This window comes from uncultured Meiothermus sp. (assembly GCF_937863175.1).
In the GTDB taxonomy this organism is placed as follows: domain Bacteria; phylum Deinococcota; class Deinococci; order Deinococcales; family Thermaceae; genus Meiothermus.
This window is the reverse complement of sequence record NZ_CALMCQ010000380.1, coordinates 1-51,058: the sequence shown is the minus strand read 5'-3', so window position 1 is coordinate 51,058 and position 51,058 is coordinate 1. Positions and strand designations below refer to the sequence as shown.

General features: G+C 61.0%; 45 protein-coding genes and 1 other RNA gene. 28 read left to right on the top strand and 18 right to left on the bottom strand.

All coding sequences use genetic code 11. The features are described from left to right. Positions 1–300: 300 nt before the first annotated feature. Positions 301–693 carry a helix-turn-helix domain-containing protein gene (locus Q0288_RS14360; protein ID WP_299431754.1) on the bottom strand — a complete coding sequence of 131 codons (393 nt, stop codon included), beginning with the start codon at positions 691–693 and terminating at the stop codon, positions 301–303. Between the two features lie 108 nt (positions 694–801). Between Q0288_RS14360 and Q0288_RS14355 the strand changes: the two genes are divergently transcribed. The 4 genes from Q0288_RS14355 (at position 802) to Q0288_RS14340 (ending at position 3,022) form a co-directional block, all read left to right on the top strand. Continuing rightward, the gene (locus Q0288_RS14355) at positions 802–1,110 is read left to right on the top strand and encodes a hypothetical protein (RefSeq protein ID WP_299431751.1); all 309 of its coding nucleotides are present in this window, start codon (positions 802–804) and stop codon (positions 1,108–1,110) included. 52 nt (positions 1,111–1,162) lie between these two features. Then, a complete protein-coding gene (locus Q0288_RS14350) occupies positions 1,163–1,543 on the top strand; it encodes an Lrp/AsnC ligand binding domain-containing protein (protein WP_299431748.1) in 381 nt (126 codons plus the stop codon). A 74-nt stretch (positions 1,544–1,617) separates the two neighbouring features. After that, on the top strand, positions 1,618–2,583 hold the full coding sequence (locus Q0288_RS14345; RefSeq protein WP_299431745.1) for a VOC family protein: 966 nt from the start codon (positions 1,618–1,620) through the stop codon (positions 2,581–2,583). 67 nt (positions 2,584–2,650) lie between these two features. After that, positions 2,651–3,022 (top strand): VOC family protein, encoded by a 372-nt coding sequence (locus Q0288_RS14340; protein WP_299431742.1) that lies wholly within the window; start codon positions 2,651–2,653, stop codon positions 3,020–3,022. A 111-nt stretch (positions 3,023–3,133) separates the two neighbouring features. Here Q0288_RS14340 and Q0288_RS14335 read toward each other — a convergent pair whose 3' ends face one another. From Q0288_RS14335 to Q0288_RS14320, 4 genes are all read right to left on the bottom strand, one after another. Continuing rightward, positions 3,134–3,361 carry a GNAT family N-acetyltransferase gene (locus Q0288_RS14335; RefSeq protein ID WP_299431739.1) on the bottom strand — a complete coding sequence of 76 codons (228 nt, stop codon included), beginning with the start codon at positions 3,359–3,361 and terminating at the stop codon, positions 3,134–3,136. A 236-nt stretch (positions 3,362–3,597) separates the two neighbouring features. After that, positions 3,598–4,785 (bottom strand): phosphoglycerate kinase, encoded by a 1,188-nt coding sequence (locus Q0288_RS14330; RefSeq protein ID WP_299431736.1) that lies wholly within the window; start codon positions 4,783–4,785, stop codon positions 3,598–3,600. Positions 4,786–4,944: 159 nt separating this feature from the next. Continuing rightward, positions 4,945–5,937, bottom strand: a complete 993-nt coding sequence (gap, locus tag Q0288_RS14325) for a type I glyceraldehyde-3-phosphate dehydrogenase (protein WP_299431733.1) — start codon at positions 5,935–5,937, stop codon at positions 4,945–4,947. 136 nt (positions 5,938–6,073) lie between these two features. After that, the gene (locus Q0288_RS14320; protein WP_299431730.1) at positions 6,074–7,333 is read right to left on the bottom strand and encodes an ABC transporter substrate-binding protein; all 1,260 of its coding nucleotides are present in this window, start codon (positions 7,331–7,333) and stop codon (positions 6,074–6,076) included. A gap of 127 nt (positions 7,334–7,460) precedes the next feature. On the opposite strand from Q0288_RS14320, the gene Q0288_RS14315 reads away from it, so the two are divergent. Continuing rightward, positions 7,461–8,039: a glycerol-3-phosphate acyltransferase gene (locus Q0288_RS14315; RefSeq protein WP_299431727.1), complete on the top strand. Its 579-nt coding sequence runs from the start codon at positions 7,461–7,463 to the stop codon at positions 8,037–8,039. Positions 8,040–8,084: 45 nt separating this feature from the next. Here the strand turns inward: Q0288_RS14315 and Q0288_RS14310 are convergent, their stop codons facing one another. After that, on the bottom strand, positions 8,085–9,248 hold the full coding sequence (locus Q0288_RS14310; protein WP_299431724.1) for an A24 family peptidase: 1,164 nt from the start codon (positions 9,246–9,248) through the stop codon (positions 8,085–8,087). Between the two features lie 168 nt (positions 9,249–9,416). On the opposite strand from Q0288_RS14310, the gene pgeF reads away from it, so the two are divergent. The 17 genes from pgeF (at position 9,417) to Q0288_RS14230 (ending at position 30,898) form a co-directional block, all read left to right on the top strand. Next, complete coding sequence (gene pgeF, locus Q0288_RS14305) at positions 9,417–10,190, top strand: peptidoglycan editing factor PgeF (protein ID WP_299431721.1); 774 nt, start codon at positions 9,417–9,419, stop codon at positions 10,188–10,190. Between the two features lie 171 nt (positions 10,191–10,361). Next, positions 10,362–10,934 carry a YqeG family HAD IIIA-type phosphatase gene (locus Q0288_RS14300; protein ID WP_299431719.1) on the top strand — a complete coding sequence of 191 codons (573 nt, stop codon included), beginning with the start codon at positions 10,362–10,364 and terminating at the stop codon, positions 10,932–10,934. A 111-nt stretch (positions 10,935–11,045) separates the two neighbouring features. Beyond that, complete coding sequence (locus Q0288_RS14295) at positions 11,046–13,703, top strand: ATPase, T2SS/T4P/T4SS family (protein ID WP_299431716.1); 2,658 nt, start codon at positions 11,046–11,048, stop codon at positions 13,701–13,703. 99 nt (positions 13,704–13,802) lie between these two features. After that, positions 13,803–14,453: a hypothetical protein gene (locus tag Q0288_RS14290; RefSeq protein WP_299431713.1), complete on the top strand. Its 651-nt coding sequence runs from the start codon at positions 13,803–13,805 to the stop codon at positions 14,451–14,453. A 42-nt stretch (positions 14,454–14,495) separates the two neighbouring features. After that, a complete protein-coding gene (locus tag Q0288_RS14285; RefSeq protein WP_299431710.1) occupies positions 14,496–15,857 on the top strand; it encodes a dipeptidase in 1,362 nt (453 codons plus the stop codon). Between the two features lie 21 nt (positions 15,858–15,878). Beyond that, the gene (locus tag Q0288_RS14280) at positions 15,879–16,085 is read left to right on the top strand and encodes a hypothetical protein (protein ID WP_299431707.1); all 207 of its coding nucleotides are present in this window, start codon (positions 15,879–15,881) and stop codon (positions 16,083–16,085) included. A 581-nt stretch (positions 16,086–16,666) separates the two neighbouring features. After that, positions 16,667–17,572 carry a CAP domain-containing protein gene (locus Q0288_RS14275; RefSeq protein ID WP_299431705.1) on the top strand — a complete coding sequence of 302 codons (906 nt, stop codon included), beginning with the start codon at positions 16,667–16,669 and terminating at the stop codon, positions 17,570–17,572. Between the two features lie 150 nt (positions 17,573–17,722). Further along, positions 17,723–18,634 carry a DMT family transporter gene (locus Q0288_RS14270; protein WP_299431702.1) on the top strand — a complete coding sequence of 304 codons (912 nt, stop codon included), beginning with the start codon at positions 17,723–17,725 and terminating at the stop codon, positions 18,632–18,634. A 6-nt stretch (positions 18,635–18,640) separates the two neighbouring features. Then, positions 18,641–19,252, top strand: coding sequence for a peptide deformylase (def, locus tag Q0288_RS14265; protein ID WP_299431699.1), 612 nt, complete (start codon positions 18,641–18,643; stop codon positions 19,250–19,252). Positions 19,253–19,292: 40 nt separating this feature from the next. Continuing rightward, on the top strand, positions 19,293–20,315 hold the full coding sequence (gene fmt / locus Q0288_RS14260; RefSeq protein WP_299431758.1) for a methionyl-tRNA formyltransferase: 1,023 nt from the start codon (positions 19,293–19,295) through the stop codon (positions 20,313–20,315). 245 nt (positions 20,316–20,560) lie between these two features. Continuing rightward, positions 20,561–22,396, top strand: a complete 1,836-nt coding sequence (locus tag Q0288_RS14255) for a serine/threonine-protein kinase (RefSeq protein WP_299431696.1) — start codon at positions 20,561–20,563, stop codon at positions 22,394–22,396. A 224-nt stretch (positions 22,397–22,620) separates the two neighbouring features. Next, positions 22,621–22,929 (top strand): type II toxin-antitoxin system HicB family antitoxin, encoded by a 309-nt coding sequence (locus Q0288_RS18090; RefSeq protein ID WP_366914775.1) that lies wholly within the window; start codon positions 22,621–22,623, stop codon positions 22,927–22,929. A 48-nt stretch (positions 22,930–22,977) separates the two neighbouring features. Then, positions 22,978–25,416, top strand: a complete 2,439-nt coding sequence (locus tag Q0288_RS14250; RefSeq protein WP_299431693.1) for an ATP-dependent helicase — start codon at positions 22,978–22,980, stop codon at positions 25,414–25,416. Positions 25,417–25,710: 294 nt separating this feature from the next. Beyond that, the gene (locus Q0288_RS14245) at positions 25,711–26,121 is read left to right on the top strand and encodes an SCO family protein (protein ID WP_299431690.1); all 411 of its coding nucleotides are present in this window, start codon (positions 25,711–25,713) and stop codon (positions 26,119–26,121) included. Between the two features lie 2 nt (positions 26,122–26,123). Continuing rightward, positions 26,124–27,503 carry a c-type cytochrome gene (locus Q0288_RS14240; protein ID WP_299431687.1) on the top strand — a complete coding sequence of 460 codons (1,380 nt, stop codon included), beginning with the start codon at positions 26,124–26,126 and terminating at the stop codon, positions 27,501–27,503. A 28-nt stretch (positions 27,504–27,531) separates the two neighbouring features. Continuing rightward, the gene (locus Q0288_RS14235) at positions 27,532–28,050 is read left to right on the top strand and encodes a hypothetical protein (protein WP_299431684.1); all 519 of its coding nucleotides are present in this window, start codon (positions 27,532–27,534) and stop codon (positions 28,048–28,050) included. A gap of 499 nt (positions 28,051–28,549) precedes the next feature. After that, positions 28,550–30,898, top strand: a complete 2,349-nt coding sequence (locus tag Q0288_RS14230) for an ATP-dependent nuclease subunit B (protein ID WP_299431681.1) — start codon at positions 28,550–28,552, stop codon at positions 30,896–30,898. 7 nt (positions 30,899–30,905) lie between these two features. On the opposite strand, the gene Q0288_RS14225 is transcribed toward Q0288_RS14230, so the two are convergent. Beyond that, the gene (locus Q0288_RS14225) at positions 30,906–31,580 is read right to left on the bottom strand and encodes a hypothetical protein (RefSeq protein ID WP_299431678.1); all 675 of its coding nucleotides are present in this window, start codon (positions 31,578–31,580) and stop codon (positions 30,906–30,908) included. A gap of 360 nt (positions 31,581–31,940) precedes the next feature. Further along, a complete protein-coding gene (locus Q0288_RS14220) occupies positions 31,941–32,786 on the bottom strand; it encodes an aminotransferase class IV (protein ID WP_299431675.1) in 846 nt (281 codons plus the stop codon). Positions 32,787–33,238: 452 nt separating this feature from the next. On the opposite strand from Q0288_RS14220, the gene Q0288_RS14215 reads away from it, so the two are divergent. After that, complete coding sequence (locus Q0288_RS14215) at positions 33,239–33,799, top strand: hypothetical protein (protein ID WP_299431672.1); 561 nt, start codon at positions 33,239–33,241, stop codon at positions 33,797–33,799. A 330-nt stretch (positions 33,800–34,129) separates the two neighbouring features. Here the strand turns inward: Q0288_RS14215 and Q0288_RS14210 are convergent, their stop codons facing one another. Continuing rightward, the gene (locus Q0288_RS14210) at positions 34,130–34,504 is read right to left on the bottom strand and encodes a type II toxin-antitoxin system death-on-curing family toxin (RefSeq protein WP_299431670.1); all 375 of its coding nucleotides are present in this window, start codon (positions 34,502–34,504) and stop codon (positions 34,130–34,132) included. Continuing rightward, positions 34,501–34,746, bottom strand: a complete 246-nt coding sequence (locus Q0288_RS14205; protein ID WP_299431668.1) for an AbrB/MazE/SpoVT family DNA-binding domain-containing protein — start codon at positions 34,744–34,746, stop codon at positions 34,501–34,503. Before Q0288_RS14205 ends, Q0288_RS14210 begins: the two co-directional genes overlap by 4 nt. Before the next feature lie 32 nt (positions 34,747–34,778). On the opposite strand from Q0288_RS14205, the gene Q0288_RS14200 reads away from it, so the two are divergent. Then, positions 34,779–37,538 carry an exodeoxyribonuclease V subunit beta gene (locus Q0288_RS14200; RefSeq protein ID WP_299431665.1) on the top strand — a complete coding sequence of 920 codons (2,760 nt, stop codon included), beginning with the start codon at positions 34,779–34,781 and terminating at the stop codon, positions 37,536–37,538. A 123-nt stretch (positions 37,539–37,661) separates the two neighbouring features. Here the strand turns inward: Q0288_RS14200 and Q0288_RS14195 are convergent, their stop codons facing one another. Further along, on the bottom strand, positions 37,662–38,438 hold the full coding sequence (locus Q0288_RS14195) for a hypothetical protein (RefSeq protein WP_299431662.1): 777 nt from the start codon (positions 38,436–38,438) through the stop codon (positions 37,662–37,664). A 57-nt stretch (positions 38,439–38,495) separates the two neighbouring features. Next, complete coding sequence (locus Q0288_RS14190) at positions 38,496–38,933, bottom strand: OsmC family protein (protein ID WP_299431659.1); 438 nt, start codon at positions 38,931–38,933, stop codon at positions 38,496–38,498. 295 nt (positions 38,934–39,228) lie between these two features. On the opposite strand from Q0288_RS14190, the gene Q0288_RS14185 reads away from it, so the two are divergent. Continuing rightward, on the top strand, positions 39,229–39,930 hold the full coding sequence (locus tag Q0288_RS14185) for an SDR family oxidoreductase (RefSeq protein WP_299431656.1): 702 nt from the start codon (positions 39,229–39,231) through the stop codon (positions 39,928–39,930). 147 nt (positions 39,931–40,077) lie between these two features. Next, positions 40,078–40,680 (top strand): DedA family protein, encoded by a 603-nt coding sequence (locus Q0288_RS14180; protein ID WP_299431653.1) that lies wholly within the window; start codon positions 40,078–40,080, stop codon positions 40,678–40,680. Between the two features lie 75 nt (positions 40,681–40,755). Here Q0288_RS14180 and mce read toward each other — a convergent pair whose 3' ends face one another. The 5 genes from mce to Q0288_RS14155 all read right to left on the bottom strand — a co-directional run bounded on the left by mce (position 40,756) and on the right by Q0288_RS14155 (position 47,656). Continuing rightward, the gene (gene mce, locus Q0288_RS14175; RefSeq protein WP_299431650.1) at positions 40,756–41,157 is read right to left on the bottom strand and encodes a methylmalonyl-CoA epimerase; all 402 of its coding nucleotides are present in this window, start codon (positions 41,155–41,157) and stop codon (positions 40,756–40,758) included. Positions 41,158–41,287: 130 nt separating this feature from the next. Beyond that, the gene (locus Q0288_RS14170; RefSeq protein ID WP_299431647.1) at positions 41,288–42,427 is read right to left on the bottom strand and encodes a hypothetical protein; all 1,140 of its coding nucleotides are present in this window, start codon (positions 42,425–42,427) and stop codon (positions 41,288–41,290) included. Continuing rightward, positions 42,428–45,385 (bottom strand): LPS-assembly protein LptD, encoded by a 2,958-nt coding sequence (locus Q0288_RS14165; protein ID WP_299431644.1) that lies wholly within the window; start codon positions 45,383–45,385, stop codon positions 42,428–42,430. Next, on the bottom strand, positions 45,382–46,422 hold the full coding sequence (locus Q0288_RS14160) for an LptF/LptG family permease (protein WP_299431642.1): 1,041 nt from the start codon (positions 46,420–46,422) through the stop codon (positions 45,382–45,384). The genes Q0288_RS14165 and Q0288_RS14160 overlap by 4 nt, the downstream gene beginning before the upstream one ends. Positions 46,423–46,639: 217 nt before the next feature. Further along, entirely contained in the window at positions 46,640–47,656 is a 1,017-nt protein-coding gene (locus tag Q0288_RS14155) for an LptF/LptG family permease (RefSeq protein WP_299431639.1), read from the bottom strand. A gap of 578 nt (positions 47,657–48,234) precedes the next feature. Between Q0288_RS14155 and Q0288_RS14150 the strand changes: the two genes are divergently transcribed. Continuing rightward, a complete protein-coding gene (locus tag Q0288_RS14150; protein ID WP_299431638.1) occupies positions 48,235–50,340 on the top strand; it encodes a hypothetical protein in 2,106 nt (701 codons plus the stop codon). A gap of 109 nt (positions 50,341–50,449) precedes the next feature. On the opposite strand, the gene ffs is transcribed toward Q0288_RS14150, so the two are convergent. Next, positions 50,450–50,549: signal recognition particle sRNA small type (ffs, locus tag Q0288_RS14145), an RNA gene on the bottom strand. Positions 50,550–50,744: 195 nt separating this feature from the next. On the opposite strand from ffs, the gene Q0288_RS14140 reads away from it, so the two are divergent. After that, a partial coding sequence (locus Q0288_RS14140) for an ATP-binding cassette domain-containing protein (protein ID WP_299431635.1) occupies positions 50,745–51,058 on the top strand: 314 nt, incomplete at its 3' end.

The following is a 51,058-nucleotide window of genomic DNA, read 5'->3' as shown; positions in this document are numbered from 1 at the left end:
AAAGCCTCCAATTCCCCCCGTTCCATCTTTTCCCACAAGGCCGGAATTCTGGCAGTCTGGGGATTGATTTCAGCAGCATTGCTGGTGCGTATTTCGTACCCCGCCACAAAAAAACCGGATTCGGAAGAGCGAACGGGCTTGTCCATAGCCATCATCTTATGGGGGTTTGGCCCTGAGTGCCCAGCGCTGGCCAGTTGCTTACCTGGGCCATGGCATCCCAGGTAAACTCGCCCGAAGACCGTTCCACAAAAAAGCCGACAGCGCGTTTTTTGCTATCGGCTTTCGGTTTTCAGCTTTCGGCTAGCCTTCCAACACCCGCTTGAGGTGCAGGAAGATTTCGTACCAGTCGCGCTTGGATTCGGGGCGTCTGCCGCGAAGCTCGATGCGGGCCAGAGTTTGCTGCCATTCGGGCGTGATTTCAGCGCCCAGGATAGGGTCGGCGATTAGCTCGGCCAGTCCCCGGGGCAGCGAGGCCTCGGTGCGCTGGCCGTAGAAGTCCACGGGGGCCAGCAAATCGTTGACCGAGACGTTGTAGGAGCCGGCCAGGGTTTGCAGGGTGTCGAGGGAGGGATTGGTGCGGCCTCGCTCGAGGTCGGACAGGTAGGGCACGGAAAGCCCGCTCTTGTCGGCCAGATCCTTCAGGCGCCAGCTTTGTTGGCTGCGCAGTTCGCGGAGACGTTCGGCTAATGTCATGGTTCTGACGGTAGCATAAAAACATTCTACGGTCAAGACGTAATGTCCCGCAATAGGTATTGCGTTATGCAGATAGATTATGCTATTATCATAATGGGAGGCAAGCACATGAACAACAACGAAAATGTTTGGAAAACCATTGGACGCGGAACCGTACACCCGAGTGAAGTGCTGAACACCCTCATCGAGCTTGACAACCGCAAAGGCCAGATTGGTCTCTGGGCCCTGGAAAACGAACTGCGTGGGAAAATCCCCCTGCTTCGCCCGATGGCCCAGCCCCTCGCCAGAGCCTGGCTCGAGGCCACCATCCAGTACCGCACCACCTACTACCCTGAAGCCCGCCTGACCAGGTTGTGGAACCGCCTGGTGGGAGCCGATGCCCAAACCGAAGCCAAAACCCTTCCCATTGCCAGTTAGGCCCTGACGTTAACCTTGAGGTGGAACCGCATAGTGAGGGTTGGAGGCAATTATGTTCTCAACGCTATTTTGGGAAGTAGAGGCCAGGGATAGGCAGCAACGTTTGATCGCGGAAACCGTGGGAATTGGCCCCACTATTCCAAAAGTTGTACAGGAGGCCCGCATAATGCAACTCGCCCAGCAAGCCCAGGTTTCTGTTGTGGAAAATATCCGCCTGGTATCTGCTTATGTCTTCGTTTCATGTACCCAACCCAAACGCATCGTGCATGCGCTGAGCCGTCTGCCAGGGGTGGTTAAAGCCGATGCCTTGCTGGGGGCTTCCGAGGCGGTGCTGGTAGTAGAACGTCACAACTTTGAAGCACTGCAGTCCCTCCTGACCGAGGTGCAGTCCACGCCAGGGGTCAAGCGAATTTCAGTTCGACTGGCTGCGTAGTGGTATGGAGAAGCACTCTTCATAAAGGCGCCACCACCCATTCTTTTGAAGGTGTCGGTATAGGAGAGATAGCGATGAGCAAAATTATTCCGCACTTGTGGTTCGATAAAGAAGCCAGGGAAGCCGCAGATTTTTATTGCGCTGCTTTCCCCGACTCCAAAATCACCCAGTCTGTCATCTTGCGAGATACGCCTTCGGGAGACAGCGAACTGATCTCTTTCCAGCTGGCAGGTCAGCCCTTCATGGCCCTCAGCGCAGGGCCTTTGTTCAAGTTCAACCCCTCAACCTCGTTTATCCTCAACTTTGATCCTTCCAAAGGTCGTTCCAAGGAAGACCTCGAGGCCGAAGGCGCGAGCGGCAGGTTGAAGTTACCGCGAGGAGATGCCCGATACGACGCCTCGTCTTCGCTCGAGGCCTTGTGGGAGAAGCTGCTGCCGGGCGGCAAGGTTCTGATGGCACTGCAGCAGTACCCCCATGCCCCTCTTTACGGCTGGCTGCAGGACAGGTATGGCGTTTCCTGGCAGCTCATGCTTTCTGACTCGGGCGATAAGCGCCCTTTCATCACCCCTGCGTTGCTGTTTGTGGGTGAGGTATGCGGCAAGGCCGAGGAAGCCGGGGCCTTCTATGCCAGCGTGTTCGAGCACTCCGGGGCCGGCAGTATCCATCGCTACCCAGCAGGCATGGAGTTCGATAAAGAGGGAACCGTGATGTACAGCGAGTTTATGCTGGGGGGCCAGTGGTTTGCGGCGATGGACAGCGGCTATAAACACGAGTTTGCCTTCAACGAGGCGATCTCGTTCATGGTCTACTGCGACTCGCAGGAGGAGATTGACCATTACTGGACCAGGCTTTCTGCCGTACCCGAGGCTGAGCAGTGCGGCTGGTTGAAAGACCGGTATGGCCTGAGCTGGCAGATCGTTCCCAGGGCGCTGGATGGGATGATGCAAGACCCCGACCAGGGGCGGGTGGCCAGGGTTATGCAGGCTATCCTCCAGATGAAGAAGCTCGAGCTGGCCAAGCTGCAGAGGGCTTACGCTTGAGTTTTCACGACCGGCGCTTTACCAGGTAAGGGCGATCGTTGAGGTCGCCTCCTTTTTGAGGTGGATAATGAAGGTGATGGTGTCTGCGATTATTCCGGTGGTGCCCAGTCGCGATGTAGCAGAGTCGTTGCGTTTCTATCAGGCTTACCTGGGCTTCGGAGAACCTTTTAGCGACGGGGAAAACCCGGTGGAGTACGGCGGACTGAGCCGGGATGGGCTGCGGTTGCATTTTTACCACGAACCCAGTTCACAGATCGGCCAGAACTATGCTTTCCGGCTGCAAGTAGACGAGGCCGATTTGTGGTATGTCGGCTGCGAGGCTGCCGGTATCGTGCATCCAAACGGAAAACTCGAGGACAAGCCCTGGGGTACTCGCGAGTTCACGGTACTTGATCCCTCGGGGGTAGCGATCCGGATCTACCAGGAACTCAGGGGATAAAACGTTCCTTCGAAGCCTCGCTGGGTGGGCAGCAGATAAGCAGGTTCGCGCGGTTCCAGGCTGCCTCCTTGAATACCCTGGACAACGGGATGGGGATTCGTGGGAGCCGCTCTAGGCAAGCTGCTTTTCCATGCAGATGCTGAGGGGGTCTTCGGAGTAGGGGCCGAAGGGCGGGATGCGCTGGAAGCCTTCGCGCTCGTACAAACCGATGGCCTCGGTCTGGGCCACCCCGGTCTCGAGCCGGAGCAGCCGGATGCCCTGTTCGGCGGCGTACTCTGAAAGGTGAACCAGCAGCCGCTTTCCCAACCCCCGCCCGCGAAACGGAGTTCGCACGTACATGCGCTTCAACTAGGGCATACTCAGCACCGAAAACTTGCACCCCACCACAGCCCGTAGGAAGCTTGTCGAGGTAAGCCACAAAGAAGGCAACCCCTTGCTGAATTAGTTTTTCCACACTGTAGCCGTGGCGGCTCTCGGGCGGATAATGGAGGTTTAGTACCGCGTCGAGTTCTGCGATCAGTTGGCGGGCGACCTCGCTGTCGGGCCGCTCAGGCTGGATGCGTACCTGCATACCTCTAGCTTAGGGCTTCGATGCCCGGCAGGCTGCCCAGCTCTAAGAGCTCGAGGCTGGCTCCACCTCCCGTAGAAACATGGCTAAACTCGTCGGCCAGGCCCAGCTTGTTGGCCGCCGCCACTGAGTCTCCGCCGCCAATCACCGTGAAGGCCCCCTGGAGCCTGGCAATGGCCTCACCCACCGCCAGGGTCCCCCTGGCAAAGTCGTCCACCTCAAAAACCCCCATAGGGCCGTTCCACAGCACGGTTTTGGCCCCTTGCAAGGCATCGGCAAAAGCCCTGGCGCTGTCTGGCCCGATATCCAGACCCATCCACTCGGCCTCAATTGCGTTCGCAGGCATGATGCGGGACGGCGTTCCAGCCTCAATTTTTTGCGCGGCCAAAACATCGGTCGGCAGTAGAAGCCTCACCCCCAGATCGGCGGCTTTTTGCAGCAGGTCACGGGCCAGATCCAGCTTGTCATCCTCGACCAGACTCCTGCCTACCCTGCCGCCCTGGGCCTTGATGAAGGTAAAGGCCATCGCACCGCCAATTACCATGCCCGTGACCCTGGGCAGCAGGTTCTCGATCACCCCAATCTTGTCCGAAACCTTGGCCCCGCCCAGCACCACCCAGTAGGGCTTCTCGGGCTGATGCAAAACCTTGCCGATGCTGCTGACTTCCTTTTCCATCAAGAAGCCTGCATAGCTGGGCCGATACCTGGTTACCCCCGTCACCGAAGCGTGCGCCCGGTGTGCCGACCCGAAAGCATCCAGTACAAAGGCCTCGCCCAGCCGGGCGAACTGCTGCGAGAGCGTGTCGTCGTTCTTTTCCTCGCCCGCTTCAAAGCGCACGTTGTCCAGCAGAATCACCGAGCCCGCAGATGCCGCTTTTACCTTCTGCAGCGTAGCATCACTGGCCGGGGTCAGCTCCGCCGAACCCCCGATAAAGGCGACAGGCTTGCCCAGGTGCTTCTCCAGAATCGGAGCCACAGGCTCGAGGCTGCTATCGCGCTCGTAACCACCCCTGGGCCGCCCCAGATGGGAGAACAAAACCAGCGTCGCACCCTGCTCCAATAGATGCTTCAGCGTCGGAATGGCCGCCTTGACCCTGGTCTCGTCTCTGACCCTGCCCTCCTTGATGGGGACGTTGAAATCCACCCGTACCAGTACGCGTTTCCCGGCGGCGTTGAAGTCTTTGAGCGTTCGCATAATCACCCCACTAACCCGAACCCCTTTTCCAGCTAAGCAAGAAGGGCAGGGGTGAGAGCATTAGCACAGCGAATAAAGATGGGACTAAAGCGCATTTGCGAAAACTAACGCTTCCGACCCCTCACCCTAGCCCTCTCCCGCAAGGGGAGAGGGAATAGATCATAGCTTCCTGCCGATGAACTCTGCCAGGTCGGCCACGCGGCAGCTATAGCCCCACTCGTTGTCGTACCAGGCCACCACCTTGACCATATTGCCGATGGTCAGGGTCTCGAGGGCACTAAAGATCGAAGAGTGCGGGTCGCCTTTAAGGTCGCTGGAGACCAGCGGCTCTTCGGTGTAGGCCAGAATGCCCTTCATGGGGCCTTCGGCTGCCACTTTCATGGCGGCGTTGATCTGCTCTTTGCTGGCTTCCTTGTTCAGTACAGCCGTAAAATCCACCACCGAGACAGTGCTGGTGGGTACCCGGAAGGCCATACCCCCAAACCTGCCCTTCAGTTCAGGAATTACCAGACCCACCGCTTTAGCCGCGCCGGTCTCGCTGGGCACAATATTGAGGGCTGCCGCGCGGGCATCGCGGGGGTCGTCTTTCACAGCATCCACCAGGCTTTGCGAGGCGGTGTAAGCGTGGACGGTGGTCAGGATGCCCTTGTCAATTCCGAAACTATCGTTGAGCACCTTGGCTACCGGGGCCAGACCGTTGGTGGTGCAGCTTGCGTTGGAGATCACGTGGTGTCTGGCGGGGTCGTACATGCCTTCGTTTACGCCCAACACCACCGTGAGCATCTCGCCTTTGCCTGGAGCGCTGATGATGACCTTTTTGGCCCCGGCCTTGAGGTGAGCCTCGGCGGCCTCGAGCTTGGTGAAGCGCCCAGTGGACTCGATCACGATATCCGCCCCGATCTCGCCCCAAGGCAGGGCAGCCGGGTCTTTTTCCTCGTAGACCCGGATGGCCCTACCACTTACGGTAATGCTTTTTTCGTCGTAGCTGACGCTTCCTGGGAAAGTTCCGTAATTGGAGTCGTATTTGAACAGGTGGGCCAGAATCGAGTTGTCCGAAAGGTCGTTGATGCCCACGACCTCGAGACCGCGTTCGTGCAGAATCCGAAGCACCTGGCGACCAATACGCCCAAAACCGTTGATGCCTATTTTCATATCTTCCTCCTATTTGGGCTAAACGCTGGACTGCATCCGCGTTCCACTGGACACTATAACGCCACCCTGCCGAGACGCCCTCCACAAGAATACTCCGCCCGTAGCTTTTCGGACGGAGAAGGATGTCCTGCTGTTGCTATCGGGTGCGGCCTGCCAGTAAGTCCTCTGCGGCTTTCTGGGCTTTGTCCAGCGCGGCTCTGGGGGTGGCCTGACCCAACACGGCTTCTCGGATGGCCTGTCCTAGAATATCGAAGCGGATCTGCTCCCACTGCGAAAGGGCTGGCTCGAAGCGGGCAAAGCGGGCCTGGGTAATGGCGACGCCAAACGCAGGATTTTCCTTCACAAAGCGGGTCACCACCGGGTCTACCGCCGAGCCCTGATTGACCGGCACATAGTTGGCGGCCACCCCAAACACGGCCTGAACCCTGGGGGTGATGACAAAGCGCAAGAAGTCGGCGGCTACCCTTCTTTGCCTTTCGTCGGCGCCCTTGAACACCACCAGATTGGTGCCCTGCACCAGCCCAAAGCCGGGCTGGTTGTTGGTGCGTCCAGGCAGCGTAGCAGTTCCTAAATCAAACCGGGCTGCTCTGGCGTAGAAGCTAAAGCCTGCCGAGGTGTCGGTGGAGAAACCAAAAACCCCCGAGCCGAAGTTCTGGTTTATGAAGCCGTTGGTGATGGCCCTGGCCCATCCTTCGCGTACGCCCCGTACCAGGAACTCGAGGGTCTCTACCGCTTTGGGCGAATTAAGCACTAGCCGGTTGTTGTTCAGGTAGCTTCCGCCCAGGGTGAAGAACCAGTAAGAGAAGGTCGAGGTATCGGGCACGAACCAGTAGACAGGATGTCCTTCGGCGGTAGAGAGCCGCCTCGAGGTCTCGACAAACCCGGTGACGGTGGTAGGAATTTGAGCGTTGTGCTTCCTGAGGAGGTCGCGGTTGACGTAGAGAATCTGGATGCTCTTGTTGAAGGGTACGCCGTAAATCTGGCCATTAAGCCGGACGTCGTTGAGAAAGAGCGGGTTGATCCCCTTAAGTTCGACCCCCAGGGCAGGCATGGTCAACAGAGCATCGCTCTCGAGGTACATGGCCATGTTGTTTGCAAAAGCCTGTGCCATGGCCGGAATTTGACCCGAAGCAAATGAAGCTCGAATTTTAGTGGATAGGTCGCGGTAGTTGCCCTGACCAACCGGGCGAACACAGACCCGGCCTCCCTGGGTGCGGTTAAACTCAACTGCAAGATTGTCCAGGGCTTCTTTGGGCGCCCCTCCAGTAAAGCCGTGCCAGAGCTCTGCAACGACCTCGGCCCTGTCGCACTGCGTCTTGATGACTTCTTCAGCCCGCTGTTGGGCTAGCCCCAGACCAGCCACCAACACAAACATTCCGGCAATCCACTGCTTCATCTCGTCCTCCGTAGACACTGTCAGGCCCTATTGTCAGGGTTTTGCAAACCCCTACCGTCTCCCAGTTTATACCCCTCCATTTGCGTGTGGGCTACAGGCTTGCTAGAGTGTAGTCAGAACGGGGTTTATGGACATTCTGCTGGTAGTCGCGGCTTACCTGGTCGGCTCGATCAATTTTCCTATACTGGCCGGGCGTCTGCGGGGATGGGACATCCGCCAGCGCGACCTGGCCGGTGCTTCCGGGACTTTTCGTCAAATGGGCGTGGGTTGGGGGCTGGGGGTGGCGCTGCTCGAGGTGGGCAAAGGGATGCTGGCCGCCTGGCTGGCAGGGTTTTCTGCCAGCTTCTGGGTTTTGCCTTTGTGCGCGCTGGCGGTGGTGGTAGGCCATATCTGGCCGATCTGGTTTCGCTTTCGTGGGGGTGGCGGCCTTGGGGCAGCGGGGGGTTTCGCCTTTTGGGCTTTTCCGGTGGAGAGCCTCTGGGGTTTAATCCCCTTTGGTCTGGCGCTTGGGGTTTATTTTCTGGTTTTTAAGAAAGACCGCTTTCAAGGCATCGGCTCGATCCCCTTCGCGGCGATTGTTGCTGCTCTATATCTCATATACGCCTTGCGAGACCAACCCCAGGAGCTCTACGCCCTGCTGGCCATGGTCGGTGTGATGACCCTGCGCGGCGTTCTGGTGCTTACTGGCCGCTGGTGGCACCGTTGACTTAGGTATAGCCGGGCAGCGGATTGCTGACCGGTTGCCAATGCCCTACGAGACTCCGATATAGCTCAGATACCACTGCACAATTGCACTGCCATAGAAGAAAGCAATCAGCCCGCCAATGGCCAGATACGGCCCAAATGGAATCTGGTTGTCGCCGCCCAAGCGGCGCATGACCAGGCCAAGGATCGCACCGGCAAAGACCGCCACAAAAACCGCTACCAGCAGGTTGGCAAAACCCAGCCAGACCCCCAGAAAGCCCGCCAGCACCACGTCGCCATAGCCCATCACGGTCACGTAGCCACCCGAGGTTTCTTCCTGGGTTTCGGGCTCGACCTTGTCGGAGGGGTTGCGCATCCACCAGTAGAGCATTCCGGCCAGTGCGATGCCCCCCGCACTCACCAGCATCCCGCGCAGGCTCTCGAGGGGATAGAGGCCCAGCAGCCAGGCCAGCAACGGGGCCAGGGCCGCGAGCCCCAGGGTCAGACCGTCGTGCAGCGTGAAAACCTTGCCCGTGCGGAGGTTGAGTGAGGCCACCAGGGCCCCAACCAACAGCCCCAGCGAACCCAGCCAGACCCCCCCCACGGTGCCAAACATCCCACCCCAGGCCCCCACCATTGCGGCCAGATGTACCAGGTGCAGTCCGAAGGGGCCTTCGCGGGGGCCATCCCGGAAGCGGTTGTAAAGCAGGCCGCCAAAGCCAGCAAACATCGCCACCAGCCCCGCTCCCATCAACCCTGCATCCACGGCCGGTGGAAAGGCCAGTGGAAAGCCCAGCAGGCCCGCCCCCATCAGGCCCAGGAAAATCCCGGCGAAGTTGAGGGAGTTGGGCAGGGTTTTGGTGTCAATGTCAATGAAGGAGAGTGCAATCAAGAGCGCTATAAAAGCCCAGATGAAGATCAGGTCGGGAAACACCGGGCGCAAGAGGGCGGCCAGGGTGAACAAAACCGCCGTCAGGGCTTCCACTGCCGGATAGCGAGCCGAGATAGGGGCCTTGCACTGGCGGCACCTGCCGCCCTGTACCAGCCAGGAAAGGATGGGAATAAGCTCTGGGGGTGAGAGGACATGTCCGCACTGGGGGCAGCTTGAGCGGGGCCAGACAATCGAAACCCCGGCGGGAAGCCGATAAATCACCACGTTCAAAAACGAGCCGATCAGGCTTCCGAGCACAAACGCCAAAACCGCCAGCAAAGGCAAAGGGAAAAAATCCACTCCGTTATTGTAGGCGCTGGTTGATGGATGGCTTGTGAAATCGGCTGTCCTGAGACCTGGCTCGCAACTATGCCCCTGGCCTGCATACTTAGTCCGTCCCGATCAGAGACCCTCGCGTAGAGACAATTAATCGCAGGATTTTCTTGATAGTTCTGGCAATTAGGCTGGATGCAGCCCATGGCGGTAGAGGGGTTCTGGTATAACGAGAGTGTGTTGACCAGCCCGCTACTGTCGGTTCCTCACGGCTTTACCACCCGCCAGGGCGGTATCTCGCATGCTCCCTACGACAGCCTGAACCTGGGGCTGTCCACCACCGACAGCCGTGAGAATGTGCTCGAGAATCGTCGGCGGGTACTGGCCCGATTTAACCACCCGCCCCAGGCCGGGTTAAGTCAAGTGCATGGCAGTACCATACACCTGGTGGAGAGGGCAGGGGAGTGGCAGGGGGATGGTCTGCTTTCGGCCACACAGGGGTTGTTGCTCCGGGTCAGTGTGGCCGATTGTTATCCTATTCTGCTGCACGACCCGGCAAAGGGTGTGGTGGGGGCTTTGCACGCAGGCTGGCGCGGGGTGGTTTCGGGCATTTTGCCCAGAGCGCTGGAATTGATGAGTTCTGATTTTGGCAGCCGACTTGAAGAGGTGCGGGTTGTGGTTGGCCCCGGCATCAGCGGCCCTCATTTTCAGGTTGGGGCGGAAGTGGTAGAGCAGTTTGAGCGGGCTGGGCTGCCTTTTTACCACCCCGACGCGGCTTATCCTGGCAAGTACCTGCTGGATCTGGAGCAGACCATTCGTACACAGGCTCTCCGGGCCGGAATTGCCCTCGAGCACTACTGGGCACTGGGACGCTGTACCTATAGCGATCCGGTGTTCTTCTCCCACCGGCGCGATCAGGGTCAGACCGGACGCATGTGGGGGCTAATTATGCTGCCCGGCAGGACATAAGACAGCGGGGATTGGTTTGAGTTGGGGACAAAACATCAGGACGCAGGAATCACCGGAGCCCTGGGCAGAGCGCCCAGCCTGGCACTGTGATAAACATACATTTGGAAACACTTAGCTGACGGTTGAGCAAATGACCTGTAGTCTTACACAAGTTATCGTTACACTATTGGGGTGCTCAAGCCCAGGGCCAGACTCAAATCGGTAACTGCGATCACGTCGCAGTGGCTTCGGGAGCGGGGATTGAAGGCGGTTTTGTTGGATCTGGACAACACCCTGGTGCCCTACAGAACCCTGGGCGAGGCCCCTGAAGGGCTGTTGGAGTGGCTCCAGGCCTTGAAAGAGGCGGGTGTTCAGGTCATATTGGTTTCCAACGGCAGCCGTCGCCGGGTGCACTACTGGCGTGAGAAGCTGGAGATTCCTGGTTTTGGCCCGGCGGGCAAGCCCTGGTTTGGTTTTCGTAAAGCCCTGCGGCGACTGGCCCTGACCCCCCGCGAAGTGGCGGTGGTGGGGGATCAGCTCTTTACCGATGTGCTGGGAGGCAACCTGATTGGGGCCTATACGGTGCTGGTTCCTCCTCTTTCTAAGAAGGAAATGGGATATACCCGGCTGGTGCGAAAACTCGAGCGCTGGGTGTTACGGAACCCCACCTTTGGACTGACGGCAGGAGCCAGTGAGGAATTTGACCCACAAGAGTACCGCCAAGAGCCCACAATAAGCAAAGGCCAGGAGGAAGCGAAGCCATGATCTGCATCACCTGCTGCCGCATGGAAGGAAGCGAAGCCATGATCTGCATCACCTGCGGTCACACCCAAGCAATACCTGGCATCATCCGCTTCACGTAGGAGGACGGGTCGAATGGCGAACGTCTTGACCATTGGGGATAAACGATTGGGCGCAGCCCTGTTGGATATGGGTTTATTGGGGGATGAGGAACTCCAGCGCGCGCTGGAGCAGCACCGCGAGGTGGGGGGCAACCTCTCCGACATCATCGTCGAACTGGGGCTACTATCCGAACGGCGCATTGCCCAGGCCATCGAGGAGACCTTCGGGGTTCCGCTGGTGGAACTGGTGGGTCTGGAGATTGCACCCGAAGCCAAATCGCTGATTCCTGCCGAGCGGGCCAGGGATCTGGGGGCCATTCCTTTCAGCGTGGAAGGCGGCACCCTGCGGGTGGCCCTCTTGAACCCGCTGGACAACCTGGTGCTGGAGGAGCTCGAGGATCTCACCAACCAGATCATCGAGCCTTACCTGACCACCCAGTCTTCGTTTCGCTACGCGCTGGCCCTGCACTACCCCGAACTGGGCCTGGCCGTACCCCCGCCGCCCTCTGCCTCCTCGCCCGGCGAGATGCAACTGGGCGAAATCCTGGTGAACAAAGGGTGGTTGAGCCGCGATGACCTCGAGGCGGCCCTGGTCGAACAGGAGAAGACCGGCGAGTTGCTGGGCCGCCTACTGACGGGCAAGTATGGCTTGCAAGAAGAAAAGCTTTTTCAGGTGCTGGCCGATCAGGCTGGGCTGGAGTTCAAAATTGAGCTGGGAAACCTCGAGCTGCAAAACGAGGTAACAGCCCTTTTGTTGCGCCCCGATGCCCTGCGTTATCAGGCAGTACCCATCCGCCAGGACGGTCAGCAGATCCTGATCGTACTGGCCGACCCCCGCCACCGCCACGCGGTAGCCCAACTGGTCGAGCGCCCAACCAGGTTTATCCTGACCCTGCCCAAAATTTGGGAGACCCTGTTTGGCAAGGCCTATCCCGAAAAGAGCCGCCTGGGTGAGGCCCTGGTACAAGAAGGCAAGCTCAACCGCGCCGCGCTGCAAGATGCCCTTTCGGTACAGCGCCGAATGGGCAAAACCCGCCCGCTGGGCGAGGTGCTGGTAGAATTGGGGTACGTCAACGCCCAGGATGTGGAAGAAGCCCTCTCCAAGCAGCGGCAGGGTGGGGGCCGCCTGGAAGACACCCTGGTGCAGTCGGGCAAGATCAAGCCCGAGATGCTGGCCAAAAGTCTGGCCACCCAGCTTGGCTACCACTACATTGACCCCACCGACTCCCCCCCCGACCCCTCGGTGCTGACCATGGTGCCCGAATCAACCGTGCGGCGCTACACCATCTTCCCACACCATATGGAGGGCAACACCCTGGTGGTCTTGATGAAAGACCCCCGCAACATCCTGGCCATAGACGACCTGCGCATGATCACCAAGCGCGACGTGATGCCAGCGGTCTCGGCGGAGGCTTCCATCTCCAAACTGATCGAGCGTTTCTATGGCGGCTCGACGGGGGTGGAGGAACTGGCCCGCGAATTCGAGGGGAAGAGGAAGGAAGAAGAAGCGGCTGACACCAGCGCCCTCGACGACAACGCGGTGGTCAAGCTGGTCAACAGCATCATCCGCGAAGCCTACTTGCAGGAAGCCTCGGACATCCACATCGAACCGCGCCAGTCCGACATCCTGGTGCGCATTCGGGTGGACGGCAACCTGCGTGAGTATATGCGCCTGCCCAAAGGGGCTGGCCCAGCGGTAGCCTCCCGTGTGAAGATCATGTCCAACCTCGATATTGCCGAGCGTCGCTTGCCCCAGGACGGACGGGTGCGCTACCGCGACCGCTCGATTGACCTCGACTTGCGCCTTTCCTCGCTGCCCACCGTCTATGGTGAGAAGATCGTGATGCGCTTGCTACGCAGGGCGGCCGACATCCCCGAAATCGAGCAGCTGGGCTTTGCTCAGGACATTTTTCAACGCTTCGAGGATGTGATTGCCAAGCCCTACGGCATCTTTCTGATTACCGGCCCCACTGGCTCAGGTAAGTCCTTCACCACCTTCTCGATTTTGAAGCGCATTGCCACCCCCGACAAAAACACCACCACCGTGGAAGACCCAGTGGAATACGAGATTCCTGGCATCAACCAGACCCAGGTGAACCCGGTGGCGGGCCTGACCTTTGCAAAAGCCCTGCGAAGCTTTCTGCGGCAGGATCCAGACATCATCATGGTGGGTGAGATCCGCGACTCCGAGACGGCCAAAATTGCCACCGAGGCCGCCCTTACTGGCCACCTGGTGATTGCTACGCTGCACACCAACGATGCTGCAGGGGCGGTGACCCGTCTGGACGAGATGGGGGTCGAGCTTTTCAACATCTCTGCCGCGCTGGTAGGGGTGCTGGCCCAGCGCCTGGTGCGCAAAATTTGTGAGCACTGCAAGATTCAGGTCGAGGCCGACCCCAGCGTACTGCGCCGCCTGGATATGTCCAAGGAAGACGTGCGCGGCAAGAGTCTGTATAAGGGCACCGGCTGCGACAAGTGCAACGGCTCGGGCTATAAGGGACGCGCTGCCATCCATGAGCTGATGGTGCTGGACGACGAAATCCGCCGGGCCATCGTGGAGGGGCAGTCGGCCACCCAGATCAAGGATATTGCCCGGAAGGGCGGCATGAAAACCCTGCGCGAGGACGGCATCCAGAAGGCCTTTGTGGGCCTGACCTCGCTGGAAGAAGTGATGGCCCGTACCAACGAGTAGAGCCTGGCTCCGGGTGGGGCGGTATACTCAGGAATAGCAAGAGCCAGGCTCTCCTATGCCGTTTGCAAGCTGTGTGGCTACCGGGGTACCAGGGCCAGCATGACCAGGCATCTGCTCAAGTGCGCGGAAGCACATCCCGCCAGAACCAGTGGAAAACCGGTGCGGTTGCTGCATATTCGGGTGGAGGATGGCTACCAGCCCTCGCCCTTCTGGTTGGATGTAGAGGTCAAGGCGACTGCCTCATTGCGGGCTCTGGATAAGTTCTTGCGGGATATCTGGCTCGAGTACTGCGGCCAGTTGAGTCTGTTTGAAATTGAGGGTGCACGGTACGAGGCCTACATTGACCCCTCCTGGGGTGATTACGACTCCAAATCCATGCGGTCTAAGCTGGGTGGGGTGGTGGCGGTGGGCTCGAGCTTCACCCACGAATACGACTACGGCTCTACCACCATGCTGCGGCTGAAGGTGTTGGGCCAGCGCGAAGGCCGCCTGGACAAAGATTTGCGCCTGCTGGCCCGCAACGAGTTGCCGGAGTGGCAGTGCAATGCTTGTGACCAACCGGCCACCCAGATAGACCCCGTGTGCGCCTATGAGATGGACAGTCTCTTCTTCTGTGACCGACATGCCCAGCAGCATGTCAAAACACAACACGGAGGCGACGACTCCATGCTGATGCCGGTGGTGAACTCACCGCGCATGGGGGTGTGTGGCTACGCAGGGCCCGCCGATGAAAGGGCTTATGTAGGCTGATCGCATAGCCCTTACCGCTTTGGGCGGTAGAATCGCTATGCTATGAGCTGGAAAACCTACCTCGAGCAACACCAGTCCGCCCACCTGGCGCAGTTCCGCGATTTCCTCGCCATCCCCAGCATCTCGGCCCAGCCTGCCCGCAGCGAAGATGTACAGCGGGCCGCGCAGTGGTTGGCAGCGCGGTTCCAACAGGCCGGGTTCTGGCAGAGCGGGGTTTTGTCCACGGCAGGGCATCCGGTGGTCTACGCCGAACACTGCCCCTACCCAGCCCGGCCCACGGTACTTTTCTATGGCCACTACGATGTACAGCCTGCCGACAACCCCGAGCGCTGGAACTCCCCTCCCTTCGAACCTACCCTCGTAGATGGGCGCGTGGTGGCGCGGGGCGCATCGGACATGAAGGGTCAGGTGATGGCTTTTCTGCTGGCCGCCGAGGCGCTGATTGCCAGCAACAGCCTCAACCTCAACCTTAAGGCCCTCATCGAAGGGGAAGAGGAGATCAGCAGCCCCAGCCTGCCGGCCTTCATCCAGCAAAACCAGGAGCGCCTCCGCTGCGACCTGATCATCAACGGCGACAGCGGCCAGCTTTCCGAGACCACCCCGCTGTTGGGGTTGGGCGTGCGAGGGATTTGCGCTCTGGAGTTCGACCTCGTAGGCCCCAGCCACGACCTGCACTCTGGCACCTGGGGCGGTGGGCTTCAGAACCCCCTGCACGCCATGGCCGAGCTGGTGGCCTCGTTGCACAACCCAGACGGCAGTGTGGCGGTGAAGGGCTTCTACGACGAGGTGGAGCCTCTGAGCCCGACTCTTCGCGAATGGTACAGGCAAATCCCCTGGGACGAGGCAGCGGAGTTGAAGAAATTGGGCCTGCAAGAGTTCTATGGTGAGGCGGGCTACGCCCACTGGGAGCGCACTACCGGCAGGCCCACCCTCGAGATCAACGGGATGTGGGGTGGCTATACCGGCCCCGGCGGCATGACCGTGATCCCCTCCACCGCCCACGCCAAGATTACCTGCCGTCTGGTGCCCCACCAGAACCCCGAGAAGATGGTGGCGCTGGTGAGGGCCCACCTCGAGCAGCACCTGCCCAGGGGCGTGCGCCTGCAAGTGCGCACCAAAGAAGCAGGTGCTTTTGCCTTCCGCATGAGCGCCGACCATCCGGGCTGTGTGGCCGCTAGGGAAGTGCTGGCCGAGCTCTACGGGGTTCCTCCGGTCGAGGTTATGTTCGGGGGCTCAGTGCCCATCCTCGCAACCCTTAAGCAACTGCTGGGCCACGACCCGGTGAGCTTTGGTTTTGGTCTGGAAGACGAGCTAATCCACTCGCCCAACGAGTTCTTCCGGCTCTCGAGCTTCGAGAAGGGCAAGCAGGGTTACGCGATGTTGCTGGGTCGGCTGGCCCAGTAGACCTCGAGGCCATGCCCGAGTATGCCGACCACAGTTTGGGCCCTGGTACGAAAAGGGAAGATTGAACCCGACGAGGCCCTCGAGCTTCCGGAGGGCACCAAGGTACTGGTGACGGCATTGACCGACGTTACAGGGCAACCGTTCTGGCTCAGGGTCAGCAAGACTTCTCTGGAGAAGACTTGGGACCATTCCCAGGACAACGTGTATGCCGAGTTACTCCAAAGGTGATGGTGTTCTGGTGCGCTATCCATTCACCGACCGCTCGAGTTCTAAAGTCCGCCCGCTGTGGTGTTCCAAGCCGCGCATTCGTCTCGGGACATTTTGACGGTGCCCCTGACCAGCCGGACGGGTAGTCTGCTGAGTGGCGGGTTCGTGTTGGGTGACTGGACTGCGGCTGGCCTGAATGTTGAGACTGCCGTAAAGCGTGGGATTTTCCGTTGGACTCGAGCCTGGTGCTCAAAAAAGCGGGCAGTCTGAGCGAGGGGATTTGGTGCGGCCTGGGCGATCATTACAGGCTTGGTTGGGATTGTGAAGACTCGAGCAGAATCGGCTCATCTTTACTCGAGGTTTGCTAGAAAGACCGAGCACTGGAAGAGATTGCCAAGCTGCCCGAGGACACGCCAGATGCGGTTTGAATGCAAATTCTCAAAGTCGGCGAGGGCGAGTGGCACTGGGAAAGAAACGCTCGAGAAGTCCCAGCATGGCAATCCAGGGCTTAAGGGGTCACGCACCCTGGCCCTGAGTCCACCGAGCCTCCTCTCAGAGAAAACAAACGTTCCTCCTGCGCCTGGGCTCTATCATGCCAAGGGATGAAGGCGTGGCTACTGGTGTTTGCCTTGGTTTGGGGTGGGGCCACGGCCCAGACTGCTTTAGAATTGCAGGTGCTCCAGCGCACCAATCAAGCGCGGGTCGAACGCGGTTTAGGGCCCTTGCAGTGGGATCCGCTGGCCTATAACGCCGCTCTGGGTCATGCGCAGGACATGTTTCGGCGCAACTTTTTTGCCCACCAGAACCCCGACGGCCTGGGGGCCGCAGAGCGGATGCGGGCAGCCGGTGTGCTGGAAGTGACCACCGGCGAAAACCTGGCCAGTTTCGAGGGTTTCCCCAGCGTGGAAATTCCCCAGCGTTCGGTATCGGGCTGGATGAATAGCCCTGGACACCGGGCCAACCTGCTCAAGCCCGACTTTACCCATCTGGGGGTGGCGCTGGTGCGCCAGGGCCGCCGGGTTATGGTGGTGCAGAAGTTCATCGGGCGGCCCTTTGACCCCCAGGTGCGCCTGACCCCTGCGCGGGCCGAGCGCACGGTGCTGGTGCTTTCCGGCACGGCTTCCGGAACGGTAGGGATATTTGTGGGCAACAACCTCTATGCCCGCGTGAACCCCCCCATTAGCACACGCCTCGAGCTTCCCCCCCGGTCCGAGGTGAGCTTCGCGGTTTTTGATGGAAGAACCTGGTGGGCCACCCGTAACGGCGAACGCGGTTTGCAACTGGAAAGCACCCTCGAGCAGACCCAGGTGCCCGGCAAGCAGGTGGTCTTCAACCTTCCAGCAGGCGCCTTCACCCTGGCGGTGGGTTCGCAGCCCCGCTTCTGGCAGAACATCTCGGGGCCGGTGCGCCTCGAGCTGACTCTCCCCGGCACCCTCGAGGTTTTGTGGCTTGGCGTCCGCCGCGAAAACACTGTGAACTACAGCTTCCGCATCCCATTGACGCCTTAACCCAAGGGGAGCAGCGACCAGAGATTCGCACAAGGTTGATCCCGCCCTGGCCTTCTTTTTTGCTGCCCGTCACCCATCCATCAGCCGAAGCTCATCCGGTCAATCCACCCAACTTTGCCCTGGCCCCAGTCTGTGGGCTAAAATCCTTCGGTGGATTCTCGAGTCCTCCTCGCCATTGGCCTCACCATCCTGCCCTGGGCCTCGGCCTTTGCGGGGATTCGTGCTGGGCTTCAGGACTATAGCCCGGCCCACCTCACACTGCTGCGCTTTTTGGTGGCCTCGGCGGTGATGGTGGGCTATGCCCTGCTGACGCGGATGCCCCTGCCGGAGCGCAGGGATTGGCCCAGCCTCTTCATGCTGGGCTTTCTGGGGATCACCGTCTATCACACGGCCCTCAATTTTGGTCAGGTCACGGTGAAAGCGGGGCCAGCCGCACTCCTGATTGCGGTGGGGCCGGTGTTTGTGGCGCTGATGTCGTTGTACTTTTTTCGTGAGCGCTTCTCGACTTGGGGCTGGCTGGGCATCGCGGTGGCATTCTTGGGGGTGGCTCTGATAGCGGTGGGCAACCACCCTGGCAGCTTTCAATTGGAGCCGGGTGCGCTGCTAATTGTGCTTTCGGCTTTCGTGACTTCGGTTTACTTTGTTTTCCAGCGCAGCCTGGTGAAAAAATACAACCCCCTCAATTTCACGGCCTACTCGATCTGGGCCGGGACGCTGCCGCTCTTAGCCTTCTGGCCGGGGCTGGTGTCCGAGATGCAGGCCGCTTCGGCCCAGGCCACCTGGAGCGTGGTCTATCTGGGGGTGTTGCCGGGTGGCCTCTCGTACCTGACCTGGAACTACGCCCTGAGCCGTGCGTCTGCTTCCAAAGTGACCAGTTTTCTCTACATTTCACCCGTCCTCGCCATTCTGATTGCCTATATTTGGCTGAGGGAAGTGCCGGGTGTGCTGGCCCTGGTGGGAGGGGGCATTGCCCTGGCGGGGGTCATCATCGTAAACACCCTGGGGAAAGTAATCCAGAATGGAACGGACGATAGACAATCGGCTATTGACCATAGACAATAAACACCAATGGCCGAGATTTTCCCCATCCGCCTCTACGGCGACCCCATTCTGAAGAAAAAAGCCCAGCCGGTGCAGGACTTTAGCGGCATACCGCAGCTTGCCGAGAACCTGCTCGAGACCATGTTCGAAGCCAGAGGGGTGGGTCTGGCGGCACCCCAGGTGGGCCTGGGCCAGCGGCTTTTCGTGGCCGCCGAATACCTCGATGATGAAGGAGCGGAAGAAGGCCCCGAGGCCGACCTCAAAACCCGCATCAAACAACTGTATGTGATGGTCAACCCGGTCATCACCCATCGCTCGGGCCAGCAGTCCATCACCGAGGGCTGCCTTTCGCTGCCGGGCCTCTATGCCGAAGGAGCGCAACGCGACCTGCAGGTGCGGGTCGAATACCAGGATGAAGGAGGCGCGAAAAAAACCCTCGAGGCCGAGGGCTACCTGGCGGTGGTGGTGCAGCACGAGATAGACCACCTGGACGGCATCCTCTTCTTCCAGCGCATGTCCTTTGCCGACAAACAAAAATTCCTCGACCTTCACCGCGAAGACCTGGCCGATTTCCAGCGCCAGGCCAGGGCTTTTCTGCGCGAGGAAGTCGGGCGTCAGGCGGCAGGGAAGCAAAGGTAGTTTGGTTGAAGGTGAATCACTGATCGAAAGGATAAAAGCCATCCACTATCAGCCATCCACTATCAGCCATCAGCGACGCGGGGTGGCCTTCTTTGGCTCGCCGGCCTGGGCGGTGCCGGTTTTGCAGGCCCTGCACCAGCACCACCAGGTGGTGCTGGTCGTGACCCAGCCGGACAAGCCAGCAGGCCGGGGTTTGCAACTCACGCCTTGCCCGGTAGCGCAGTGGGCCGAGGCCCAGGGCTTGCGGGTGGAGAAGCCCGCCAAACTCCGCAAAAACCCCGACTTTTTGGCACTTTGCAGAACCCTGAACCTGGATGTGGCGGTCACGGCGGCCTATGGCAAAATCCTGCCCGCCGATTTGCTGGAAGTTCCCCGGTTTGGCTTCCTTAACCTGCACCCCTCCGACCTGCCCAAGTACCGTGGCCCCGCGCCGGTGCAGTGGACGCTCATCAACGGCGATGCCGAGACTGCGGTCTGCATCATGCAGACCGATCTGGGGATGGATACCGGCCCAGTGGTCGCTAAATGGCGCACCAGCGTCGAGCCGGACGAGACCGCGGTGGAACTTGCGGGCCGCTTGCGCGACAAGGGAATTGAGCTGCTGATAGAGGCCATCGGCAATTTGGAATCCCTCAACCTCACCCCCCAGCCCAGCGCCGGAACCCATGCCCCGATGCTGGAAAAGGACGACGGGAAGATTGTCTGGGAGCGTACTGCCAGCGAAATCTACAACCGCCATAGAGGTGTCCAGCCCTGGCCGGGTAGCTGGTTTGAACACCAGGGAAAGCGGGTAAAGGTCATCAGAATGTCCAGGGTCGAGAAGCTGGCTTCGCCTCCAGCCGCAGGAGGCGGCGGGGCGGGTCAGGAGCCCAGCGACAACAACCCAGTAAACGTCCAGCCTGCTGCGCCTTCATCTGTTGTGCAAATCCTGGATGGCCTGACGGTTGCCACCGGGCAGGGGTGCCTTGCCCTGCTTGAAGTTCAGCCGGAGGGCAAAAAGCCAATGTCGGCGCTGGACTGGGCCAGGGGTGCCCGAATCCAACCCGGCAACCTGCTGCAATGAAGCCTGCCTGGGGTGCGGATACACGGACTCCAGGATATGCGATACTAAAGAATCGCAGACCTGGAGAGATTTTTTTGGTCAACAACTCCCGGCTTGAAATTTCTGGATAAATTAGACCTCATGCGAAATTTCCCCAGCGCCATAAGATTCGCCATGCCCGGCGTAGTTATTCGCTACGGGCTATCAGCTCTCGGCGACTTCTGCAAGAAGCCTATCCCATCCTGGTTGCATAGCCCACGGGTACGATGGATAAGGTGAAGCTGGCCGGGCGTTACAGGCTCGAGGCCCCCCTGGGCGAAGGAGGGATGGCCGAGGTCTGGCGGGCCACCGACGAGCGCATGGATCGCCTGGTGGCCGTCAAAATTCTGCATACCTATATTCATCCCAGTGAGCGCAGCCGCTTCTTTCGGGAAGTCAAGGCCCTTTCCCGACTTTCGCACCCCGGCGTGGTGCAGGTCTTCGATCTGGGCGAGGAGCAGGGCCGCACCTATTTTGTGATGGAGCTGGTGGATGGCGGCAGCTATGACTGTATCGGCCCCTTCGAGGATGGTATGGAGGGGATGCGCCTGCTCACGGCCTCGGTGAAGGTACTCGAGGCCCTCGAACACCTGCACCACCGGGGCGTGATCCACCGCGACCTGACCCCTCGCAACATCCTGGTCACGCCCGAGGGTCAGCCCAAGGTGATGGACTTTGGCCTGGCCTACCTGATGCAGGAAAGCCGCCACTTTACCCGTACCGGCATCACTGTGGGCACGCCGGAGTACATGGCCCCCGAGCAGGCCAAGGGTCTGCCCCTCACCCCGCAGGCCGATCTCTACAGCTTTGGCGCAGTACTCTACCGCACTTTCAGCGGCAAGCCCCTGTTCGAAGGCGAAAACGACCAGTCGGTACTCTATCAGCACGTCTACGAGACACCTAAGCCGCCCCACAGCATCAACCCGGCCATTCCTGCCGAGGTGTCCAGTCTGATCCAGTCGCTGCTGTTGAAGGCCCCCAGCGACCGCCCCGCCAGTGCCGCGACCGCCCAGGCAGTGCTGGAAGAAACCCTGCGCAAATACCGAGAAAGCCTTTCGGCTACCCCCAGGGCCGGGGCCAGCCGCAGTGGGCACTACCCCACCGGCCCGGCCCGGCCCGAAAAACTGGAACTGCGTGGCACCTACGACCTCTCGGGCGAGGTGGCCTGGCCTGGCGAGCTGGTGGCCCGCGAAGGTAGCCTGTGGGTGGGGGCTGGACAGGGCATCGCCCGCCTCGACCTGACCGATGGCTCGGTCTACCGCCAGCGCCTGGGCGACGAGGTCACGGCGCCGCCGGTGGTGACCGACGAGCGGATCTATGTGGCCGCCTGGGATGGCCGCCTGACCGGGATGTCCCTCTCTGGACGGCCCATCCTGAGTTTTCCCACCCGTGCCGAGATTACCGCCGCTCCCCTGGTGGGCGAACTCATCTACCTGACTGGGCGCGACGGCTTTCTCTACGCCCTCGACGCCAGCGGCACCCTGCGCTGGGGCTTCCAGGCCGGGAGCGAGCTTTCGGCCTCACCTACCCTCTACCGGGGGCTCTTGTTTGTTGCCAGTGAAAACGGCTGGCTCTATGCCCTCGATCCCTTGAGCGGGCACCTGCGCTACAAGGTGGAGGCGGGGGCCGTCCACACCGCTATGCCGGCCCGTGGGGGTCTGCTTTTCATCCCCACCTGGGCTGGAGAAATACACGCCTTCGACCCGCTCACCCGCGAGGTGAGGTGGAGCTACGACCTCGAGGGTGAACTCTGGGGTGCACCCGCCCTGGACGCCCAGCAGGTCTATGCCGCCAGTTGGGCCGGCAAGCTGTATGCCCTCGACCAGAAAACCGGCGATGAGGTATGGGAGCTCGAGGTGGGCAAGGTTACCGCCGCGCTCTCGACTGCCCATGGCGTACTCTATCTGGGCACCGAGGAGGGGCGGGTGCTGGGGGTGGAGACCCGTGCTGGCCGCCTGGTCTTCGAGGCGACGGGCCTTGGCCCCATCCAGGCGCCGCCCCTGCCCTACCGGGGGGCGCTGTTTGTGGCCACGCTGGCGGGTAAGCTATATAGATTTGCTTGATACACCGGGCTTGGATGGGGCGCTACGAGAAGCTGTTGTTGAAAATTCTGCGCGGAACGTCCGACGCCAGTATTTCCTTCTGATGATCTGCGCCAAATGCTACTTTGTCTGGGGTTTGAAGAGCGCATCAAAGGCAGCCACCACGTGTTTCGCAAACAAGGGGTTGAGGAGCTCATCCACTTGCAGCCAGTGATAGTGCGCTACAAGTAAGGGGGTGAGAGCTAGTGTACAAGTACGAAATCATCATCTATTGGAGCCAGGAAGACGATGCTTTTATTGCCGAAGTGCCAGAACTTCCCGGTTGTATAGCCCATGGACAGACCGCAGAACAAGCCCTTGCCAATGCCCATCAAGCGATTGAGTTGTGGATTTGGAACGGTCAAAGAATTTGGCGACCCCATCCCCGGGCCCAAAGGGCGGCGCTTGCAGTTTGCCTGAGGGCGCGGCCCCAAAAACCTCTGCTTGACGCAGATACGTTTTCAACTACCAGCCTCTCTCACCAGGGGAGAGGAGCTTTCTCGAACGCCCTCTAGGCTGGAATACCTGGGGGACAACCTGTTCTTGGGTAGACTGTTCAGGCTGTGTCTTTGCGCCTGACCGACGAACAACAAGCCATTGTGGCCCATAACGAGGGGCCTGCGCTGGTGTTTGCGGTGGCGGGAGCGGGCAAGACTACGGCGCTGGTGCATCGTTTGGAACGCCTGGTACGCGAGAGGGTTTTTGAACCGCGCCGGGTGTTGGCAACCTCCTTCAGCCGCCTGGCGGTGGACGACCTCAAGCGCTCGCTCTCGAGCTGGCCCCACACCCAGGGGGTGCAGGTTTCCACACTGCACGCGCTGGGCTACCGCATCGTGCGCAAGGCGGCTTCGGAGGGGCTTGTGAAGCTGGCCGAGGTCAAGGAAGAGGGCTCCGAACAGGCCCTGTTGCAGCGTACCCTGCGGCGGGCCAGGGACTTGAAACTGCCCTGGGCGCCCGAACTGGAAAACCTCGAGTCCGAAGACTTTCTGAGCTACGTGGGAGCCTGCAAAGGAAACCTGCAGTACGCCGATCTGAAGGGGGCCGGTCTGCCGCCCGAGGCCCTGAAAGTGGCCTCGCAGGCCCGTGCGCCCCAGGAACTCGAGTGGTATCTCGAGCTTTACAGGCTGATGGAGCAGGTTCGGCAGGAGGAGGGCCTGCTTACCTTCGACGACATGCTGATGAGCGGCTGGGAGGCGCTGGTGCGCTATCCCGACATTCTGCAAACCGTGCAAAAGGCCTTTCAGGCCGTGCTGGTGGACGAGTTTCAGGATGTGAACCTGGCCCAGTCGGAGATGCTGGATTTGATCACCGCGCCGCACCGCAACTATATGGCTGTGGGTGACGACGACCAGACCATCTACGAATGGCGTGGGGCCTCGCCGCGCTTCATCCTCGAGTTTGCCCCACGCTACCACGCACAAAAATACCTGATCCGCGACACCTTCCGCTGTCCCGCGCCGCAGGTCGCGCTAGCAGACCGGGTGATCGCGCAGAACCAGAACCGTGAGCCCAAGCGCCTGAGCCTGACCAAAGGTTTTGGGGGCCGGGTGCATATTCGCCTGGAGCCCCATATGCCTGCCCAGGCCCAGAGCCTGGTCAGCGATATTGCAGGACTGCTGGCCGAAGGCCGCAAGGCCACCGAGATGGTGGTGCTGGTGCGGCTCTACGCCCAGACCCCCTATATCGAGCAGTGTCTGATCGAGCGGCAGATCCCCTACCGGGTGGTAGGCAGTGTGCCCTTCTACCAGCGCCCAGAAATTCAAGTTTTGCTGGCCTACCTGCGGCTGGCCCAGTCCCCTACCGCTGCGCGGAGCCCCCTTGGTAAGGGGGCCAGTGCTGAGGTTTTGTGGGGGGATTACAAGCGCCTCTGGCTACAAATCTACAACACACCAAAACGCTACCTGACCCGTGCCCTGGCCGACTCGGTCTGGCGGCAGGTGGAAAAGGGCGCCTCGCTGGTGGAAGCGCTCGAGGCGGCGATGGCGGGCGCAGAGGAGCGGGTCGCCCGGCGGCTGCGCGAGCTGGCCGAACTGTTCGAGTGGCTGGGGGGAGCGGTGGAACGAGGCTCGGCCCACGCGGTGCTGGAGGCGCTGGACTCGCGCCTGGACTACCGCCACCACCTGCTGCGTTCCTCGGGCTTCTACGAGGTGGGGGCGGGCAAGACCGAAGGCGTGCGGGCTTTTCTCGAGTATGCCCGAGATAAGGGCAGTGCGCACGAATTGCTCCGGCACATCGAGCTTCTGGCTCAGGAACACCTGGGCGACGACCCCGCACAGGACACCCGCGAGCGGGTTAGCCTGATGACCATCTTCCGAGCCAAGGGGCTGGAGTGGCCTCTGGTCTTCATCCCCGACTGCAACGAGGGTACCCTGCCCTACAGCGGCTCGGAGAACCTCGAGGAAGAACGCCGCCTGTTCTACGTGGCCCTGACCCGAAGCTCCCAGCACACCTATCTGTATGCCCTGTCTAGCCTGCCACTCTCGCCCTTCCTCAAAGAAGCCGAGCACCTGCAAGTCCTGGGTGCGGTCGAGCGGGTTGGGGAAGCACTGGTTCTGAAGGCCGAGGAACTTTCCACTGCCCAGACCCTGGCCCTGGCCCATGGCGCATACAAACTGGGCCTGGAACGCTATCTGTTCCAGTGGTGGAACTCCCAGCAGCCACACGAGATCGCTGCCAAGGTTCTGCGGCTGTTCGCCCTCGCCGAGCGGGAGCGCTGGTCGGAAGCGCTGGGCCTGGCCCCCCAGGCCAGAGGCGTTTGGGAAGCTTTCGACGCCGAGCCCGGCGAAAGGACCGACGGCGAGTTTGCGGACCTCGAGCGCTTTATCTTCAAGCCCCTCACGGCTTCCAGTCAAGCCATCCTCACTGCCGGACAAAAAGTCAGGCACGCCCAGTTTGGCACCGGGCTGGTAGTTAGCCTGGACGAGGGGGTTGCCACCATTGCCTTTGGCGATGGGGTACGCAGACTGGCCCTGCGCTATGCCCGGCTGGAAGTGGTGGGATGAGGCTTGGGTGGGCTTCAGCTTGATTTCAGTCTGCGGGACTATTTTACAGAGGAGAGTGAAAGACCCTTATTCATGACGTAGGGTGCAACCGATCGGTTTTCTTTCCGGGCAATTCCAGCCATGATAGTGAAAATGAAACCACTTCTACGCAACCTTCTCCTTTTCTTATGTGCGGGTTGGGTATGGGCGCACGGAGGACATTATTTGCCCGCTTCGGGGCCGGGCGCCGCCGATTTCAAACCTGCCAAAACCCTGCCAACCGTTGAGCTTCGCTCCCACCAAAACAAGGCTGTGATGTTTCCCCCCAGAGGCCTCGCGGTGGTGCTCTTTGGCTACACCCGGTGCCCGGATCTTTGCCCCCTCACGCTGGGCCGCCTGCTGCCAGCCTACGAAGCCCTGGGCTCACCCCCAGACCTGCAACTGATGCTGCTCAGCGTGGACGAGCGCGATACCCCCCAGGCGCTGCAAACATATCTGCGGGGTTTTGCTCCGATCCAGGGACTTACGGGCAAGCCCGAAGCCATTCGTCAAATTGCCGATGTTGCCAGGGTTGAGTACAACCCGGCTCCGGGGGGACGGCTGATCTTTCACACCGATGCGATGGCCCTGCTGGACTCCGAGGGGCGTCTGGTGCGCATGTTGTATGGGGTGAGCCGCCTTTCCACCGCTAAACTGAAAGAAGAAATAGCCCGTTTGCTGAGGTAACCATGCCGAAACTTTCCGTTCTGGTTATATTCTTTTTCGCGCTGGGGTTGATGGGTGCTGGGCCTACCCACCCCCCCACCTACCACGGGGAAGTGGCCGAAATACTGCAAGCCAATTGTGCAGCTTGCCATACCGAAGGGGGCATAGCCCCTTTTCCCCTGGACGATGCCCGCTGGGCCAGGAATATGGCTGCTGCCATCGCGGATTCGGTGAAGCAGGGCCGAATGCCGCCCTGGCCCCCCGGACCGGGTACCCCGCCGCTCAAGCACGAGCGCAAACTTTCCGAAAGTGCCAGGGCTGCGTTGGTAGCCTGGGCCGAGGCGGGCGCGCCGCTGGGCGATCCAGGGCCGGTGGCTGCCAAAGCCGCGGCCCCCTTGCCTCAGCCCGATCTGGTAGCAGGGCTCAACCCACCCTACACACCCGACGATGCGATGCTGGATGATTACCGCTGCTTCCTGATGCCTGCCACCTTCGACAGCGACACCTACATGACCGGTTACAAAATTATTCCTGGCGACAAACGCAGCGTACACCACGTGATCTTGTTCCTGATTGGCCCCGATATGGTGGGGGCTGCCGAGGCCAAGGATCGGGCCGAGACCGGCCCTGGTTGGAAATGCTTTGGCGGGCCGGGCCTCAGCAGCGACCCCCGCAACATAGGGGGCATTTTGGGGTTCTGGGTGCCGGGCGGCGGTGCAACCCTGCTGCCGGAGGGTACCGGACGGCTTTTGCGGGCGGGTAGCCGGGTGGTTATGCAGGTGCACTACAACACCTCTTCGGGTGCCAACCCCGACGCTACCCAGATGGCTTTATATCTAGCCCCCAAAGGCACCCAGCTCAAGCGATTGGTGGGCATGACCCTGGCGGCACCCGTCGAAATTAAGTGCCCACCGGGCATGACCGGCGAGCAGTGCACCCGCGAGTACGCCCGCGCCAAGACCGAGCTGGGCTTCATTGCCGACTGGATTCACCTGTTGTGCAACACCTCCATCGAAGCTTACGCTCGGCGTGAGGTGGGCGATGGCAGCCGGCAGGCCACCTCCTGCGACTGGACGGCACAGAGCAGTATGGAAGTCTACGGTGTGACCGCCCACATGCACCTGCGGGGGGTGGAGTTCAGAGTTGAAGTCAACCCCGGCAGCCCCAGTGCCAGAACCCTTCTGAACATTCCACAGTGGAACTTTCAGTGGCAGGGTGAGTACTGGTACCAGACCCCCTTCCGATTGCGCCAGGGCGACCGGGTGCGGGTGACCTGTGTCTACGACAACAAGTCGGCCATTCCTGGCCCTGGCGGCGAGTCGCTCCAGCCCCGCTACATGACCTGGGGCGAAGGTACTACCGATGAGATGTGTTTGGGTTCCTTGTTTGGGGTGAGAGAGTAGGGGAGAGGCCGTGTGGCGCGGGGCAATTTTGCCGACAATAGCCATCTGGACTTGGGGCCTTGCGGCCCTGGGCTGGGCCCAACCGAGCGACCCGCCCGTGCTGGATCGCTGCCAGGCTATCTCCCAGAATCTACGCCCCCAGCTTGCCTATGCCGAGCGGGCCGCACCCCAGCGCTTCTTTTTGCGTCTGGTGCTGGGAGCCGATGGTCTGCCGGTGTCGCGAATTACGGTGAACATTGACCTGACCCCGGTTCCACTGGGCCTCGAGGAAATTGCCGTACTGGTTCTCGAGCGGCCCGTGCAAGATGCCCTGCGCCTGCGCGGTATGCTGGCCCGACACTTTGATAGGGCGCTGCAAAACATCAGTCTGGGCAACTGGTACGTGGTGGAGCCACGGGGCTTCCGCTGCTTTCTGACCTTCCAGGGCCGGGTGGTGGGGATCATCCGGCTGAATCCGAACCTCGAGCCGCTCTCCGACCCCCGCTGGCTTCAGGCCTACCGGCGTTCGCCGGTGCGGTTTCCGGCGGTGGAGCCTGCGACTCGCTAGGTGGGTTGGATTTGCTTAACTCCTCCGCATACCGAAGGAACCAGGCGCATTTGCACCATGAAGACTACAGCGATGGGGGCGATCACGGACTGGCTACCCCGCACCCCACCTTCCAATGCCGGGAGACCGAATGGCCGACCCACCGGCAGTTGGGCTAAAGTTCAGCCTAGAACCGCAGTAGTTTCGAAGGGTGACAAAACCTTTGGCCTGAGTGTTTCAGATTGATCTGAAGCCGGGGGTGGCTCGACTACCTCGAGCGCGGCGGAATCATGCTCCATGCCCGCCCGTTCAACCACCGTTAACCGGTCATCTTTTGGCCGCATGGAGGAGGTTCTATGAGAAAAGGGGTGGGTTATTCCACCCCCTCTGAACCGTCCAGGTCTAGCCGCCGCTGGGTTTAGGGTCTTCCCTCAGCAAGGGGGGTGTCTGAGCAACATGCGTATGCCCGGAAACGCCAGCAGGTAGCAGAGACCAACGGCTGTTGGATTATAGTTACCCCGTGCACCTCCTCGTGGGCCCCCCGGCCTCGAGCAAGACCACCCGCTTGCTCGAGGTCGCCCAGTCCTTTTTGCTTAAGCGCAAGCGGGTCTGGTGGGTCTGCTTGCCTGCACAAAAAGCCTATGTCTACCGCCGGGCTACCCAGGGGGGTGCGGTGCTGGGGCTGGAGGTGCTCACCTCCCAGCAGCTCTACTACCGCCTGCTGGCAGCCAGCTTTGGCCTCAAGCCCATCCTGACCGGGCCAGGCCGGGTGGCACTGGTAGGCGAAGCACTCATCTCGGGCGACAGCCCTTTGCCGAGTCCGGGTGAGGCCCGCCTGTTTGCCCGCTCCATTGCCGAGGCCAAGCGCAACGGAGTAATGCCCGCCGAAATTCCCCAGCTTAGTCCCGAAGCCCGGCGCTTGCAGCAGGTCTATGCGCGCTACGAAGAACTCAAAGACCACATGGGTCGCTGGGATTACGACGACTTTCGTTCGGGGGCGCTGGACTTGCTGGAGCGGGGTACGGCCCAGATCGAGGCCGACCTGGTGGTGGTGGATGGCTTCCGCGAGCTGGGTGTTCTCGAGCTGCGCCTCCTGCAAGCCTTGTCCAGAGAAGTTCCGGTCTGGGTCAGTCTGCCCGAAGCGCCGCCGGGGTTTAGACCCGACGAGGTGCTTGGCCATAGCTTTATCCACACCCAGACCTACCGCGCCCCGAACCCGGTCAGCGAGGCTCGCTGGGTGCTGCGTTCGATCAAGCGCGACCTGGCGCTGGGAATGCCGGCTTTAGAGATTGCGGTGATTGCGCCGGAGTCGCGGATTCCGGCACTGCTAACCCTGGCCGATGAGTACGGCCTGCCACTCATTTCGCAACTGTCCAGCACCGCCGCCGAGACCCCCGAGGGACGGCTCTTGCTCGAGCTGCTGGATCTGCCCGACTACCCCACCCCGACCCGCCTTCTGGCGGTACCGGATCTGGCCCCGCTGGGCCGGGTGGCCCTCGAGCGCAGCCTGGTAGGCCCCCAGGCCATTACCCGGCTGGCCCTGGAGCTGGGAATGCAGGAGGTCTGGACGGCCTGGCTTTCCCGTCTCAAGCTCCCTGGTGAGGAAGGGTCTTCGTTTGCCGGAAGCCCACAGAACCCAGCTTTGCACCCCTCGCTGGCCTGGGCCAACGAACTGCTGGACTCACTGCCCGAGGTACGCCACAGCCCGCGCCGGGCCACCCTGATGGAACGGGCCCTCGAGGCCCACCGAATTGCGATTGGCCCGGATTTTCGCCACTGGTGGGCGGCACTGCTGGCCGAGACCTACCAGCCACACCGTCCGCCGGGAGGGGTGGCCCTGCTCACCCCCACCCTGGCCTCGGGGCAGCGCTGGAAAAAGCTCTACCTGACCTATGGGGTGGAGGGGGCCTATAGTTCCAATGAACAGGAAGACTACTTTATCCCCGAGGAGTTGCGGGCAGGGTTAGAGCAGGTCATGCGGCTGGTTCAAACCAGGGTGGGGGGCTTGCTGCCCCGGCGTTTTTTGGGGCGGGATCGCCTGCTCCTGGAAGAACTCAAAACCCGCGCGGACGAGGTGATCATCACCTACCCCGAGGCCAGCCAGGAGGGGCCGCTGGAACCGGAGCCCGTATTGATCGCGGGAAAACCGGCCTACCCGCCCAGACTGCCCCCGGCCAGCCTGCTGGAGATGGCTCGCTCCGAAGGTTACCAGGCCCCTCTCAGCCCGGTTAATTTGGGCAGAGCCCGGGTGGAAGCCCTGCGGCGCTATAGCGAGTGTGGTTTGCAGTACTGGGCCTTTCAGTTTGACCACCAGCCCACCCAGGAGTGGTGGCGGCAGTGGGTGCGTGAATTTCGCAAAGCCGAGAAACTTGTACCGGCGCGGCTTCAGGCCCTGGCCCAGCAGTTTCCCCAGGCCGAGGGCTGGATGCGCCATCACCAGGAAAGCCTGAGCGAGTTAAACCTGGGATTCAGGCTGGAAGGCCAGGGTTTGGAGGTACGCTTAGATGCGGTCTTGCGCAAGGGAACCGAGGCCCACCTCTACCGCTTTGTAGCGCCCAACACCCATCCCGAAGACGCCAGCCAGCAGGTGCGTCACCGCTGGAGCGAGCGCTGGGCAGCGGGCTATCTGCTTTCTGAATTTGCCGGACGCATCAACAAAGTGTACCTCTGGTCCTGGCCGGTTCTGGGCGATCCGGTGCTGGTCTACGACAAGCCCGTCGAAAAGGTCTGGGGTGTGCTGGCGAACCTCCTGAGCAAGGCCCAGGAAGTGCACAGCCGCTATAAGGCCGGGGTGGTGGAGCCCAACCCCGGCTTCCGCTGCCGTAGTTGTAGCGTTAGAGATGTGTGCCGCGAAGGAAAGCCGGGGTAGGTCTTCTTCAGAATCGGAATGACAGTGAAAGGCTAAAAGGCGTGGCCAGGCGGGGCATGGCGTAAAACTCGTCGGGCGGAAGCAGGAATAGCGAGATTTCCGGCGCCACTGCAAAGCGGCCTAGTGGGAGGTTAACTCCGATGCCGAAGCCCGGATTCAGGCGCAACCCGCTGCAACGCAGGGGGGTGTTGCCCACGCTCAGGCACTGCACATAGGAATACAGGCGGGGGCCAATGTAGCCCTGTCCGGTCTCGAGTGCAATGGGCCAGAAATACCCCAGATCCAGCCCTACACCGCCGCCGTTTACCGTTTCGGTAAGGTAGTTCGTTCCGTCGTAGCGAAAGGTGTTAAAGGTTTCCCAGGCCACGCTAAGGGCCGCCGTGAAGCCATCGTGCACATAAGAACCACGGGCAAAAGCCGAAGCCCCACCTCGCGGGGCCACAATCAGGTCGGCCCCCCAACCCCCCACCGTGTACTGAAACCCGAACCCTTCCGGCCCCGTGCGCAACCCCAACGCCGCCGTACCGTCGGCAGACCGTACCCTGGCTGCCATGGGCGTGGACACGAAGGGTACCAAACTATTGCCATACCCGATAGCTCCGGGTGGGGCCACGTTGGAGGGGGCGCAGGAGGACAACGATAAAGCCGCCAGTACTGCCGAAATAATGTATAAAGGTTTCATACAGATTAATACTAGCCAGCCCAACCGCAACAGCAAGTTCAAATGCCCCTGCAGCGTCGTGCTTGGTGCCGTTAGCTGTGTTCGGTCTAGCACCGATTTCCGTTGAACAGGTCAGTCATGACCCAGGCAGGCGGAGGGCTGAAGGCCGAAGGCCAAAAGCAACGAGCAGCGCCTCGACTCTCGGCAAGAGACCTTTGACGTTTCACTTCTGTTGTCTTGGTACCTGGTGGAATCCGGTACAAGTGGTTACACGATACATCTGTACCATGCACAGGCCGAAAGCCCCTCGGGTACTCGGCCAGGGGCGACTCAGTCCGAGGTCGCTTCTCCGCCCATTGGTCAAACCTGCCCTGGCGCAACTTAACCAGCTACGGTGCGGCTTGCCAGGTAGGCTTCCAGGTGCTCGCGGAAGGCTTTCATCAGGGTCTGGGTGAAAGGCCCTACCTTACCATCGGCTACCGGTCGGTCTTCAATCTGGGTGATGGGCATGACCTCGCGGGTGGCCCCGGTCAGGATGACCTCGTCGGCTGAGAAAAGCTCGGGTAGCATGATGCTACGGAATTCGATGGGCAGGATAAGTTTGGCGACTTGCAGCAGGTGCATCCGGGTGATGCCCGGCAGTACGCCTTCCAGGTCGGTAATCAAGACCCCGTTCTTGATGATGGAGAGACTGCTGCGCCCTCCCTCCGAGACCGTGGTGCCATTGTGGTAGACCACCTCGGTGGCCCCTTCGGCCCGTACCCGCTTGCCGAGCCTGACCGCGACCAGGTAGTCGGTGCTTTTGGCCAGCGGCATCTCGCGCAGGTTCTGGTGCAGGATGATTTTGGCTCCCTGCTGATAGTAAACCGCAGGGTGTGATTTGATCTCGAGGGGGGCCATGACCAGGTTGGGGGTGCTGGGGGTAAAGGCGTCGGGCGAGTAGCCGCCGGTCAGCACCAGCTGGATGCCGGCCCGCTTTAGTTCGTTGAGCCTGATTAGCTCGTAGATGAGGGCCTCGAGCTGGCTGCGGGTAAAGGGAATCTCGAGTTCCAGCATCCCGGCGGTGTTCTCAAAGCGGCTCAGGTGGTCTTCCAGAAAAACTGGAACTCCCTGCAAGATACGAAAAAACTCGAAGGCCCCATAGCCCCGCCGCAGGCCCAGGTCTGAGATGTGGAGGGTGGCCTGGTCGTAGGGTACAAACTTGCCATTCAGGCTTACAAAGCGCACAGGCTGATTTTATACCTTGCAGTTCGCGATTCCAACCGGAGCCTCCTCGCTGGTATGGGCTATGCCAGAAAGGGAGGGCTCGCAGTCAGTAACTTAACAGAGACCTGTCCTTCTCCGCCTTTGCCGAGGCGATTACGCATCGGGCAGCACGGCGCATCAGATTCTTCACAACACTACCGCTCCGCTCGGAATGGCACCGGCCCTGCAGGGTGGTTGGACGATCTTTTACGCCCAAAAGAACCTGGCGTAAGCCCTGCCGCTCCCAGGGTAGACATAACTGAGCGGAAACGAGGGAACTTCCCAGCAGGGGGTGGTGCAGCGGCTGGCACGAGTGGGATGGTAGGAGGGCAGTGTTAGATGTATCTAATACCAGCCTAAACCCGGGCTAAGGCGCATTGCCTAAATTGCCTTTCGAACCGGCCGGCCCGGTTAGAGGTAAACGGAGGAAAGAGATGAAAAAATACTTGATAATCCTGGCAACCCTGTTCACGCTTGGCGCGGCACTTGCAAACACCCCGGCCCAGTCCACCCCAGCCCCTAACCAGACCCTGACGGAGCTGGCTAAGGCGGTAGGCCTGCAACCCGCAGATTACGCCAGGCTGGTTGTGGTTCTGGGTGAGAGCACGGCAGTAGCGGTGATCGGCCTGCAGGCCGAGTTCAAGCTGGAGAAGAGCAAATTTCGCAAAGAGTTCAGGGATATTTCCGCAGCCCTGATGGATCTGGTCGAGGTTGGAGTTGCAAGGGATACGGCCATGAATCTCTTGAGGTCAGCCATTGTTGCCGACCCCAGTCTGGATGAGGTTACGACCATCACTGCCCGGGTGATAGATCTAAAGGCAAAAGGCGTGAGCCTCTCTGAGGCGCTGGCCATTGCAAAAGCCGAAGTTGCCAGGGATCGCAGTGACGACGATGATGACGATGATGACGACGATAATCGGGCGGATGACGACCAGGACGATAAGGATGACGATAGCAAAGACGACGACCGCGACTCAGATGAAGATGACGACTAAAGATAAGTAGGCCCTTAACCACAGTTTTTCCCGCACTCCAGCCCCTCTCGTTGGCGTAAAGCGCTTCAACGAGAGGGGTTTCTGCAGGTAAAAAATCACACCCGGTCATCCGGCTCGGTAAACCCGCCAAAATTCCGCCTCCGCAGCCGCCAGTCCCGCCGCTCCCAGGCCTGGCGAAGGGGCCAACATCTCTCTATCACGACATACCCCAGTCACGTCAGGTTCAGTGGTAGGTCTTTAGATCATGCGAGGCACGGAACCACCAAACCCTCAGACCTGGGCCTTCGCTATCATGGTTCCGTTGATGCTAGCGTATTTCATCAGGGCTCGTTATTCCTTGGTCAGTTCTGCAGCAATATCTGCCTTGGTCAAATTGCCTCGGGCCACCTCGAGGGTTAGATCGTAGAGTTCAACTTCTTTTATGGTCGGCGTAATCCCATTCAGCTGCAAAAAAGTCAGGGCCGCCAGAACCCCGGTTCGCTTGTTGCCATCCACAAACGCATGCGCCTGAGTGATGTGGTATAGGTAGGCGGCAGCCTGGGTTTGTAGGGTTGGGTGAAACAGCTCGTTGCCAAAGCCAGCCTGGGGCTGGGCCAGGGCTGACTCTAGTTTCCCCAAATCCAGAATGCCAGCATCACCTCCATCCAGCTCCAGCGCCAGATCATGCATCAGCAGCACCTCTTCCAGGGTTAGCCACCGGCTCATGAATTGTCCTGGCCCCGATCATGCTCAGCCAAACGCTTTAGCGTTCCGCGGTAGCGGGTTACGACGCTTCGCAAGGCTTGCTCGAAGGCGGGGTCAAGGGTATGTTGCGGACGAATCAAAATGCCTTGCTCGGTGTTCTCTACCTCAACTAAGTCCCCCGGTTTGAGGTTGTATCGCTCTAGAAAGTCGGGTGGTAAAGTGACAGCAGTGCTATTCCCAAGAGTCAACAGGGTACGCTTCATACCAAGTATTCTAACATAATATATACCTAGCTATGAAAGTCCGCGTCGCCTCCGCCGGAACCGGCAAGACCGCCAGTCTGGTTTTGCGCTACCTCGAGCTGATCGCTTCGGGCACACCCCTGCGCCGCATTGCGGGCGTGACCTTCACCCGTAAGGCCGCCGACGAGCTGCGGGTGCGGGTCGGCTGGGCCATCGAAGAGGTACTGGAGCACGGGCGGCATCTGGATTTCGTAGCCCCGCGGCAAACCCAGGGGGTTTTCCAGGAGGCGGCCCGTGAGCTTCCAGGGGCCACTCTCAGCACCATCCACGGCTTTATGGGCCAGTGCTTGCGGCTGGCGGCCCCGCTGCTGCACCTCGACCCCGACTTTTCCATCCTGGGCGATTGGGAGGCACAGGCCTGGTTTGAAGAGGAGTGGAAGACCCTGCGCTATCTGGCGCTCGATCCGGGCCACCTGCTGCACGGCCCTGTCGCTGACGAACTTGCTGAACCCCTCCTGCACCTGTTTTCCAGGCGCTCGCTGGCCGAAGCCTTCGAGCCTGCCGAGGGCCAGGCCAACCAGGTGTTGTTGCAGGTCTATCAGGAGGTGTCTTCGGCTTACGAAGCCCGGCTGGGGGCCCGCTGGCTCTCGCCGTCGGAACTGGAGCGCAGGGCCCTCGAGCTGACCCGCCACCCCCGCGCCGTGGGGCGTGTTCTGGAGCGGGTACAGGTGTTGCTGGTGGACGAGTACCAGGACGTAAACCCTTTGCAAGGGGCCTTTTTTGCGGCCCTCGAGCGGGCCGGGCTGTCCATCGAGATCGTAGGCGATCCCAAGCAGTCCATTTACGCCTTCCGCAATGCCGATGTGGCGGTCTTTCGAAAAGCCATGCGGGAAGGCCAGCTTGAACCCCCGCTGGCCCGCACCTACCGGCACAGCCAGACCCTGGTGCGTTTTCTGAGCCGCCTGACCGATACCCTGGCCCAACGAGGCCTGGGCTTTGGGGTGGACGAGGCGCCCGAGGTGCAGGGTGTACGGGACGTGCGTGGTCGGCTGGAAATTCACTGGGTGGATGGGGAGATGGCCCTGGACGAGCTGCGGGTGCAGGAGGCCTTTGTGCTGGCCCAGCGGCTACTGGCCCTGTCGCACCAGACCAGCTACAGGGAGATGGCGGTGCTGGTGCGCTCGTACAGCAGCGTGGGCTTTCTGGAAAAAGCCTTTGCCCAGGCCCAGATTCCGTATGTATTGTTGCAGGGGCGCGGCTACTACGAGCGGCAGGAGGTACGTGACCTTTACCACGCCCTGCGGGCTGCCCTCGACCCCAGGGGCCTGTCGCTGGCGGCCTGGTTGCGGGGCCCTTTTGGACAGCTCGAGGTCGAAGGGGGTGGGCTGCAGGCCATGGAGCTGGCCCAGATCGAGACCGTGCTGCGCTCGGAAAACCCCCCCCAAGCCCTGGCCCTGAATTTTCCCTCGGTGCACACCCGACTGAAAAAAATTCAGGCCCAACTGCGGGTCTCGGCTCCGCTGGACGTGCTTAAATTCCTGGTGCGTGCGCCCTTGATGGCGGGCAAGGCCTACCACGATTTTCTCGAGCCCCGTCCACGGGAAAACATAGATGCCCTGCTCTTCTACTTTGCCCCGCGCCCACCGCAGAGCCTGGAGGGTTTACTGGAGCGGCTCGAGCTGCTCTCCCGCCAGGCCGACGCGGGCGACGTCCCGCAGTCGGGCGAGGGGGTGCAGATCCTGACCATCCACCGCGCCAAAGGGCTGGAGTGGCCGCTGGTGGCGGTGTTTGATCTGGGACGGAAGGGTGTGCATCAGACCCAGCCGTTGTATCTGGGTAGCGGAGCCAGCAACGAAGAGCGGCTGGTGCAGCAGGTAGCTCTGCCGGATACACCCCGGTTTGAAGAGTTTCAACTGCAGCAGAGGGCGCGGGAAGAAGACGAGAGTTACCGCCTGCTCTACGTTGCGGCCTCGCGGGCCAGGGATACCCTGATCCTGAGCGGCAGCGTTCGCGAAGGGAGGCTCGAGGGCTGGGCCAGGGTACTGGCCCAGATGGGACTGGGGCCGGAAAGCCCACCCTTTGACCGCAGCGACTACCTGCACAAAACCTGGCCCTACCAGCCGGTAAAGCCGGTGCATATAGCGCACCGGATTGAACAGCCCGAGACCTCGGCCTGGCTGGAGACCCGCTTCGACCCCGAGCCATTCCCGCCGCTCTTCTCCCCCTCGGCCTTCAAGCGTCTGGATGCTGAACCCCTGCCGCTGCCCGACCCCGCAGAGGGCGAGGAAATTCCAGGCCGGGCGCGGGCCATCGGCACCCTGGTGCACTACGCTATTGGGCAGAACTGGCAGGGGGGTAGCCCGGAGCACCTGGCCAACCTCGAGGCCCAGGAGGTCATGTTTCCTTTCGGCCCGGACGAGCGTGCAGGCATCATGGCCGAGGTGAAGGTGCTGCTGCAAAACTACCAGCAGCTTCTGGGCGGTCTACTCCCCTGGCCGCGCGACGAAGACTATCCCGAGTTTGCCATGGCCCTTCCCATCGGCTCCACGGTCTGGCAGGGGATTATAGACCGCCTGTACCGGGTGGGGGAAAAATGGTATCTGGAAGATTACAAGACCGACCTCGAGGTGCAGCCCGAGCGCTACTACTTCCAACTGGGGGTCTACCTGGCTGCCCTACGCCAGGCCTGGGAGCTCGAGCCTGAGGTGCGGCTGGTGTATCTGCGCTATGGCGAGGTGGTGAATCTGGATAAGACCGTACTGGAAGCAGCTCTAGCCGGAATCGCCCCTTCCCAGAAGCAGGTTCTGCTGTAATGTCAATTCGCGAGATGTATCCTTTGCCAAATTCTTGTTCCCATCCTGGAGCAAGCTCTATGGAGCAAGCTCTACGGTGCAGCTCTCGATACGCCGACCCATTGAACCTTTTTGAGGAAGGCTCTACCCGTTGCAAACAGGCCTGGGGGGCAGGTTCCGGCTGTAGCTCACCGTGACCCGGCAGGCAAAATCGGCATAGATAGCCCGGATGGCCTCGCCTTCCAGATCCAGCAGCCAGCGCCGGATTTCCTGGGGTGTGTTGGCCATCAGCCACTTTTTGGCCTCTTCGGCCTGACCCGTAATTAGCCCGCGCCCGTAATAGCCCAGCGCGGCGCTGCGGGCGTTGACATCGTCTCTTTGAATCAAGGCGTCTCTCAGGGCTTCGCGGTAATACGAGAGGGTGCGAAAGCCCAGGGTGGGGAAGCGGGCGGTGGCATCCACGTAGCGCACCCCATCCCAGGCCAGGATGTAGGTCAGGCGCGGATAAACCTCCCTGGGCAACCCGCCAAAATCGGCAAACACATCGGTACCTACGATAATCTCGGCCCGCCTGTCGTTGTTCACATCGCGCACTTCCAACACCCCCGCTGTACGACCCCGGTAGATCAGCAGGTTGCGAAAACCCTGTTCCTGGGTGAAGAAATAGGCGGTGGTGTTTGGCCCCGAAATCTCGTTAATCCAGAGCTCAACGGGTGCCCGTCCGGTCAGTTCGACCTGCTTGACCTCGAAGCGGCCACCCCTAATCTCTACTTGAGTACGATCTGAACGGATAATTCGCAGTAAACCCGCCTCCTGCCGAATGGTGTACTGGCCCCAGCTTATGGGCGCAGGATTAGAAGCAGTCTGGGCCAGGGTAAAACCAGATAAAACCAGTGCAGCAGCCAAAATGAGCACTCTCATGCCGCAACGCTACCAGAGCCGTGCATGAGAGTGCATGGGGGTTTGCTCTAGAAAAATTTACGGTTGTGGTTGAAGCTGCTTTTCGTCCTGCCAGGGCTCGAGTACCACCCGGGTCTCGACGGGGGTGTTGAGGGTAGCGGAGACCGAGCAGTATTTGGTGTGGGAGAGTTCCACGGCCCGCTCGAGGGCCTCCCTGGTTACGTGTGGGCCAGCGCCATAGTGGGTTACCACGATCTGGGTAAAACGCTTGGGATGGGTCTCCGCTCGTTCGCCCACTGCCTCCACGCGGTAGCTGGCCAGGGGCTGGCGCTTCTTCTCCATGATGTCCACCACATCATAGGCGGTGCAGCCTGCCAGGGCCGCGAGCAGTAGTTCCATGGGGCGCATCCCGGTAGAGGGCTGGTCGCCGTCCACCATTACCCGGTCGCCCTGCTGGTTGATGCCTACAAACCGATGTCCGCCCAAGCGATGCAGTACCACTTTTTTCGTTGCCATAAACCTCCAGGGGGCGGTCTTCTGAGTGACCGCAGCCATGAACCGCCGCTCCAGCATCTGCAAGTTTGCTGAGTGGGACACTCCGAAGAGCTACCCGGTTCCGATCATATCCCAGGCCCAGGGGCAGAATGACCCGGTTGCTTCACATTGTGCGCTGTAGCCTCGGGAGCAAGATAAACAACCCAACGGGTCGGATGAGGTTCCGAAATCGCGTGACCCCATCGTGTGTGCAGAATAGGGCCGAATGTAAGCGTAAAGACATGCGGTTGGGGGCTTTGGGGCCAATAATTGGGCCATGCAGACGCTCGAGGGAAAAGCCTTTATCCTGACTGGAGGCGGGGGCGCCATTGCGGGGGCCATCGCCAGCTCCTTTACCCAGGCCGGGGCCAGACTGGCTCTGGTGGATGCGCACGAGGGAACCATCCAGCAGCGGGCACAGGAATTGGGTGGGCGGGCTTTTGTAGCCAACCTGACCCACTACCCCGATGCCGAGATGTTGATTCGGCAGGTGAAAGCGCAGATGGGGCGGGTGGATGGCCTGGTTCACACCGTAGGGGGCTTCGCATACGCGCCCATCAAAGACACCGATCCCAGCCTCTACGACCGGATGTTCGATCTGAACATGCGCACCTTGTTTTATATGACCCGGGCCATTATTCCCGAGTTGCTGGGCCAGAAAGACGGCTTTATCGCCGGAATTTCGGCAGCCGCAGCCTGGAATGGGGCGGGGCCCGGAGTGGCGCTCTACGCAGCCGCTAAGGCAGCCGTCGCGACCTACCTGCGTTCGCTGGACGCCGAGCTGGCGGGCACGGCAGTGCGGGTGGCGATTGTGTATCCCATGGGTGCGGTGGATACCCCGGCCAACCGCAAAGAGATGCCCGATGCCGACCCGATGGCCTGGGTAGACCCTGGCGAGATTGCCGAAAGCCTGGTCTATGCGGCCAGCCGCAGCCCCAGAGGCCGGGTGATGGAGTTGCAGATTTTTCCGCCTCGCTGAACAGCCAACGTTGGAACCGAACCTCTTTTCCTTGCCTTCGACCTTCCGCTTTGGGCCTTGTACGCTGGCCGTTAGCCCCGGCGTAACCCGGAGTTATGGTTCGGTTTGGCTTGCCGGTTCTTTGCCTTTTGCATTAGGGTGTGGTTCATGGAAGTAACGGCCTATGTGCAAGCAGCGGGGTATCTGGGTATTTTCGCCACCGTATTTGTGGAAACAGGCTTGTTGGTAGGGTTTTTTCTGCCAGGCGACTCCCTGCTAATTGCGGTAGGGTTGTTGGCTGCCGCCAACCAATTGCATCTGTTCGTAGCTTTGTCGGTGCTGTTTTTGGGCTCGGTGCTGGGCAACAACCTGGGCTATTTTCTAGGGCGTAAAATCGGGCCGGCCCTGCTCCGCAAAGCCAGGGTAAAGCACGAAGACTTAGAACGCACCCATCGCTTCATGGCGCGGTTTGGCCCGCTTTCGATTCTGATTGGCCCGTATGTGCCGGTGTTCCGGGCCGTGGTACCTTTTGTGTGCGGCACGCTCAAGATGCCCTGGTGGCGCTTTTTTTTGTTGAGCTTGCTGGGGAGCCTGCTCTGGACACAGGGCCTGACCCTGGTGGCCTACTACGTGGGATCCAAAATTCCCCACCTCGAGCGCTACGTATACCTGATTTTGCTGGCTGGCGTGGGCTTTGGTATCGTGCTGGCGGCCTGGCGGGCCTACGCGCTGGACACCCTGCCCTGGTTTCGCCGGTCGGCTCCCAAGTAGTGGTCTAAGTGCGCCCACGGTAGAAGTTTCGGTTGTGGTTTCTGCGACGCATGGTGTAAACACCGGAACAACCGTCTACTGGTGACCCTCTGCCTCGACCAGCTCGACCAGCACCCCGCCTGACCATTTGGGATGAATAAAGGCTACCAGATGGCCCCCAAACCCTGGGCGCGGGGTGGCGTCAATCAGGGGCGTGCCCTCTGCGGCCAGGCGCTGAAGTTCGGCCTGGAGGTTGGGGGTGGCTAGGGCAATATGGTGCATCCCCGGCCCCCGTTTCTCGATGAATTTGGCGATGGCCGAATCGGGCCGGGTGGCACGCAAAAACTCGAGCCGGCTGTGCCCGCTTTCCAGCATCCAGACCTCAACCCCCTGGCTCTCTACGCTGCCTTTGGCCTCGAGCCTATACCCCAGTTTCAGGTAGGGCTGGGCGGCTGGTTCCAAATCTTGCACTGCGATGCCGATGTGGTGAATTTCCATATTCCCAAACTACCCCAATTGCACCTCGGGGGACAGGGATATTCGTAAGGGTAATGCCAGGACTGCGTACACCGCGACCCAAAAGCGATATGGAGAGTTCCACTGACGCGCAGAGGTGGTATAAGAGTAGCTATTCGACCGGGATGAAGGCCAGCCCGGTGATGCGCTCCTGGAAGCTGCCCAGCGAGGAAAAACGAACCCCGGCAGTGGTGAGGGCGTTGGAAATATTGACCGTTAAGTCAATCACCAGGAGGGTGGGGGGGTCCAGATCGGCGGCGGTATATAAAAACTGATCAATTCCTACCGTAGCTGTACGGTAGGGGAGTGTGCGCCGAAGCCCGCTTTCTGTTTCGCGAGGCAACTGGAAGCCCCCCTCGAAGCGGGCCAGCCCGGTGCCCAGCACAAAAACCGGGGGTGCGCCCCTGGCAAAGAACCGTGCAGCAATGTTGCCATCCGGGAAAACCCCTACCTCACTGGTCGCATCGAGGTTCCAGGTGACCAGGGTGGTGTCGGTGGTGGTGGGGTCGTTGTCGTCCAGCAGGCCCAGTCCCTGGCTTCCGACCAGAATCAGGTCGGTGGGGCTCGAGGTGGCAAAGCGGGAGTCCAGAACTCGCTGGGCAGGTGAGGTGACTAGATCGAACCGCCCAAACTCGCGCGGGGTCAGGTAGAGCAGTTGGTCGTTTACTCCCAGGGCTAGCCGCACGGGAGCGGTCAGGCGCACCAGGTTGGGATTCCGAAAATCAATGGGACTCGGGAGGGCGGTGGCGGTAAAGGGGATGATCCAGGCGTGGTACTCCTCGATGGGGCGCGGGGGGGTGGCGGGCGCGGGCGGACAAACCAGCAAAACCCGGCCCTCCCCCTGGCGCAGATAGCCCCGGGCACAGTCTACATTCAGGGCCTGGTCGAAGCCGCCGTCGAGCAGGGGAGTTCCCACGTCGTCCACCGTGAGATGGTTGGCGATGTAGCGGCGCAGGCGGCCGGGGGTGAGCACCCAGAGCTGGTCGTTGCCCCCTTCTTCGAGGCTGCGGCGGTAGAGCAGGGTTACGATGGGCTCGTCCAGATCCCAACTGCCCACCCGGCGAGGCGGGTCGAAATTGCCAGGCTGGAGGGTGCTGGTCTGGAAAAAGCGAATTTGCGAAGGGGTGCTGGCGTTGGGGGTGACCACGCCGACGGCCAGCAAAGCACGGGTGGGTTCCTCGCGGCTCCCGGTGCAGGCGGTAAGCAAAGCCAGAAGCAGGCCAGTGGTCAGTGCTGGGGCAAGCCGCTTCATCTAGCGTCCTCCTGGGGTGGGGAGCCGGATGCCACCGGGTAAGACAATGCTGTTCTGGCTAAACAGGAACTCGGCGGCATCACCCCCCAGCGCAAAGGAAAATTTGAACTCCTGCTTAAGGGTATCGAGGCTGGCCCGGAAGGCCCAGCAGCAACGGTCAATAATCAGATCAAAACGCGGGCGCAGGATGGTGCCCTCGAGGTTGGGTAAGAAAAATTCGCGAGGGTTGGGACCGCCGGTCTCGGGGGCTGTCCATACCATGCGGTAAAAGAGGCGGGTTCTCTCGAGGCCCATAAAGCTGAAGGTGGGGCCAAACTCACGCAATGTCACGCGGAAACGTCCCGTCTGGTCGGTCAGGCGCTCGAGGCTGAGGAAGCCCTGCAACGAGAGTCCGGGGGGGTCTTCCATGCGCAGGGGCGCAGGAAGGATCTCCATCTCGCCGCTAAAGCGCAAAAAGCGCAGAAAAGCCTGGGTGTCGTCCTCGAGGGTGAGGGGGTTTTCCATTTCAGGGAAGTGGAATTCCGCCGAGACTTCGTTGATGAACAGCTCGGGTTCGCGCACCGCTGCCCGCACCGCCAGACGGGGGTTGCGCAAAATGCCATCGCGAAAGCTCCAGAGCAGGTCGGCCTGTAGCAGGTCGGAACTGTACTGGTAGCCCAGCCGGAAACGGGTTTCGCTGCCGGGGCTCAAACCGACGGTGTTGGCGAAAACGAAGGTATGCAGGCTCAGGGTCAGCTGGGCCACCCCGTCCAGCAGCGCAGCGGTGGGGGTGGGGATGGGATTGGTGACAGAGGGCAGTGGAGCGTAGAGGTGGCTAAAGGTCTGGCGCAGGCGGAAGCTGTCGGGGGCTTCTTGCAGCACCACATTGACTTCCGTGCGGATAGCCTGTCCATTGTTCAGGTCGCGGCTGTGCAAGAACGAGGTGGTGTTGCCAGGGGGGTTGTAGCTGGCGGCGAGCTCGAGGGGGTCGTAGCGGGCGATCAGGGGAATCTGGGGGGGTGGCCGGATTTCCTTGTCCTGCACGTCCCAGTAGCGGTAGCCGGTGCGCAGCGAGAAGTTGAAGGGCAGGGGGTTGTAGCCAGCACTCAGGGTTAGCAGCCGATCCAGCCCCAGCTCGAGGTTGCGCTCGTGGTTCAGGTTGAGGCTAAAAGGGGCGGGAGCCAGGCCGAGACTGGTGCGCAGAATGCTCCAGCGGCCCAGCTCGAGGTCGCGGCTCACGCTGGTGGTGAGGTTTAGCCAGGTGAAGGGGCGCGAGGTGAGGGTGAACTCGGCGGGGGGGTCGAAGATACGGCGCTCGAGGTCGCGGCCAGCCCGTGCGGTGAAAGAAAAAATCGGGTCGGGGCTAAAGCTGAATGAACCGTTTAGGCGGGTGTCCGTTCGGGGCCGCTCGAAGTCGAACTGGAAAGGCGTCTCGCCTTCCACCGCACTGCGGCTCAGGCTCAGGTTCACGCCGAAGGCCCCCAGGGTCTGTCCCACACTCGAGCGGGTATCCCAGCGGATCAGCCGCTCAAACTCGGTGGGACTGCCCTGCGGGTCGAAGTTCTGGGTGCTGTAATAGCGCCCAATAAAAACGTTCTCGACGCTAAAGCTAAAGCCCGGCCAGGGTGGGACGGCGGGGCGGTAGCTGCTGCGGTGCTCTACCCAGAGCCGCCCCGCACCAATATAGGGCCCCAGCCGCCGGGCGCTGCGGTTGAGGGGGTTGCTGGGGGCCTCGTAATAGCCCAGCAATACCCGTCCGGTCAGCCGAAATTCGCCCTCAATACCTCTGGGGAAACTAATTTCGGCCTCGGGCAGCCGTTTGGGGGTGGTGCGCTCATTGGGCAGGGCCAGGGGGTTGTGATCAAGGTACCCGTCGAGGGTCAGACGGTAAAGCGGCTCCGCGGAGGTCGCGGTCTGCCGGGTGGCTCCTTCGATAAAGAAGGTGGTGTAGTCGGGCTGGCCACCAGCCCCCTGCAAAAAGCGCGGTTCGACGATCGAGCTGTCGTCTCGCACCACCAGCCCTTCGATACGCCAGTCGGACTCTTCCAGTCGGTAGCTGAAGCGGTATTTGTAAATGCCGTCCTTGCGCGGGTCGCTGTCGGGCAGCACCAGTCCCGCCGGGGGAGGCAGATACAAAAACTGATAGCGCTCGGCTGCCGCCCCAACCCCGAAATGGTCGAAGCCGAAGCCCCAGCCCCGCCGCTCAAAGTAGCGCAGCAGGGTGAAGCCGATGCCAAAGTCGGAGACGTAGGGCAGGTCGGTGCTCACAAAAACCCCGTCGGCATCGCTCTGACCGAACTCGAGCCGGGGCCGTCGGTCGTTGAGAAACAAGAGCAGTACCGGTAGATACAATTTCCGCTCCCCGCGCAACAGTACCCAGACCCCCCGCGCAATGATCCGGTCGCCCGGATAGAGCACCACCTCGCGGGCCTGGAAGGCATAGTCGGCCACCTCCTGCTCGCAGCGCTGGCAGGGGGTGAGGTAACCCTCTTGCAGCAAAATCTGCCCGGCGACCCGCTGGCAGATGGGGCCACTCAGAAAAAACTCGCCCGACTCGATCCGAACCTCAATCGCTTCAAAGCTCTCGTCGTCGGTGAAAAGTTCAAGCTCCTCGGCCTCGATCAACTGGCCTTGTTTGTCCTGGTAACGCACCCCGCCCATCAGCAACAGGCGTTTCTGGGTGCGGTTGAAAATTACCCGCTCGGCCTCGATGCGCTCGCCGTCCCGATCCATCCTGACCGGACTGCCCACCAGAATGACGAGTTCCTCGCCCGCTTCGTTGCGGAGTTCCAGACGTTCGGCCTCGAGGATTTTCAGCCGTTTGCCCCCCGTTGTCGGTGTTTGCTCGGTTCCCTGGGCCAAAGCGGGTGCAAAGAGCAGCAGGGCGAGTAGCAGGAGCAGGGGAGCAGTGGAGCAAGGGGGCAGCGGAGAGACTGCTTTTGCTCCCCCTCCCCCCCTCTCCCCAGCACACTTGCTCATCTCTTCCCCAGTCGCAGCAGCGCCAGCCCAGCCATCGCGTACAGCAGATTCGGCCCCCAGGCGGCCAGGATGGGGTGCAGTACCCCCTGCTCACCCAGGATGCGGCCCACGCTCCAGGTGGCGTAGTAGATAAAGGTCAGCACCACCACCCCCAGCATGCCCAGGCTGCGGCTGCCGCCCAGCAGGTAGAAAGCCAGCCCCACCGCAAAGATGGCGAACGAATATACCGCTGCCGGCTCGGCCCATTTGCGGTGCAGAGCGGTCAGTTCGGCATGGTAGGGCAGCCCCTGGGCGCGGTACTGGCCGATGCGCTGGCGCAACTCGGCCACCGTGAGGCTAAAGAGCCCCCCCGGTGGTTCCAGAGACAACTCGACCAGCGGAACCGTAGCCCGGTCAAAACGTGCGACGGTGCGGGGTCTGGCCCCCCCATAAGTGACCCTCAGCCCTTCGGAAAGCACCAGCAAGCCCTGCTCAAAGCGGCCATTTTCAGCTACCAGAATTTCGTCGGCGGTAATGACCCGCACCTCGCCGATACCGGTAACACCGACCTCTCCCACATACACGATCCGCCCGTAGGCATCCACCAGTCGGGTGCCGGGCTGCAGCAAGGCTCTGGGTTTTTGCAGGACGGCCTCGCGCAGCACATTCTGCCCCTGCTGGAGGCTACGCGGCACCAGACTGTCCGCCGCTGCCAGACATACTACGAACAAAAAAGTACCCAGCAGCAGCAGCGGGAACAGCACCCGTAGCTTGGAAACCCCACCGGCCAGCATGGCCTTAAGTTCAGACTCCTCGCCCATGCGGGAGAGCACCAGCAGAAGCGCAAACAAGAAAGCCAGCGGCATGCCCCGCACCAGCGCCTCGGGCACCCGGAAGGCCAGATACTGGCTCACCACCAGGGGGTCGGCCCCCCTTGCCAGCAGCGGGGCCAGTACCTCGTACAGAGCGCCGCCCAGAAGGGCCAGCACCACCACTGCCAGCGCCCCCAGCACATAGGTGCCAACTTCCCTGGTCAGGTAGCGGTCAAGGGCGTTCATGGCCGCCTCCATGGGCGGAAGCGAGAGCAGGGAAGCGGAAGAAAGGCTGGAAGGGAGGGCTCTAAAGATCCTTCGTTGACCGAAAGGGTGGATTCGTGCAGCGGATGTAGGGTGCGCCCGCGCACCACCCGTGCGTAGCGGTGGTCTGGAATGCGGGGGGATCTCACCAGCGTTGCAGTGAGCCGACCAGGTTCTGGGCGCCAGGCGACGGATCCCATCATCGCAACAGCCTCCAGGTTCCGAAAAGGGCCAGTCCCCCATATACCAGGTTGGGCAGCCAGGCCCCATAAGCGCCAAGCAGGTCGAAGCGGGCGAACTGTGCCGATAGGGTGAAGAGGGTATAGTAGCCGAAAATCAGCCCCACCACGGCAATAAAGGCCCAGGCCGATTCGCGCAAGGAGAGGCCAATTACGATAGCCAGCCAGGCCAGCACCACGGTTGCGACCGCATTGGCATACCGCCGGGCCAGGGGAAACTGTGCCGCGGGGTCGGCCAGGGCAGTGGCGTGGAGGTCGGTCATCCGCATGGCTTCGTAGGAAATGGCCTTTGGCCGTACGCCGATGGGAAAGGGAAGGGGGTGTTCGGCCTCCTGGAAGATCTTGCCACTAGGATCTACCCGGTAGGCGTTTTCGAGCCGCCAGGCCCCACTCACCCAGACCCCTCGTTCAGCGCTCCAGACGGAGCCGCCAGGCTCCACCACCCGAATGCCCTCCAGCCGAGAACCCACCTCGCCCTGGGGGGGCGGATAGATGCGCTGGGCATAGTACACGCCCAGCCCCTGGGGGGTGTAGGTGCGCTCGGTGAGCACACCGGAGGGCTCCGAACCATAGTAAATTTTGTATTGCAAAGCCTCGAAGCGCTCCTGGGTGATGGGCTTGACCCAGCCTTCGTTGACCAGTACGAGGGCCCCCACCACCAGCCCCAGCGCCACCACCGGACCAATGAAGGTGCGCGGTGGCACGCCGGCTGCATAGGCGGCCTTAAGTTCGGACAGCCGAATCCAGCGGGCCAGCGCCACCAGCAGGGCAAACACCAGCCCTAGCGGCAGGGCAATGCCCAGGGTGTGGGGCACCCGGTAGCCAACCATCAGAAGAATCTCTCCGACCGGCGTTTTGGCCCGTAGAAACGCCCCCGAGAGTGACGACAGCAGGTCGAAGGTGATCAGACCTACGAACAGCAGCACACCCAGCAGATACAGCGATAGGGTTTCGCGTAATAGATAGCGCTGCAACATCCCAGGAAGTATAAGATGCAGCCAGGTGAGAAGCGGTCAATTTGACTCTCTATAGCCATAATCTCGATTGTTTCGAACCATTTGGGATTCAGCCTGGCCAGACAGTGTTCTACCTCGAGCCCTGCATCAGGCTTTTTTCACCCGTCATTCATGCTGAAACCCATGGGTCGGCGCCATAATTTTTTGACCGATGTATGCCTTTTCTGACTGTGTGACGTCGGCCAGGACAGTAACGGGAATGTAACGTTGGGTTTGCTAGGGTGAATACTCGAGGCCCTTCGACTTTTGCATCCTTCACTGCATTTGCTGGTGAATCCACACTGGCCTCCAGGCCCGGCTTGATGGGGTGATCAAGCGAAAGGGAGGTGGCGCCAGCTTGATTCTTTAGCGGTCTTTCCACCCTAGAGGGTCTTCATAAGAGCCTTTGTTGCAGGAGTCCGAGCCACAAAGGGTTGTGTCTGCGTGAAGACCACCGATGCAGGGCCATACACCGGCATACCTCGGGCCAGAGGTGCTTTTTTCGAAATCAGGCCAGGGGTGGGTGCTGGCAACCCTGACCTGAACTAATGAGGTGGGTCATGGCAAAAGAAAAAGCAGCCTTACCGCGCATCGAAAAGGAACGCTCACAGTTCCGTGAGCTGATCGCCAAAAACCCCAACTATTTTGGCAACGAAACCAGCAGTGCCCTCAAGGCAGTTCTGCCTCTTTCCAGCAGCAAATACGAGGAGATCACCTGTACAGGCTACAACCCCGACCTCGATCAGCTCGAGGCCGTGGTCGCGATCAAGCTGCCCTTTGGCTACGGTGGCAACCTGTGTCAGTCCGGCACCACCGAGTATGTACGTTTCTGGGTGAACTATGGCAGCGGCTGGGTTAACGAGGGCCTGACGGCTTTCAAGGTGCACGATATCCCCAACACAGCCGACTGCGCCAAAGACCCCGACAAACCCCTCACCTACGCCCTCAGCCTCAAGCTTGATCCCAGGCGATGGTGTTGCGATACCCCGTTGCTGCCCAGGGTGCGGGCCATCCTGTCGTGGGAGGTGGTACCGCCGGCTGGCCCTGGTGCCGAGAACTGGAAACCGGTCTGGGGTAGTGTGCTCGAGAATCACATCCAGATCAAACCCCTCAACAAATGGTGGTGCTTGCTGGACACCATCCAGCCCGTTATCTGGGAAAAATTCAAGGTCGTACCCGAGCTGGCCAAAGAAACCATCCTGCCCATCCCACTCCCCGATCCCCCGCCGCTGGAACTACCCGAGCTGGTCAAACTCTATGGGGGTAAGCCAGCCGTGCAGGCCAAGGAAGTCAAGCTAAGCGTCGAGCCGCATCGCTTTGCCGTCCAGCATCTGCACCAGGCTCTTACCGCAGAGGTCAGCCCGGCCCTGCTTCAAGAGCAGGCAGCCTTGTGGAAGGGGCTGGGGCTGGACTGGGTTTCGGCCATCGAGGCCCTTGGCAAAACCAAGGGCAATACTGGCTACGAAGAGCTGGACTGCCTGGCACTGGACACCAATCGTGAGTGGATGGTAGCGACCTTTACCATCAAGCGGCCAAACGGCTATTCGGGTGATTTGTGCAGCAAGGGCAGCACCGAGTATGTGGCCTTCTGGGCCGACTGGCACGACACCTGCGAATGGACCTACATGGGCACGGCCCAGGTCAAGGTGCACGATATTGCCAGCATTCCCGCCGGGGGTTTGCACTATGCGGCCATCCTCAAAGTAGATCTGAACCAGCACCGGCGCAGTTGCGACAAAACCCGACCCTCGCGAATTCGGGCGGTGCTCTCCTGGAATACGCCCCCTTCCACCACCAACCCTGACGCGGTACCCTACTGGGGCAATCGGATGGATGCCCACGTGGTGATCCGGTCTGGCCGGCCCGGCATCAACCTCTACCGTATTGGCGGGATCGTGGTGACCGATATCAGTGCATCGAGCGGCCTCACCCTGCCCAGTGCCACTTTCGAAAACGGTATAGCCCCCGATGCCCTGGGCCGCCCCTGCCCGTTTGCGGGCCGGGTGGTGGTAACCGGGCCTACCTATCCCGGCCTGTACTACCGGGTGCAGGTACGTCGGCAGAACCCCGATACCCTGGCCTGGGAGTCCTGGGGCAACGTCACCACCACCCTCAAGCTGGTCAGCCCCAGCCTGGTTCCCTTTACCAACGCTGAGGTAATGAATGGCTTCTTTGCCTATGCCCCGGACATTGATAACCGCATGGCCTGGTGGGACACCGCTGGGGATGCGCTGTGGGAGCTCCGCATACAAAGGGCGACGGCCCCCAACGAGCTCGCCATTGTGGCCGAGGAGACCCACCGGGTACAACTCGACAACACCTGGCCCGAAGCTGACATTAGCATTGACTCCGGTGGCAACTGCAAAGATTTTATCGAGGGTGTGACGATTACCGGTCGCTTTGTAGCCCGCGACCCGTACTTTGGTTCTTACAGCCTGGGCACCCTTCCCTTCGCGGCGCCTGCCGGGCAGCCGGTTCCCTCGGGCGGAACCACCCCGACCGCTGCTGCCCCCGGCAATGCCTGGTCGCTCAATACCGCAGGGATGCAGCCATGCGGCTATGTGATGGTGGTGAGTGTATCGGATCGCGCCATTGTCAACAGCGCTTCGGTGGGCCACCACAGTTCCAAAGCAGTCGGGTTCTGTCTGCGCGAGAAGAAAAAATAGCTAAAAACAACCTCAGGGGCACCGGAACGCCGGTGCCCTCTTTTCAGGCAGATGCTTCAAAAGCCTCTACACCAGGCTAATCCGGCTATCGCGATTCTCGCGCAAAAAAGCGTCCCCGGCTTCCTGACGGCACCCGCTCCGGGGCGCTTAGGGCTGCTGCCTTCCGGCCCTGACCCGGTTCACGCTGGCGCGCCGCGTCAGACCGAGGACGCGACCTCGAGGATAACACAGGGAATCCGAAAGACAAGAGTGGCGGGCATAACAGGCGCTATAGCACGGCCAGAAGGAGCATAGAGAATAGGGAACACCTGTTCTTTTCGCCTTTTCCGTCATTTCGTTACTCCAGCCACGCATCTGCCGGACGTGAACAAGTCCCGGCGCGTTACCTCCGTATAATCACACCCATGAGTGAAGCTGTGGCAACCAGCACCCCCGGGGCTGCCCTCGAGGCCCAGGACTTAGGTAAAAAGTACGGGCGTAAACCCCTGCTGGAGAACATTACCTTTGCTGTACAGCCGGGCGAAGTCTACGCCCTGGCCGGGCCTAATGGCTCTGGCAAGACCACCCTGATTCGCCTGCTCACCGGCCTGGCTTTCCCCACCTCGGGGGTGGTCAGGATGCTTGGGCAGGACATCTACAACGGGGGCTATCTGGCCCGGCGGGCGCTGGGGGCGGTGGTGGAGGCGGCTTGCGAGTTCGCCGTCGATCGCCATGTCGC

Coding starts and splice junctions, on each gene's coding strand:
- Q0288_RS14360 (WP_299431754.1), bottom strand. CDS start 693: ATGACATTAGCCGAACGTCTCCGCGAACTGCGCAGCCAACAAAGCTGG.
- Q0288_RS14355 (WP_299431751.1), top strand. CDS start 802: ATGAACAACAACGAAAATGTTTGGAAAACCATTGGACGCGGAACCGTA.
- Q0288_RS14350 (WP_299431748.1), top strand. CDS start 1,163: ATGTTCTCAACGCTATTTTGGGAAGTAGAGGCCAGGGATAGGCAGCAA.
- Q0288_RS14345 (WP_299431745.1), top strand. CDS start 1,618: ATGAGCAAAATTATTCCGCACTTGTGGTTCGATAAAGAAGCCAGGGAA.
- Q0288_RS14340 (WP_299431742.1), top strand. CDS start 2,651: ATGAAGGTGATGGTGTCTGCGATTATTCCGGTGGTGCCCAGTCGCGAT.
- Q0288_RS14335 (WP_299431739.1), bottom strand. CDS start 3,361: ATGTACGTGCGAACTCCGTTTCGCGGGCGGGGGTTGGGAAAGCGGCTG.
- Q0288_RS14330 (WP_299431736.1), bottom strand. CDS start 4,785: ATGCGAACGCTCAAAGACTTCAACGCCGCCGGGAAACGCGTACTGGTA.
- gap (WP_299431733.1), bottom strand. CDS start 5,937: ATGAAAATAGGCATCAACGGTTTTGGGCGTATTGGTCGCCAGGTGCTT.
- Q0288_RS14320 (WP_299431730.1), bottom strand. CDS start 7,333: ATGAAGCAGTGGATTGCCGGAATGTTTGTGTTGGTGGCTGGTCTGGGG.
- Q0288_RS14315 (WP_299431727.1), top strand. CDS start 7,461: ATGGACATTCTGCTGGTAGTCGCGGCTTACCTGGTCGGCTCGATCAAT.
- pgeF (WP_299431721.1), top strand. CDS start 9,417: ATGCAGCCCATGGCGGTAGAGGGGTTCTGGTATAACGAGAGTGTGTTG.
- Q0288_RS14295 (WP_299431716.1), top strand. CDS start 11,046: ATGGCGAACGTCTTGACCATTGGGGATAAACGATTGGGCGCAGCCCTG.
- Q0288_RS14290 (WP_299431713.1), top strand. CDS start 13,803: ATGACCAGGCATCTGCTCAAGTGCGCGGAAGCACATCCCGCCAGAACC.
- Q0288_RS14285 (WP_299431710.1), top strand. CDS start 14,496: ATGAGCTGGAAAACCTACCTCGAGCAACACCAGTCCGCCCACCTGGCG.
- Q0288_RS14280 (WP_299431707.1), top strand. CDS start 15,879: ATGCCGACCACAGTTTGGGCCCTGGTACGAAAAGGGAAGATTGAACCC.
- Q0288_RS14275 (WP_299431705.1), top strand. CDS start 16,667: ATGAAGGCGTGGCTACTGGTGTTTGCCTTGGTTTGGGGTGGGGCCACG.
- def (WP_299431699.1), top strand. CDS start 18,641: ATGGCCGAGATTTTCCCCATCCGCCTCTACGGCGACCCCATTCTGAAG.
- Q0288_RS14255 (WP_299431696.1), top strand. CDS start 20,561: ATGGATAAGGTGAAGCTGGCCGGGCGTTACAGGCTCGAGGCCCCCCTG.
- Q0288_RS14245 (WP_299431690.1), top strand. CDS start 25,711: ATGTTTCCCCCCAGAGGCCTCGCGGTGGTGCTCTTTGGCTACACCCGG.
- Q0288_RS14240 (WP_299431687.1), top strand. CDS start 26,124: ATGCCGAAACTTTCCGTTCTGGTTATATTCTTTTTCGCGCTGGGGTTG.
- Q0288_RS14225 (WP_299431678.1), bottom strand. CDS start 31,580: ATGAAACCTTTATACATTATTTCGGCAGTACTGGCGGCTTTATCGTTG.
- Q0288_RS14215 (WP_299431672.1), top strand. CDS start 33,239: ATGAAAAAATACTTGATAATCCTGGCAACCCTGTTCACGCTTGGCGCG.
- Q0288_RS14210 (WP_299431670.1), bottom strand. CDS start 34,504: ATGAGCCGGTGGCTAACCCTGGAAGAGGTGCTGCTGATGCATGATCTG.
- Q0288_RS14205 (WP_299431668.1), bottom strand. CDS start 34,746: ATGAAGCGTACCCTGTTGACTCTTGGGAATAGCACTGCTGTCACTTTA.
- Q0288_RS14200 (WP_299431665.1), top strand. CDS start 34,779: ATGAAAGTCCGCGTCGCCTCCGCCGGAACCGGCAAGACCGCCAGTCTG.
- Q0288_RS14195 (WP_299431662.1), bottom strand. CDS start 38,438: ATGAGAGTGCTCATTTTGGCTGCTGCACTGGTTTTATCTGGTTTTACC.
- Q0288_RS14190 (WP_299431659.1), bottom strand. CDS start 38,933: ATGGCAACGAAAAAAGTGGTACTGCATCGCTTGGGCGGACATCGGTTT.
- Q0288_RS14185 (WP_299431656.1), top strand. CDS start 39,229: ATGCAGACGCTCGAGGGAAAAGCCTTTATCCTGACTGGAGGCGGGGGC.
- Q0288_RS14180 (WP_299431653.1), top strand. CDS start 40,078: ATGGAAGTAACGGCCTATGTGCAAGCAGCGGGGTATCTGGGTATTTTC.
- mce (WP_299431650.1), bottom strand. CDS start 41,157: ATGGAAATTCACCACATCGGCATCGCAGTGCAAGATTTGGAACCAGCC.
- Q0288_RS14170 (WP_299431647.1), bottom strand. CDS start 42,427: ATGAAGCGGCTTGCCCCAGCACTGACCACTGGCCTGCTTCTGGCTTTG.
- Q0288_RS14165 (WP_299431644.1), bottom strand. CDS start 45,385: ATGAGCAAGTGTGCTGGGGAGAGGGGGGGAGGGGGAGCAAAAGCAGTC.
- Q0288_RS14160 (WP_299431642.1), bottom strand. CDS start 46,422: ATGAACGCCCTTGACCGCTACCTGACCAGGGAAGTTGGCACCTATGTG.
- Q0288_RS14155 (WP_299431639.1), bottom strand. CDS start 47,656: ATGTTGCAGCGCTATCTATTACGCGAAACCCTATCGCTGTATCTGCTG.
- Q0288_RS14150 (WP_299431638.1), top strand. CDS start 48,235: ATGGCAAAAGAAAAAGCAGCCTTACCGCGCATCGAAAAGGAACGCTCA.